This window comes from Paenibacillus antarcticus (genome assembly GCF_001637225.1).
GTDB classification, from domain to species: Bacteria; Bacillota; Bacilli; order Paenibacillales; family Paenibacillaceae; genus Paenibacillus_AQ; species Paenibacillus_AQ antarcticus.
Window position 1 is genome coordinate 57,672 of the sequence record NZ_LVJI01000009.1, and the last position, 48,017, is coordinate 105,688.

General features: G+C 37.3%; 55 protein-coding genes, 1 pseudogene and 1 other annotated feature. Of the genes and pseudogenes, 6 read left to right on the forward strand and 50 right to left on the reverse strand.

The features are described 5' to 3' along the window. Nucleotides 1-379 precede the first annotated feature (379 nt). The 13 genes from PBAT_RS07720 to PBAT_RS07790 all read right to left on the reverse strand — a co-directional run bounded on the left by PBAT_RS07720 (nt 380) and on the right by PBAT_RS07790 (nt 8,714). Nucleotides 380-787: a hypothetical protein gene (locus PBAT_RS07720; RefSeq protein ID WP_149466322.1), complete on the reverse strand. Its 408-nt coding sequence runs from the start codon at nt 785-787 to the stop codon at nt 380-382. Nucleotides 788-816: 29 nt separating this feature from the next. Continuing rightward, nucleotides 817-1,440, reverse strand: a complete 624-nt coding sequence (locus tag PBAT_RS07725; RefSeq protein ID WP_068648224.1) for an alpha/beta hydrolase — start codon at nt 1,438-1,440, stop codon at nt 817-819. A 393-nt stretch (nt 1,441-1,833) separates the two neighbouring features. Beyond that, nucleotides 1,834-2,478, reverse strand: a complete 645-nt coding sequence (locus PBAT_RS07735; RefSeq protein ID WP_068648228.1) for a cysteine hydrolase family protein — start codon at nt 2,476-2,478, stop codon at nt 1,834-1,836. 13 nt (nt 2,479-2,491) lie between these two features. Further along, entirely contained in the window at nt 2,492-2,914 is a 423-nt protein-coding gene (locus PBAT_RS07740; protein WP_068648230.1) for a hypothetical protein, read from the reverse strand. 80 nt (nt 2,915-2,994) lie between these two features. Continuing rightward, nucleotides 2,995-3,702: an SDR family NAD(P)-dependent oxidoreductase gene (locus PBAT_RS07745; protein WP_068648233.1), complete on the reverse strand. Its 708-nt coding sequence runs from the start codon at nt 3,700-3,702 to the stop codon at nt 2,995-2,997. A gap of 118 nt (nt 3,703-3,820) precedes the next feature. Then, nucleotides 3,821-4,213, reverse strand: coding sequence for a hypothetical protein (locus tag PBAT_RS07750; protein WP_068648235.1), 393 nt, complete (start codon nt 4,211-4,213; stop codon nt 3,821-3,823). A gap of 72 nt (nt 4,214-4,285) precedes the next feature. After that, nucleotides 4,286-4,561: a hypothetical protein gene (locus tag PBAT_RS07755; RefSeq protein ID WP_068648237.1), complete on the reverse strand. Its 276-nt coding sequence runs from the start codon at nt 4,559-4,561 to the stop codon at nt 4,286-4,288. A gap of 79 nt (nt 4,562-4,640) precedes the next feature. Further along, nucleotides 4,641-5,138, reverse strand: a complete 498-nt coding sequence (locus tag PBAT_RS07760; RefSeq protein WP_068648239.1) for a hypothetical protein — start codon at nt 5,136-5,138, stop codon at nt 4,641-4,643. A gap of 526 nt (nt 5,139-5,664) precedes the next feature. Continuing rightward, entirely contained in the window at nt 5,665-6,288 is a 624-nt protein-coding gene (yqeK, locus tag PBAT_RS07770; protein ID WP_068648243.1) for a bis(5'-nucleosyl)-tetraphosphatase (symmetrical) YqeK, read from the reverse strand. A gap of 389 nt (nt 6,289-6,677) precedes the next feature. Beyond that, the gene (locus tag PBAT_RS07775; RefSeq protein ID WP_068648245.1) at nt 6,678-7,157 is read right to left on the reverse strand and encodes an NUDIX hydrolase; all 480 of its coding nucleotides are present in this window, start codon (nt 7,155-7,157) and stop codon (nt 6,678-6,680) included. A gap of 46 nt (nt 7,158-7,203) precedes the next feature. After that, the gene (locus PBAT_RS07780) at nt 7,204-7,758 is read right to left on the reverse strand and encodes a nucleoside/nucleotide kinase family protein (RefSeq protein WP_068648246.1); all 555 of its coding nucleotides are present in this window, start codon (nt 7,756-7,758) and stop codon (nt 7,204-7,206) included. 146 nt (nt 7,759-7,904) lie between these two features. Beyond that, a complete protein-coding gene (locus PBAT_RS07785; protein ID WP_068648248.1) occupies nt 7,905-8,093 on the reverse strand; it encodes a hypothetical protein in 189 nt (62 codons plus the stop codon). A gap of 96 nt (nt 8,094-8,189) precedes the next feature. Next, nucleotides 8,190-8,714: an SMI1/KNR4 family protein gene (locus tag PBAT_RS07790; RefSeq protein ID WP_068648250.1), complete on the reverse strand. Its 525-nt coding sequence runs from the start codon at nt 8,712-8,714 to the stop codon at nt 8,190-8,192. A 132-nt stretch (nt 8,715-8,846) separates the two neighbouring features. On the opposite strand from PBAT_RS07790, the gene PBAT_RS07795 reads away from it, so the two are divergent. Both PBAT_RS07795 and PBAT_RS07800 read left to right on the forward strand, forming a co-directional pair. Continuing rightward, the gene (locus tag PBAT_RS07795) at nt 8,847-9,206 is read left to right on the forward strand and encodes a BlaI/MecI/CopY family transcriptional regulator (RefSeq protein WP_068648252.1); all 360 of its coding nucleotides are present in this window, start codon (nt 8,847-8,849) and stop codon (nt 9,204-9,206) included. Beyond that, entirely contained in the window at nt 9,203-10,696 is a 1,494-nt protein-coding gene (locus tag PBAT_RS07800; RefSeq protein WP_084402891.1) for a M56 family metallopeptidase, read from the forward strand. Before PBAT_RS07795 ends, PBAT_RS07800 begins: the two co-directional genes overlap by 4 nt. A gap of 124 nt (nt 10,697-10,820) precedes the next feature. Here PBAT_RS07800 and PBAT_RS26215 read toward each other — a convergent pair whose 3' ends face one another. The 28 genes and pseudogenes from PBAT_RS26215 to PBAT_RS07935 form a co-directional block, all read right to left on the reverse strand. Next, nucleotides 10,821-10,949: a hypothetical protein gene (locus PBAT_RS26215; protein WP_276326535.1), complete on the reverse strand. Its 129-nt coding sequence runs from the start codon at nt 10,947-10,949 to the stop codon at nt 10,821-10,823. 225 nt (nt 10,950-11,174) lie between these two features. Further along, nucleotides 11,175-11,960: a phosphotransferase gene (locus tag PBAT_RS07805; RefSeq protein WP_068648254.1), complete on the reverse strand. Its 786-nt coding sequence runs from the start codon at nt 11,958-11,960 to the stop codon at nt 11,175-11,177. A gap of 110 nt (nt 11,961-12,070) precedes the next feature. After that, nucleotides 12,071-12,475 carry a DUF4362 domain-containing protein gene (locus PBAT_RS07810; protein WP_169810091.1) on the reverse strand — a complete coding sequence of 135 codons (405 nt, stop codon included), beginning with the start codon at nt 12,473-12,475 and terminating at the stop codon, nt 12,071-12,073. Between the two features lie 155 nt (nt 12,476-12,630). Beyond that, nucleotides 12,631-12,993 (reverse strand): hypothetical protein, encoded by a 363-nt coding sequence (locus tag PBAT_RS07815; protein WP_068648258.1) that lies wholly within the window; start codon nt 12,991-12,993, stop codon nt 12,631-12,633. Nucleotides 12,994-13,007: 14 nt separating this feature from the next. Continuing rightward, on the reverse strand, nt 13,008-13,364 hold the full coding sequence (locus PBAT_RS07820) for a DUF4362 domain-containing protein (RefSeq protein ID WP_068648260.1): 357 nt from the start codon (nt 13,362-13,364) through the stop codon (nt 13,008-13,010). Further along, entirely contained in the window at nt 13,364-14,167 is an 804-nt protein-coding gene (locus tag PBAT_RS07825) for a phosphodiester glycosidase family protein (protein WP_068648262.1), read from the reverse strand. Before PBAT_RS07825 ends, PBAT_RS07820 begins: the two co-directional genes overlap by 1 nt. A gap of 212 nt (nt 14,168-14,379) precedes the next feature. Further along, the gene (locus tag PBAT_RS07830) at nt 14,380-14,910 is read right to left on the reverse strand and encodes a DinB family protein (protein ID WP_068648264.1); all 531 of its coding nucleotides are present in this window, start codon (nt 14,908-14,910) and stop codon (nt 14,380-14,382) included. A gap of 31 nt (nt 14,911-14,941) precedes the next feature. After that, entirely contained in the window at nt 14,942-15,388 is a 447-nt protein-coding gene (locus PBAT_RS07835; RefSeq protein WP_068648266.1) for a DinB family protein, read from the reverse strand. A 47-nt stretch (nt 15,389-15,435) separates the two neighbouring features. After that, a complete protein-coding gene (locus tag PBAT_RS07840) occupies nt 15,436-15,708 on the reverse strand; it encodes an HAD family hydrolase (protein ID WP_068648269.1) in 273 nt (90 codons plus the stop codon). Nucleotides 15,709-15,793: 85 nt separating this feature from the next. Next, nucleotides 15,794-16,294 carry a DUF4830 domain-containing protein gene (locus PBAT_RS07845; protein WP_246168205.1) on the reverse strand — a complete coding sequence of 167 codons (501 nt, stop codon included), beginning with the start codon at nt 16,292-16,294 and terminating at the stop codon, nt 15,794-15,796. A 175-nt stretch (nt 16,295-16,469) separates the two neighbouring features. Next, complete coding sequence (locus PBAT_RS07850) at nt 16,470-16,745, reverse strand: DUF5316 domain-containing protein (RefSeq protein ID WP_068648271.1); 276 nt, start codon at nt 16,743-16,745, stop codon at nt 16,470-16,472. A gap of 94 nt (nt 16,746-16,839) precedes the next feature. After that, entirely contained in the window at nt 16,840-17,157 is a 318-nt protein-coding gene (locus tag PBAT_RS25915) for a serine hydrolase (protein ID WP_246168204.1), read from the reverse strand. Between the two features lie 63 nt (nt 17,158-17,220). Beyond that, nucleotides 17,221-17,424 (reverse strand): hypothetical protein, encoded by a 204-nt coding sequence (locus PBAT_RS25920; RefSeq protein WP_248912417.1) that lies wholly within the window; start codon nt 17,422-17,424, stop codon nt 17,221-17,223. A 274-nt stretch (nt 17,425-17,698) separates the two neighbouring features. Then, nucleotides 17,699-18,154: a DUF4362 domain-containing protein gene (locus PBAT_RS07860; protein WP_068648273.1), complete on the reverse strand. Its 456-nt coding sequence runs from the start codon at nt 18,152-18,154 to the stop codon at nt 17,699-17,701. Between the two features lie 223 nt (nt 18,155-18,377). Next, nucleotides 18,378-19,154 carry a Cof-type HAD-IIB family hydrolase gene (locus PBAT_RS07865; protein WP_068648352.1) on the reverse strand — a complete coding sequence of 259 codons (777 nt, stop codon included), beginning with the start codon at nt 19,152-19,154 and terminating at the stop codon, nt 18,378-18,380. Nucleotides 19,155-19,350: 196 nt separating this feature from the next. Then, nucleotides 19,351-19,755, reverse strand: a complete 405-nt coding sequence (locus tag PBAT_RS07870; protein ID WP_068648275.1) for a GNAT family N-acetyltransferase — start codon at nt 19,753-19,755, stop codon at nt 19,351-19,353. A gap of 39 nt (nt 19,756-19,794) precedes the next feature. Then, the gene (locus PBAT_RS07875) at nt 19,795-20,340 is read right to left on the reverse strand and encodes a GrpB family protein (protein WP_068648277.1); all 546 of its coding nucleotides are present in this window, start codon (nt 20,338-20,340) and stop codon (nt 19,795-19,797) included. Nucleotides 20,341-20,697: 357 nt separating this feature from the next. Further along, nucleotides 20,698-21,372: a DUF6518 family protein gene (locus PBAT_RS07880; protein ID WP_246168202.1), complete on the reverse strand. Its 675-nt coding sequence runs from the start codon at nt 21,370-21,372 to the stop codon at nt 20,698-20,700. A 60-nt stretch (nt 21,373-21,432) separates the two neighbouring features. Further along, nucleotides 21,433-21,795 (reverse strand): hypothetical protein, encoded by a 363-nt coding sequence (locus PBAT_RS07885; RefSeq protein ID WP_068648279.1) that lies wholly within the window; start codon nt 21,793-21,795, stop codon nt 21,433-21,435. A 101-nt stretch (nt 21,796-21,896) separates the two neighbouring features. After that, nucleotides 21,897-22,730, reverse strand: a complete 834-nt coding sequence (locus tag PBAT_RS07890; RefSeq protein WP_068648280.1) for an ornithine carbamoyltransferase — start codon at nt 22,728-22,730, stop codon at nt 21,897-21,899. 89 nt (nt 22,731-22,819) lie between these two features. Continuing rightward, nucleotides 22,820-23,128, reverse strand: coding sequence for a hypothetical protein (locus PBAT_RS25755; protein WP_211267825.1), 309 nt, complete (start codon nt 23,126-23,128; stop codon nt 22,820-22,822). 884 nt (nt 23,129-24,012) lie between these two features. Further along, nucleotides 24,013-24,675, reverse strand: a complete 663-nt coding sequence (locus tag PBAT_RS07900) for a P-loop NTPase family protein (RefSeq protein ID WP_068648285.1) — start codon at nt 24,673-24,675, stop codon at nt 24,013-24,015. Nucleotides 24,676-25,150: 475 nt separating this feature from the next. Continuing rightward, nucleotides 25,151-25,903 carry a class I SAM-dependent methyltransferase gene (locus PBAT_RS07905; RefSeq protein ID WP_068648287.1) on the reverse strand — a complete coding sequence of 251 codons (753 nt, stop codon included), beginning with the start codon at nt 25,901-25,903 and terminating at the stop codon, nt 25,151-25,153. Between the two features lie 193 nt (nt 25,904-26,096). Continuing rightward, nucleotides 26,097-26,630 carry a hypothetical protein gene (locus PBAT_RS07910; protein ID WP_068648289.1) on the reverse strand — a complete coding sequence of 178 codons (534 nt, stop codon included), beginning with the start codon at nt 26,628-26,630 and terminating at the stop codon, nt 26,097-26,099. A gap of 29 nt (nt 26,631-26,659) precedes the next feature. Then, nucleotides 26,660-26,800, reverse strand: a pseudogene (locus PBAT_RS25925) (class I SAM-dependent methyltransferase); the annotation flags it as partial. A 421-nt stretch (nt 26,801-27,221) separates the two neighbouring features. Next, nucleotides 27,222-27,749: a GNAT family N-acetyltransferase gene (locus tag PBAT_RS07920; protein WP_068648299.1), complete on the reverse strand. Its 528-nt coding sequence runs from the start codon at nt 27,747-27,749 to the stop codon at nt 27,222-27,224. 16 nt (nt 27,750-27,765) lie between these two features. After that, the gene (locus PBAT_RS07925) at nt 27,766-28,773 is read right to left on the reverse strand and encodes an HD domain-containing protein (protein WP_068648302.1); all 1,008 of its coding nucleotides are present in this window, start codon (nt 28,771-28,773) and stop codon (nt 27,766-27,768) included. Nucleotides 28,774-29,106: 333 nt separating this feature from the next. Further along, the gene (locus PBAT_RS07935; RefSeq protein ID WP_248912418.1) at nt 29,107-29,877 is read right to left on the reverse strand and encodes a stalk domain-containing protein; all 771 of its coding nucleotides are present in this window, start codon (nt 29,875-29,877) and stop codon (nt 29,107-29,109) included. Nucleotides 29,878-30,172: 295 nt separating this feature from the next. On the opposite strand from PBAT_RS07935, the gene PBAT_RS07940 reads away from it, so the two are divergent. Together PBAT_RS07940 and PBAT_RS07945 are read left to right on the forward strand one after the other, a co-directional pair. Continuing rightward, nucleotides 30,173-31,009 (forward strand): alpha/beta hydrolase family protein, encoded by an 837-nt coding sequence (locus PBAT_RS07940; RefSeq protein WP_068648311.1) that lies wholly within the window; start codon nt 30,173-30,175, stop codon nt 31,007-31,009. Between the two features lie 158 nt (nt 31,010-31,167). Next, on the forward strand, nt 31,168-31,746 hold the full coding sequence (locus PBAT_RS07945) for an LOG family protein (protein ID WP_068648313.1): 579 nt from the start codon (nt 31,168-31,170) through the stop codon (nt 31,744-31,746). A gap of 161 nt (nt 31,747-31,907) precedes the next feature. On the opposite strand, the gene PBAT_RS07950 is transcribed toward PBAT_RS07945, so the two are convergent. The 6 genes from PBAT_RS07950 to PBAT_RS07975 form a co-directional block, all read right to left on the reverse strand. Next, nucleotides 31,908-35,711, reverse strand: coding sequence for a GH32 C-terminal domain-containing protein (locus PBAT_RS07950; RefSeq protein ID WP_068648316.1), 3,804 nt, complete (start codon nt 35,709-35,711; stop codon nt 31,908-31,910). Between the two features lie 100 nt (nt 35,712-35,811). Next, nucleotides 35,812-36,702 (reverse strand): ROK family protein, encoded by an 891-nt coding sequence (locus PBAT_RS07955; RefSeq protein WP_068648317.1) that lies wholly within the window; start codon nt 36,700-36,702, stop codon nt 35,812-35,814. Between the two features lie 21 nt (nt 36,703-36,723). Further along, a complete protein-coding gene (locus tag PBAT_RS07960; RefSeq protein WP_068648319.1) occupies nt 36,724-38,205 on the reverse strand; it encodes a glycoside hydrolase family 32 protein in 1,482 nt (493 codons plus the stop codon). Between the two features lie 136 nt (nt 38,206-38,341). Further along, a complete protein-coding gene (locus PBAT_RS07965; protein ID WP_068648320.1) occupies nt 38,342-39,955 on the reverse strand; it encodes an ABC transporter substrate-binding protein in 1,614 nt (537 codons plus the stop codon). Nucleotides 39,956-40,016: 61 nt separating this feature from the next. Beyond that, on the reverse strand, nt 40,017-40,898 hold the full coding sequence (locus PBAT_RS07970; RefSeq protein ID WP_068648321.1) for a carbohydrate ABC transporter permease: 882 nt from the start codon (nt 40,896-40,898) through the stop codon (nt 40,017-40,019). 17 nt (nt 40,899-40,915) lie between these two features. After that, nucleotides 40,916-41,869: an ABC transporter permease gene (locus PBAT_RS07975; protein WP_068648322.1), complete on the reverse strand. Its 954-nt coding sequence runs from the start codon at nt 41,867-41,869 to the stop codon at nt 40,916-40,918. A gap of 463 nt (nt 41,870-42,332) precedes the next feature. Here PBAT_RS07975 and PBAT_RS07980 point away from each other — a divergent pair, with 463 nt between their 5' ends. Together PBAT_RS07980 and PBAT_RS07985 are read left to right on the forward strand one after the other, a co-directional pair. Further along, a complete protein-coding gene (locus PBAT_RS07980) occupies nt 42,333-43,370 on the forward strand; it encodes a LacI family DNA-binding transcriptional regulator (protein WP_068648325.1) in 1,038 nt (345 codons plus the stop codon). A gap of 260 nt (nt 43,371-43,630) precedes the next feature. Then, nucleotides 43,631-43,866: a binding site (T-box leader), on the forward strand. Nucleotides 43,867-43,923: 57 nt separating this feature from the next. Then, the gene (locus PBAT_RS07985; protein WP_068648328.1) at nt 43,924-45,000 is read left to right on the forward strand and encodes a bifunctional 3-deoxy-7-phosphoheptulonate synthase/chorismate mutase; all 1,077 of its coding nucleotides are present in this window, start codon (nt 43,924-43,926) and stop codon (nt 44,998-45,000) included. A gap of 206 nt (nt 45,001-45,206) precedes the next feature. Here PBAT_RS07985 and PBAT_RS07990 read toward each other — a convergent pair whose 3' ends face one another. The 3 genes from PBAT_RS07990 to PBAT_RS08000 form a co-directional block, all read right to left on the reverse strand. Further along, complete coding sequence (locus PBAT_RS07990; RefSeq protein WP_068648330.1) at nt 45,207-46,016, reverse strand: hypothetical protein; 810 nt, start codon at nt 46,014-46,016, stop codon at nt 45,207-45,209. 136 nt (nt 46,017-46,152) lie between these two features. Then, nucleotides 46,153-46,809, reverse strand: coding sequence for a sulfite exporter TauE/SafE family protein (locus tag PBAT_RS07995; RefSeq protein WP_246168882.1), 657 nt, complete (start codon nt 46,807-46,809; stop codon nt 46,153-46,155). Nucleotides 46,810-47,538: 729 nt separating this feature from the next. Further along, nucleotides 47,539-47,973, reverse strand: coding sequence for a hypothetical protein (locus PBAT_RS08000; protein WP_068648334.1), 435 nt, complete (start codon nt 47,971-47,973; stop codon nt 47,539-47,541). Nucleotides 47,974-48,017 lie beyond the last annotated feature (44 nt).

Genomic DNA, 48,017 nt, shown 5'->3' on the forward strand with positions numbered 1-48,017 from the left:
GTAAACGTAATTAAGAAGAAAATGAAATCAAAAGGAAGATAACCTATCACCAACCAAACAATCGAAATAATGAATTGCAAAAAGCATATCACAAGTAACAACAGCAGCGATTTTCTAGGTTTTAAATCTATGTCTAATCCCTCCCGTCGTATTATGTTATAGATCCTTTTACATAGCGTTTAATCTTCAATCAATAATTTTTCCAAGCCTATTATGGTACAAATATAGATTACGTTCACTTAAATGGCCTGAAAATAGCTCAAATCTTTTACATTCACTAAACAATGATTCAACTTCAATCATCTAGTATGGCATTCAAATCAGATTTATTCGCTTTCGAGATGAGCACGACGACTTCTCCCCCTACCATAAAATATTGCTATCGTAATCTCATGCCATTACTATTTATTTCGTCAATTCCGTCGTTGGACTTAGTTGTCATCAATTCATGAAATACATATTCTTTCCTCTTTAGATGCTCTTCCAAGAAAGCGCAGATATATTTATTAATAATTGAATGCTTTAGTTTAATCCCATTGTCCTCGTAATGAATCGGTATATCGCTAAATGTCATATGATCAGCACCATGTAATTTAATAAAAGTACTATTTACTGGACTTGATTTATGGAGATTGTTAAATCCTATTAATAACAATGGCAACAACTCTTGCGAGACTTCATTTTCTAATTCTTCATTCGAGCAATTCTCTTGTCTAACTATTAATAATGGAGCTGAACTTCTATCGTCAGTACTAACCGTTATTAAATGAAAACTAGGATCTAACATTATGCGAGCCTTAACCCTCTTATCTCCTTTTAACACTTCATACGCAGCAGCCCACCTAAAGAATGACCCATGATCCCCATTTCATTTCTATCCATAATTGTCCTAAGATCCCTAACAGAATCCAATGCATCTTCAAGATTACTCAATACATACCTAATATCTTCAACTCTTAGTTCCAATAATTCTTTCCAATATTTCATATCTACACTATCTATTTCAGATATCTCTTGCGATTGCTGAATAAAGCATCCATCAGGGAAAATAGAAAAAATAGATTCATGAGTAGCACCTATTGTAATAACAACAAAGCCGTTCTTCACTAAATGTTCTATACAAAAGGAATACATGTCTCTAACTACACCAAACGCTGGGGAAAAAAATAGGATGGGACAGTTCTTTGCCGTCATATTTATACGTGCGTTATTAATTACTCCTGTTTCGAGATGACTAATGTATTCCCTATTCACACCCATATTACAGAGCATATCAACAGCTAAAGGAATAGAAGGTTCAAATAACGTAGTGTATTTAGGCTTATTGTCCAAGGATTCTGAGGGATAATAGATACTAATGAGAATTTCCCTTGTTGATTTACTTATTGGATCGATACGTGATATATCTTTGAGAACAAAAACCTTTCTTCCAACACTCATTATATTCACAACCTTGTTATATAGTTGTAACGATAAATCTTTAATAATCTTGTTTATATAATCCGTATATACTAATAATAACGCCTAGCAAAATTGTAATTATACTTACACTTGGAAACCATAATGTAAAGTCTAAAAACGTTGTAAATATGTACCCAATAAATATTAGTTCTGCGCCAAAAAACATAATCTTTTTGCTTGAGATATTTCCTTTAATTGCTTTTACTAACATTATAAAAATCCCCACGATTATAGAAATAATTATCAAAAAGTATAAGACTAAGGCTCCTGTCTTGCCCAGGACATACAGAAAGTGAATTTAACGTATTTTGTACCTTTCAATAGAGATTAAATATGATTCGCTAACGTTCTGGTATGCTGTTGAGGTCATCTTTAAATATGTTCTAATTCCTCTAATAATCGATTAGTTGTATACACCTTTACTCCGATATTCGTAATTTCATCAATTCCTTTACTATAGATACCGGAAATAGCATCTTCAACCATGACAACTTTGAAATCTCGTTCGCTAGCTTGATAAATACTTGTTCTAGGACAATTCGGAAAATTGCATCCTATGAAAATTAGAGTATCTATTTCATTCTCTCTTAAAAATTCTTCTAAGTGGGTTTGGTAAAATGCCCCCCATCTAGGTTTATACATAGCCCATTCCAGATCTCCAATACATTGAATCTTTCCGTTCAATAGGTCCTGAGAGTTCAACTGTTCAGCATGTAATGGCTTAATCGAACTTACAAGATCTGCCCCAGTTGATCCGGGACTGACGATATCTGCGCCGGACTCTATCAATTCCTTACGACATATGTCTACATTCGACCCATCTTCTTTGTACAAACGGATAACATGTATAATTGGAATTTGGCTTCTTCTACAAGTCTCTAATATTCTCTCCATCAGAGGTAATACTTCATAGGTTCCTTTTATTTCGGCGATAGCACCTGGCAGGCTAAAGTCATTTTGAGTATCAATTGTTATTACAGCGCAATGATTAAAATTCGGTTCTATATACTTATCCATTGCTAATCCTCCTTCAAGGAATAATATATTTATAATTTCTTGGTACTTTTGAAGCTATGTAAACCTTCTGATCCATGATTAAATTGCCTTGATTTAATTGAATGATGTACCTTTGAAGCTCTTGATCTGTATTCTTTATATCCATGAATTGATGAGGTATTTCGATCTCGATTTCCTGATTACTCTTTATCTTAACTTCAGATTTATAATGACCCGCAACAGGAACACCACTTCCATAAATCATGAATAGACAGTACTTTTTATTATTTTCCTCAAAAAAATACATGCCAGTACCAGCAAAACTCTCATAATTCTCCCATTCATGTTTATCAATAGATAACCATATATCAGATTCAGAATTAATCAGTCTACTTATACCGATCAGCATAAATATAGCCAAAATGAATGTAAATATAACTACCCATCGTTTTTTCATTCCGTACCCCATCTCTTTAAAATCATGTATCCTCTCATTATTCTTAGTTGTTATTACTTACAAGTAGCTTTGCTAACACATTACCATGGTAATTTCCCAATCGATGGTTGAACAAATTGACCCGTAGTACTTTTGTTTAATGTCTTTATCCACTCATAAATGTTGGATGCTGCTTCCTCTGGATACATATTCGAGTCAGATGATCCACCCCTTGTAAGCAAAACGCCTGGATGAATTGCATTGACACTTATGTTATTTCCCTGCAACTCATGACTCAAGCATACCGTAAACATATTTTGCGCAGCTTTAACCATCCGATATGAGTAAGAAAAATCCCGATCAGAAAATTCCCCAGATGCCATTTTTGTTATAGAACCTAATCTTGAAGATACATTAACAATTCTCGGGTTGTCCGATTGTTTGAGTAATGATATACAAGATTGGACTGCTCTAATTGGGCCTAGGCAATGGATATCAAATAGGGAATTCACTTCCTTTGTTCTTACTGTCTCAATAAGATATTCTGTACCCGAAATTCCTGCATTATTGATAAGGATATCTAATTCATCTGTTTGCTTACTGACTTCAGATTTAATATGGTTTATTGAGCTATCCAGCGTGAGATCAGCAAGAATAGGGTAACATTTTCCTTGGAATTCATATTTCAATCTTTCAAATGCTTCTTCAGTTCTGACAATCGGAAAAGTAATGTAGTCATGGATTGAGTAGACCTTCAATAGTTCATATCCCAATCCTCGACTTGCACCGGTTATCAATACTGTCTCCATCAGTTACTCCCCCATATCATAGTTTAGAATTCACCTTTAATAATTTGGTTTCGATCGTATATCTAATTTAGGGGAATCTTTAGGAAGAAGTTCTTTAGGTAGGTACCCTCTTTTAGTATCATTTACCCGTATTATTTCTTTCTTGTCCTACTATAATTCTCCAATCCTGATCTACATACTTAATTGGAAAAGTGAATTCATCCATTTTGCCATTCTCTTCAGTCGTTATTGTGACACTATACTCTGTATCATTAATTTTTCGTAAATCCTTTATTAGTGCTTTGTCTATTTTTTGGCTTATCGTCTGATATTCTGACTTTTGTTGTATTTTATCTGGAAACCTTAGGTCATCCGCATATTTAACCATAGTATCAATATCTTTAATTTCAACAGCTTTCAAATACGCGGTAACTTGTTCTCGAACTTTCTCTTTCGTATCTAATGTTTTGGATTCGGAACACCCTATTAAATTTATGATTACGATGATCATTACTAGAAGTTTGAACTTCATTGTTTTAACATTCTCCTTTGAAAGTCAATATTTATTGATTACGACTTTTACTTTTAGTCATTACACCCTAACTTATTGATCATTCCTTCGATTCTTACGTTTGTTGTTAATATATTGTAGCCCAGAGATAACAGCATAAATAATAACAACATTAACAAAATAACCAAATAAATCTATGCTAACGCCTTTAATGAACCAACTATTCTGTTGATACTGTATAAAGAATCTTAAAGGAAACCCATATTTTATTCTATCTGCACCTTCCGTAGGAGCATTTCCTGGAATAAAAAGTATAGCAAGGACAGCAAGCCAGAGCGAAATATTTAGAATCATTTTGTTTACTTTCATTTAGATCCCCCTTCACTTGGTACAAGAGCCCTTTAATTATTGATAGAATTATAATTAGTTACTAAATATGTTTGTTAACTTAAATTGCTGCCTGTTCAAGTTTACTAAATACATCCCACTCTATAAAAAGTCTTCTTAGCCCCAATGCAGTTGTCTCAATAAATTCTTCTAACTTATTCATTGATAAGTTGCTTAGTTCACTTAAAGATTCATTTTCAAGATTATTTATGAATTGAATCTTCTCCTTTCTGTAATCGTAAATCTCTTGTTCTAATAAACCGCCCAACTCATACGCCTTACCGGATTCAAGCTTACTAAGTAACTCTCTAGTCTCTGGATTATTATGTGATATCAAATATTCAAATTTTGTTACATCTTGCGTATAAATACTCTTTCCATTTGGATATAATTCATATTCCGGATAAATATTAAGAGTCCATATTCTGTCCGTATAAATATGGGCGATGTATCCACACAGAAATTGCATAAATCTCGAATTACTAATTACCAAATGCCTGTTGTTTTCAAAGGAACCCCAAAGGTCTTCGTCTGTTGCAAACTTTCCTTCTTCAAACATTAAATGTGTTTTGGCCTTTTCTATTCATTCATTAGTCCTTATATGAATTGAATCGGGAGCAAGACTCCCCAGTAAAAACTCTGAGGAAGGATTAGTTAATAATCTGCTAGCAACAGAAAAATGAACCATTGGCCAAGGCATCACGTACACTCCGTTCTTTATTATCACTTTAAATTACAGATCCAGATACCATATATGAATGTGTTGTTATCTGAAGGCAATCACCTTCGAAAAGACTATCTAATTAGTCTTACTTCGTAGTTCGGGATAAAAAGGATGATATAGCCCAACAGATAAATGCAAAAATCAACAATCCCACAAACATCCAAACTTGAACTGGTCCGCTACCCATATGACTAAAGGGAAAAGGGCCACTAATAATCCAAATATATCTGTCATCATTACCATGAACGAACCAATACACAAATATCGGACATACAAATAAAATAAATGATATTCCCAAAAATAAGGATGAAAGATATTGTTTGAATCTAACCATATTAATAACTCCTTTCATAATTAATCATTAAAATATAGACACTTTATTCTTAAGCTCTTCATAGGCTTCTTTCAACCAGGGATGAACAACTTTTAAGGTCTCTTGCCGTTCCCATAAGTAATTGATATATGCAAATGCTCCATGCGTTAATGAATTCTTTAAATTTCTATTCAATTCTTCAATATATGGAGGCGCCCCTGACTGATCCCAAGCAATTTTATCAGCCACAAATAATACTTGATCAAGTAAAGTTGCATTTGCCCGTAATGTCGTATGACAACCCACGGCGTCTAATATTTCTTGATCGGTAATTCCAAAAATATCTCTAGCCATTACCTTTGATATCTTCTGGTGGATGATCATTGGAAATAGTTCCTCTTCAGGTAAAATATCGATCTGTAATTGTCTCGAGATATCTATACGCTCACTATTTGGAAAAACTGCACTGATATCATGCAACCAACCTGCAATTTCAGCTGCTTCGTGGTTCGCTTCAAACATAAATGCAAGTCTCCTTGCTTCCGTTCCAACGTCAATACAATGATCAGCTGTTTGAGGACATTTATTTATCGTTAAAAATAGATGTATATTTCTCTTCAAATCGCTTGTAAACTCAATTTTTTTTGTCAGATTCTCAAATATGGTATGCATCGTCAATTCCCCTCACCTTTTATTACCTTGCTTCCTGGCTTCTTAACTTCCGTCCGGAACTATAGGTGAACGATCAAGCGGTAGTTTCACCTAATCTACGTATGTCATAGTGCTTAAGGGCCTGAGGTCCGTATCGTTAGACTTAGCCAATTATATGTATCTCTTGATTATGCTGTTTTGAGTTTCTTCTTCATAACGATCAAGGGGAAACCCCGCCTTAGTAATGCTCTGTTATACGAAGTTATCACTATCTATGAAAAACCTTTATTATACTTTTTTGATTTATTGATTTCTTTTTATTAACGGTTTAAATAATATATAAATCCCCCTATTTCTTTACCCATACGATAGACAACAACTGGTCTGAAATAATTATAATTGAATAATATTCAGCCATCACTCAATATCTCTTCAATTAATTTTTTTTGTTCTGTAGGCATTCCATCTGGCCAACTCCCAATGCTACAGTAAAGGATCTCTGATATCTCCGTGCTTCGGATAAACGCCCCTTCAATAATTCGTCCTTTAAATACAAGATCTACTCTATTTGGTTTCTGTCCAAAAATAGCCCTGGACAGACCTATAATCTGTACCTTAAGTCCTGTCTCTTCAAAAACTTCCCTGGTTAATCCATCTTCTGGCTTCTCTAATTCCATCCAGCCACCCGGAATTCCCCATGGTTGTTCACGGTATACATGTTTTAATAGTAATACTTGTCCTTCATCATTTGTGATTACTCCTAATACAGCCACAAGGAATTTATGTTGCGCCCTATAAACAACCCAATTTTTAAATTTAGTGAACGGTGTATGTTTATATAGTAAAACAAGCCAATCTCTTGGTAATAAGTTAATCAACTTTGATAACATGATTTACCCTCTTCCTTTATATTTTATTATCGCGAGATGCTTATGCTCACAACACCTTTTTATTTATTTCTTTAAATATCTGATCAACAATCATTTCAGGTGGATTTGAACCGTCAATAATACAATCCGAATTTGGTTTTACAGATTTTATCATTTCTTGATAGGCTGCTCTTCCTCTTGAGAGATAGAATATCATGTCATTATGTAAATCATTGAATGAGGCTTCGTTGTAATCTCGAAGTAATCGTCTTGCCATAGCAATATCTAAAGGAGTATCAATGAATACTGTGAAGTCAATAAATGCACCCAACCCATTGTTTAAATAAGCGAAAGGATAATCAAGCAGTAAATATTTTAGCTTTTGTTCATTCTTACTTATTAAGTTCTGAACATCATAAACAAGTGGAGCTAGATTCCACTCATTGTAATCTGCCCCCTTATCGACCCACTCACAAATATCGACTGGATATTCTTCCAGCTCATAGTCATCAAAGAATAGAACCTTTGAATCTTTTAATCTATCTCTTAGAAGACTGGTTATCGTGGTCTTCCCACCTCCGGATACAGCTGCTATTGAGATTACGATGGGTTTTTGATTCATTTCGATATCTATCCTCCGGATTGAAGTAAGTACTTCTTTATTGGTGATACATCGTGCTAAAGGGTTTCGCAGTCCTGTGTTCAATACAACCAGTCCCCTTAGATATCTCCTATCTTAGAGGACTTCGTGTCCGGTCGGTTCTTTTCCTATCTAATTACATTCATTAACCACAAGAATAAAAAGAATAATACAACTATTGTAACTGCAGCTATTAATGTGCTAGTTAGGTTTCCAAAATAATTCTTCCTAGGTTTTTCTATTAGTTCCTGTTGTTTTTCTTCAAAATGCCTTTTTGATACATCTTCATTAACAGAATTCAGATTTTCTTGAAACACAATTCACCCTCCTTAGCCTAAGGTGACTACCATCATTTTATCATAAATTCCAAAATTTAATATTTTTAAAGAATGTTAAAATTGATGTTTTTATGTTCAGTCTACCTCATCTATGCAAATTTTGATGAACTCAAATAGATTCTCCGCCTCAACAGAACGCTTTCCCCAATCGTGCCAACAATACAACACTTGTCCTACACTTCCCGCTTCTGATGGATCAGTATCAAGACATAGATAATCCCCTCCACCGTTCTCTGCGATTGGAATCCATTTGGAATTCCAAAGTACGGGTTTAATTTCACCCTCGATATCTGGTTCTATATCGTCAGACTCAAATTCCTCCTGTAAAAAATTCCAGTTATCTATAATTAGAGAAATTGGGGAAAGTGTCAGATTTCTTACAAAGGAATTAACCCCTACATTCCAATTTTGCCCATTATGAACAGTGTAAATTTTCTTCATTTCTACAGGGAGTGTCACGTTAAGTGTATTTTCGATTAACTGAAGTTCTTCATCTGTTGCACCTGACTGTAAATTTAATGTTTCTTCAAAGTTTACTTCCAGATTTGTCCCCTTTTCTATAATACGCTGCCATAATAACTCCGCTTGATTTATCTTCATACATTCATCCTCCATATAGTAGAACTATTAAGGACCCTAGGTCCGGGTTAATCTCTTGACAAGTGAGGTTTATTACACTAGACTCTTTCTCATAAGGTTTACTGCGATAAACTCATTAAGGAGGAGATCAGAATAGAACCCTACAAATTGTTCGATGCCGAATACAAATTTGCCTGCCTAATATGGGATAATGAACCCATTAATTCTACAGATCTTGTTAAGCTAAGCCAGGTAAAGCTTGGTTGGAAGAAGTCCACAACCTACACCGTTTTAAGAAAACTCTGTGAGCGGGGAATCCTTAGAAACGACGAAGCAACGGTCACTGCCATTGTTAAAAAAACAGATGCTCAGAAATATGAAAGTCAGACTGTTGTTGAAAAATCCTTCAATGGATCTTTGCCACAGTTCTTAACCGCTTTTCTGGGGGGTAAGAAACTTTCTGAGGTTGAAGCTGAAGAGTTGAAGCGAATTATTGAGGAGGCGACTAGATGACGAACCTGTTTCTTATTATCCTTAATATGAGCATTACGGCGAGCTATGTCACACTTGCAGTTATCATTGCGAGATTTCTTTTGAGACGCACTCCTAAAATATTCTCCTATATCCTTTGGTCAGCCGTACTCATCAGACTGGTCATTCCCGTAAGTTTCACTACAAACTTTAGTATTTTAGGAATAGTACAGCCCCAGGCCCAAGCTAGTAAAGGTTTCATGGAGTTTGTGCCGTGGGATATTGGGATGCAGAAATATCCTGTTGTGGACGTTGGAGTTACAAGAATAAGTCGTTTTGTATCTTCATCTCTTCCTGATGCTACTACAATAGCAAGTGTGAATCCTATGCAGGTCATCATATGGGTCGGAAGTATCATCTGGATAACTGGCGTAGCCATTCTGCTTCTTTACAGCATCATTTCGTACTTGAAAATACTGACCAAAGTTCGAACGGCAACCCTCGTCAAGGATAATGTTTATGAGACTGACCAGATTGCCACACCCTTTGTTTGCGGTTTTCTGAAGCCGAAAATATACATCCCTACTGGCATCAGTGAGCATGAGCTCCCTTACATTTTACTACATGAGCAAACGCATATCTTGAGACGAGACTATCTGATAAAACCTTTTGCATTTATGTTACTTATCCTCCATTGGTTTAATCCGATGATGTGGCTATCGTATTCGCTCATGAGTAAAGATATGGAAATGTCCTGCGATGAGCATGTCGTTAACAAGATGGGCGAGCAGATTAAAGGTAGCTACTCAACCACTTTGCTTTCTCTTTCAGTAAACAGAAGTGGATTACTAACCGGTAGTCCGCTTGCTTTTGGAGAGAGTCATGTTAAGGAAAGAATAAAGAACATTCTCTCATATCGTCAACCTTCTTCTTGGTTGGTCGCAAGCTCTATGCTCGTTATAGCAGCATTGATTGTGGGATGTACAGCTAATCCTGCTCCGTTGCAGCCAACGCAGTCAGCCTATTCCGGATATAATATAGATACGCTTATGAAGAACAAAACACTTTTTGTGGGTAATCATGTTAAGGTAGGTGGTCTCTTTAGTGGAATGGCCATCCCGGTGGGTTTAGAGGCTAATGGAATGGCACTTCAAACGACAGCTCTGCCATATGGCGCGACCATCAATTATATAATGAATGACTCTATTGATGTGATGAAAGAGGGGGCAATAAGTGGCGAAGCTTTTTATCGTAATTCCATTCTGCTCTTAAGCCTGATTGATAACGTCGATAGTATAACCTATGCGATTGCTGACAACACAGGTCAATATGATGGCGTAACGTATAGCTTTACATTCACAAGAGAACAAGCCGACAAGCTACTTGGAGAGGATGTCCGGCATTATGCCGAAGATGAAACAAGCCTGCGAACACTGATCGATCGATTAGACAGTCTATCCTTTAATGAATTCATTAACATTGTGTATTCAAATAAAGTGTTCCAAAAAAGGGATGTCATTTTTGATGTTTAACTCTAAATCCCTTAATATTTTTTGTTGTTTAATAGTTAATTGGTCTAGATTCCATCGAGTAACGAAAAACAAGTGCAATACGACCTCACGCATCTTTAGAAGATCTGGAATATATTTTAGAGTATCATCGCTTATTGAAGTTTCCTTTGCATAACCGTTCAAAAAGTGGATTTTGGAAACCACCAATGAATTTACATTCTTCTTTGGCTATGCCGTAGAGTTTCGAAGCTTTAATCACTAATGCCTCATCCATTTTTATTTTCTCCTATGGATTTCTTGTATTTTCTCTATAATTTCACTTACACAAGATATCCTTATTTAAGCAATCAAGCGTTGTATCGCTATACTTAATGTATAGAGGAACCCTTTCCTCATAAACTTCTTTAAGACTATTACAATGCCTCTGGTTGGACTTTTGTATTGCTCCATTTTTCCGTAGCTGTTTCTTATACCGTTCAGGGGTCGAGAGAAACTTACACTATTTCCTTAATCTTATGTGTAATTTATCTTTAATCTCTTGCCTATATTCGCCCTGCATTTCATCAATTCGTGCTGCTAAAGTTGGTATCATCCATCTCTCAAGGAATCCCTCATTCGTATCGGTAAGCTTCATATACTCAGTTAAATATTCCTTGTTAAAAAACTCTCTTAAATCTCTATGAATTAACCAATTTGGAGCATTAGGTGGTAGCGAATGTGATTGTATCATCATTGAAGTTCTAGTAATATCAGCCTCATGACTTCCTACTAATAGGTTCAACCAATCAATTATTATTGGACCATTAGGTGAAATAATAATGTTATCTGGATGAAAATCATAATGACATAACGAATTTCCATCAGGTAGTGATTTCAACATATCTATAATAATTTGCTTCTCATCATTTGATATCTCATGTGAATTATTAACTTTATTCGTTATTTCCGATTTAAGATTTGGTAGAATCTTATTCTCAACATTGTGAATCTCACATTGCAGATTTGCCATTATCTTAGCATTATAGGATAAGCTCCGTTCAGATGGTTCGATATGCCACAACATTGTGGGGCCATCAATTCTCTCATAAACGATACCCATCTTACCTTCATGTTCTACTAGTCCAGAATATTTAGGTGTTCTCAACTTTAAATTATTTATTAATTCTGCATTGTTCCCTTCATTCACCGCAGAACTTTGATCATAGAACAGCTTTATTACTTCAGTCTTTCCCCATCGATAAACTTTTGCAGTGTTACCAATACCAATTAATTCGCCGATTTTCATTGTATTCGCCTCTCTTCGAGCAACAGAATGTTTCGAGTGGACTACTCATAAGTATATTTGGGAATGATCCTTCAGATAACATTCACGTATTCCTCCTGAAGCTACTTTATTTATTTGTTTTTGTTGTCATCGATGAATAATAAGAAATACTCTTTTTTATCCAAATCGCTATAACCAATGTTATCTCTACAAGATGTCAAGAAATATTCTGTGCCATTACTGTCTGCGCGAGGACCGGTTCGTATGCCCATTTGTGTACAACTTGTTTTCCGTACTCCTTTATTTTGTCCTCCGAATTCATCCCAGCTATTATCATAGGTATATAATAATTCTTCTCCATTAAGCTCAAGATCAACATAAGTCGGATCACCTTCATCAGTGTATCGAGCAAGTGTGATACTATTTCTTGTTTTGTTCAAATAGTCTTCATAGAACTTTTCAAGTTTAGAAACATTTGCAACTCCTGATGGTCCTGCAACAATATAACCCTTTGTTGCAGCATCTTTGGGAGACAAATCTGAGTGTAAAGAATCATTCATTTTATTATCTGGCTCTTAACTGCAGGCAGACAGTACAATTAACATAAAAATGATTACAAAATCCTTCCTCAAGTCTTATCACCCCTTTATCAGACTCACACTATCGGATACTACAGTTCTCTATACCAATTTCAGTCTGATTCTATATATTTGTTAATCCATTCCTTCCCTGTAGACCATTCTTTTATAGGGTTATTGGTTTTCAAAATATCAATACTCGCTTTTGCCATTATCCATTCTTTCAACCCATTTTCTTCACTACCTTTTAGTCCCTCAATTAAATATTCAAGCCCTTTCTCATCTTTACTTACGATGTTATCGTATTCATTCTGATTCTGTTTAATATAATCGAGTGGATTGCTAGAGTGTGAAATACCCTTGTTATTTATGATTTTGTCTAAATTACCCTCTATTTCTGGACCAACATTACCACTCGATTGACATGCAACTAATACAACTGATGAAAGTAGGAAAATAAAAAGAATCTTCTTCAACTCAACACCTCATTTCAATTTGAAATTTGCTTTTTATCAATTAATTTAAGAGATCTACAATTTGTACTTCTTCTATCTTTTGCCCCATGCTTATCTTTAGAGTTATCGTAATTCAGCTTAATATCTTTTCCGTTGTAGTTTAGATCATAAAAGATTGGATCTCCTTCAGTTGTAAAACGGGTAATTCGGACTTTGTCCCTCTTTTTTGAACTTATGTTGACATTGAATTCATCTAGTCTATCAATGTTTTTAATATTACCGTGTAGATCAACAATATCACCGTTCTTGATTGCAGTATCATAGTCATATACTGAATTACATGAAGAAAGAACGACGATTACACATGCCGAAAGTAACATACGAACAAACATTAATTCTCCCCCTTTACCCCGATCATCTGCACTACCGTTCGGTCGTCACCCTCCAGTTTGACGTTACCGACGAGTAGTTGTGAGGAACCGTCCCCATCTAGAAATATGGCCTCATTCAAATTCCCTACAGCAACATTTCTCTTTATAGCCGTACGAAATTGCTCCGCCGTACATTTGGTAGAAGTGACGACCAGGTAGATTTCACCAGAATTATCGTAGGCCATTGCACTGCGAAGCCGCTTGTCGTCAGGAAATGGTAGCTTTTCCTCTGTGACCGCTACGTTATACCACCCGCTTTCGTCCTTTAAATTCATACTGACTCCACCCTGCGCCCAGAACTTCGTCGCGTCTGTCAAATGCAGATCTTCGACACTTGCAGCACGCTGCACGTCAACCATCCTTGTGACTCGATCATATACCATGGTTCCACGGGCGTATTTGACATTATACCAGCCAGAGCCATATGCTTTAGGAACTCCATTTGCGGGCATGCCATCCATAACCGCGATGCTCAACAAGTGATTTTCCCAAAAAAATCCACCATTGATTCCGTTGGTTCCTGATCGTACGACGTTGTCGTTTATGCTATTAAGCGAAATATTACTCGGTTTCGTCTGCAGCACATGTAGAATAACCCCGTTGTCATCGGTCTTTTGAAAGTACTTAGCGCCTTCTGGAATGCCATCTTTACTTAAGATCCATACAGATACGACCCCAAGAATTAAAATGAAGGCACCTAAGTATATTGAAAAAGAACGTCTTATAACGGCGAATCCACCATTCCAATTCCCCTTTCTCTCCATATCCATTTGTCCTCCTATAATAGTAAGGGCTTTTATTTAGTATCTATAAGTCAACGACCCACTAGCTTATACGAACGTTAGTGAGCGGCTACGATGCGGCTGGTTGTCGGGATGCGATAATACATTGTTATCCGATGTGAAGGGAATCATAGAATCAACAAAAGTGCCTTTAGCATAATGAAGACCGATTTAACTTTTGAATATTAGCATCATTAATTTGACTGAGAATTTTCATTATACCACCTTCTGAGTTGATGAATTTGAGCTTGATGATAGCGACTATGGTCAGCTATATGCCACAGGCCCCAGCATATGGTTGCTTGCTTCTCATTTCCATGTCCAAAAGTGACAACCTTATCTAGATCAGCATCTGTTAATTGTGTACATGAATCTCTCAACATTGTTAATATACCTTCATATTTAGATATGAGTGTGTTCAAAGACATCCCTTTGATCATCGGAAGCTTATTATTTTCATCTATCATAGGGCCATATTGCACTTGTAATGACTGCGGAAGTGGTAGCCCCTTTATTCTATAAACCCAATTCAGATCAACGTACATGATATGTTTGAGTAACTGAGCGATACTATTATAATTGTTATTAGGTCCCTTGTAATCCACTTCTTCTTGCGACATGTCATTAGTGATTCTTTGTAGTCGCTGGCTATTCTCTTTTACAGCGGAATATAATATTCCTACAATAGGTGGCATATTTGCTTCTCCTTTTAAATCATAACGCATCCTAGCACCTCCTCCTCGCTAGTTGATATATCTATCTAACAAACGTTATATAATCAATGTTAACCGGTTCAAAACCATCTACTCGAAGTCTCGAGTTAATCTGCCCTCGATGATACTGACCATGAAGTGCTACGTGAGTTAAAATATCTCGTATAGAAGTCTTAAACTCTTTACCACTACTATTAGTGTATGTTATTAAGTTATCTAGACCAGTTTTCACTAATTCCTCGAGAAGTGTTTTGAAGTTTTCTTCATTTTCTTTAATAAGGTTTGCACAGACTGTAATATCACCATCCGACCAAATGGGCATTTGTGAAGTGTCCATTCCTTTTAATCTAGTTAGCCATACTTGTTCAGAATATAGAATATGAGAAAATAAACTTAAGTGCTTTTCATCCGTCTCTGCATTTTGCAATGTTTCTAGAATAAGTTGATTGGCCCAATTTAAATGCTCAAACATCTTTTTGATTGTTTTCAATGTTACCGCCTCCTACATTATCAATGGCTTGTTTACGTAACTATTCGTTAGCTGATAAGTTTTATGTACTCACTTTCAAAATCACTTTTATATCTGGTAGTTAATTGATAATCTATGATTTCTGAGACCGACTGTAATACGTTATATTCATGTTTAATTAAACTCCACATTTCAGGATTCGTCATTCCAACATATTTCTCTAATTCTTCTTTCGATATATTTCTTCCTAAATAGTTCAACGTTTGAATATCTACATCAAAATGAATAGGCTCACTATCAATTATTACCCCGTCCATGTCAAAAATAAATGCTGGTATCATATTTCATCTCCTCTTTTCGAATTATTTCATATGACATTTAATCGGCTTAAGTGACAAGAGGGAACGGAGCAACGTCTTCCTCGAACTACTTATTGTTATTGTGAATTACTATATGTCCTAAGATGGATTGCTCATTCATATCATTAGAGTTAAACATCGGTGTTGTTTCACCCTTATCTATTCGGATTATCCCATCTATTTGTTTGACTTCATGATTAAATTCTAAATAACCACCTACTATATTTTCCCCTGATTCTAAGATATAGCCTACAATTTGATTATAATGATCGGTTTTTTCATTCAGGATATATCCAGTTTCTACAACTTCCTCTTCTATAAAGGGAGTTAAGTCTACATTTCCCTGAGTTCGTATAGTATTCATATGATCTTCATATGATTGTAAAGTTCCTGCCGCATAATTTGTTTCTGATGCAAATCGTTCAATACTCCATCCATATTCATTCAAATATGTTACATGTTGTTTATTGAAATGTTCAATTGATTCTATCTTGTTTTCTTTTTCTTTACATCCAGACAGCACACTCAGAATTAGCAGTATAAGAAAAATAAATCTATTGAGTTGCAAACTATCATTCCTTTCTTTTAATAGAATTTCAATTTATTCGGATGGTTGACATACACTGGATTTCCCTAATCATATGTGGTCTATGACTATGGATCGTTTTCACCGGTAATGAAAAAATTTATAGAGCTCTTTGAGTGACCCACTACTATCTTATTTTAATAATAAGTTGTTAATTCTATTGGGTTATCCAATTGATGAATATTGCAGTTATGAGAAACGGCAGACCAAATAAAAATAGTACCGATGAATACTTGTTTCGAAATTTTCTATCTTCTGTTGTTTCAAAATTTGCTCTCATTCTATCTTCACTAATAAAGAGTCCTGATAGTATACCCGCTAACAGGATGGAGATAACTCCGATTCCCCCTGTCACCTTTATTGCCAATCCCCAATTACTAAATAGGCCTAACAATAAAGCAATAACAACACCTATCGTTGTTCCAATAATCAAGTTTCTAATAGTAATCAGTCCTTTTTATGGTCTCTTCTTCTGATTTACTAATCCATTCTTCAGGTTTTCTACTCATAATTCTGACTTCTTTGAGTTATTGCAAAAGTTTCGTATTAGCTTTTAATGGTTTTAAGGTATCATTGTAGGTATTGTTTGTTAATGCGATAACTATATTTCGGGAAGGATCTACACAGATATATTGCCCGCCCAAACCCATAGCAAAATAAAAAGATCGCTCTAATGATTCATCTGACACCCACCAATGATGACTGTAATAACCTATGTGTTCATAGGTTAAATGCTTAGGTTTTGTAGAAGTAGATATCCATTCTTCACTAAGTAATTGTCGTTTCCCACAACGCCCCTTGTTTAAATAGAAGTAACCGAATTTCTGCATATCTTGAATAGACATGTGTATCCCGAAACCACCAATATTAATTCCCTGAGGGTCTACATGCCATATGAAATCTTTAATCTACAAACTGGAGAAGAGATACGTTATTGCGAAATCTTTTGCACTCATTCCTGATACCTTTTGAAGTATTGATAATAACAGATGGCTACATCCAGAATTATAGTTCATTCGTTCACCTGGTTCGGTGTTTAATGGGCGCTCTAATATATAATTAACCCAGTTGGGACTATGTATCATGTTCGGCCAGCCATTCCAATTAAACATGAAGTAATGCTCTTCGTGCATGAGTTCACTTTGTGAAGCTTATCTTTAGATTTATTGTTTCTAAAATATTGAAGCACAATATCTGGACCAACACTCATCAAACAACTTTCAATTTTTTCTTTTCTTAAAAAACTAACAAAAGATTTTATTTTTTTCATCATTTATTTGACTCTGATATGGAAATTCAATCATAAATGGTTTGCTCCTATTCGTTATTCTCAGCTAATCTGCTAAGTTGCTTGTATTCGTGACGTCAACATCAACACTCACAAAATCACTTAAATATGTTCATTTCCTTTGAGAATTGCAGATACCCCTTTACATCCTCACTCTCGAATCCTTTACAATTAGAGACTGTGAAAATATTATTATGGATCCCCTCTTCTTTGTTCATTTCCTTACAGAAATATGTAATCTTCTCTCTCTGCCCGCTATAAGCATCTCTGGTAGCATCCGTTGTGAATCGTATTTCTGAGCCATTAAAGTTCACATCATAAATGATTGGTCCACTATCACTAGTTGGTGATATTAGCATTACATTATCGCCTTTATGATCTTGGAATCTTTCATAAAATATATGCATTCTTTCGTATTCCAACTTATTGAAGTTAGTTAAGATTCCTCTTTGTATATACTTCTTATCATATTGAGCATTCAATCGAATGAAATAGAAGAGACAAATACAAAGGACAACAATAATAATTGAGAGTAACCAAATCGTTTTTTTCATTGGATCTCCTTGTAATTACGATACTGTCAGCTATTGCGTATAACGTTCTATGTATATGACACGGCAGTAAATCTCTGTTATATGAAGTAATCACCTTCAGAACTTACTAACTTCCTCAACTATAGTTACTATTTTCCGGATTAGAAACTAATGGATTTCCTGTAAGCATGATGACCGAGCAGTATACGCGATGAAGTTCTAGTACTTTGTTAGCCGATAATATTTATATAACTCCGAATATTTTTAAAGCGTATGAAATACCACCTTCACTTGCTCTTCTAGTAACAAAGTTCGCTTTCTCTTTTAATCGATTCTCACCATTTCCCATTGCAATTCCCAAGCCAACATACTCCAACATATCTAAGTCATTTCCCCCGTCACCGAAAGCAATAGCTTCAGATTTATCAATTTCTAAATAATCAAGAACCTTTTTAATCGCTGCTGACTTAGAAACTTCTGCTTCTTCAAGCACGTTCATGACATATCTGTGAAACCTCACGAATCTGAGCTTGGGGAAGTTATCAATATATTTTTGATCTTCGCTACCGTCTGCATATAAGCACATGCAATAAACTTCCTCTGCTATAGAGCTCATTTTTGGGGGATATTGAGTAATACTTAACGTCTCATTCAGGGCCTCCATGACTCGTTTATTATCTGAGCCAATTCCGTTCATGGCGAACGCCTCCGTAAAGTAAGAAACGCTATGTCCATTTAATTCAGCAAATGCCGTGAGTTCTCGAACGGTTTCACTCGCAAGCACTGATTTATAAAAAACGTTTCCATCACATTGTATTAGTGCACCATTTGCAGAAATAATTGTATCCAAACCCATTGACACCAACTCTTCACACAAACTGTACGGTCTCCCTGTCGCAACTACAACTTTTATTCCTTTGTTAATCAATCGATGAATTGCTTCTTTCGTACTTTGCGGTATGCTCCTATCAATCTCACTTAATAAAGTACCGTCAACATCGAAAAACACAATCTTGTACATCATATCTTGATCCTCTCTCTAACTTTATTACTTGAATGCTAATTGTTTACATAATATAAACGCAATTAGTATGCTCGTAGTTCACTTGGTCCTGAATATATTTCTTGCAAATCCGATCAAGGGCGAATTTCCGTAGTAGGAATGCTGTTTTATCAGATGACAGTGCCTTCTATGTAATACACTCTATCAAGTACTCTTACAGATTTTTTGTCAGTATTACTTCAAGTGGTTGAGTCTCCAATAGTAAACATCCAGCATCACGATACCCAATCTTCCTATAAAAATGTTGTGCATCTTCATTAGATTGCGTTGACGTCATTATTAGTTCAAATCCTTTTTTACGCATAATTTCTTCCCAATACAGAACAATTTCTTTACCCACTCCTTGTCCTCTATGTTCTTCATCAATCCATATCATGTTCATAAAAGGAATACTGTCCCAAAAGTATCCATATCTCATCCAACCAATTTCTTTCTCTGCATCCCTAATTATAAAGATCTCATTTGCATTAATCTTCGTTCTTACAAGTGTTTCAGGAATATGTCTATCTCTTTCAACAATGTACTTATAATCTTTTTCTGTTGCCAATTCTATCTTCATTCCAAATCCCCCGATATACTATATTTAGGAACTACTCTACTACATATCTGTTTTTTCTGGTTTCCATCCCTTTATTTGAGACCATTTAGTAGCCTTTCTAAGGATGTCCCAAATAATAGGATCTTTCCCATCCACATATTTCACTCTATCATGACGAAAAAGATTCATTAATCGGTGTTTTTCAGCTACATAAAATACACAATCTTCAGGATGCGTTCTTAAATAATCTCTAAAAAGTAAAGAAATCTGTTCACCTAAACTTCCAACTTGTCTAACATGAATATGAGTCCTTCTTGTTCCTGGAATCTCTCGGAAATATCCTTTTGTTTTGTCGATGTTTGCAGATCTGTAGACAAATCCCAGTCGTTCAATCTTGGATTTGTATTTGGACAAATCATCAAATTCTATAACGGAAATCTGAATATCTATTATGGGTTTCGCCTCTAGGCCTACAACTGAAGTTGATCCAATATGATCAATTCTAATTGCGGTATCTTGCAGTGCATCTCTTAACTCCTTACCTAATTCTTCAAATAAATACTTCCATTCAGGATCATACTTAGCTATTCTCCATTGTTCATCCATGATATTACCTCATTTTCTGTTTTAACATGTTCCGATAATATAAACTAATGATGAAGCATCTGTTAAAATATCATTCGTCTGATACGGGAAAGAACGTATCCACGCAATATATATATCTAGTGATTCTTACTTTCTCTTAACCGAACTAATCCCACCGATGTAACTTTCATAGAAGAATCGACCCAATTCAAAGCTTGTAATTTAACGCCTTGTATGTGTATTCCTGACCTTGATTTCTCTTAGATAGATCTTTATCTTAAGGAAATCAACCTGTCGCCTGAATCCTCTTCCTCGAAATCGTCCGTGACCAAGGGGAGAATGCCCGCAGTAGGAATGCGATGTTATGTGTAACAATACTCATAATCCCCCAAAGAACATGGATATCAAATTATATTCCCTACATAAGAAATACATAATTACAACAAAAGGTAATACACGTAAACGTTGCATATTGTTACTTGGGAGAACGATAAATAATAATATCGCCAGAAACAAATCAAAGTCTTGAAGTAAAGAATGAGTATAATAAAAGCCATCTCCATTTATCAAAAGTAAAGCTATAGGTGGTGCTGAACAAAACGCAGCAATCCAACCATTTCCACCGGCATACCAAATAATATAAGCACAAATTGGCGACAACAAAGCAAAAACACCCCAAGCAAAGAAATAATATTTAGGGAAGAAACCAAACAATACACTAGAATAAGAATAATACGCTACCAGCATTCCTACGAAAAATATAAATACATATAGTGCCGCAGCTTTGGGAGAACGACTCCTCGCAGCAAGTAATGTACCTATTAGAACCCAAATTCCTAGACTCGTTGTGATATCTCTAATAATGGATAACCCATATGTATAAAATCTAAGTATAGTTTTACTATCTGCGTTAATGGAAACAGTATCCGCATATTTAGCCACAAAACCTAATATTAACCCAAAGGAAAATACAAACAATACGCGAAGTAACTTTTGCTGTATTGTAAATACTAAATTGGATCTCACCCTTACTTGATTCATCCTGTCTTTCATGCTTATTTCACTTCCCATATATAAAACTAATTGATTTCTTAGATAACCGTTCCGATCTTCTCAGCCTTCAACTAATTGATAAAATCTAATATCGCCTTTGTCTGTCTCGGCGATTAAAATATCTTTTCTCTCTTTGACAAGATAGATTTTTGTTCCAACTTTTAGTTTATTAGCTGTTCCGTTTTTAAAATCTTCACCTCTATATCCTTTGTGAGTAATTTCAGTTATTTCTATGTCTTTCGTTAGATCCAACTCATCTACCCATGGAACACCTGCATTGTAAATTGTGTCTTTATACATAAAAATATTTGCATTCTGATCCAGCCTTAGAGTCTCCTCTGCAGTTGGATTCCCTATTGTTTCAGTAGACTGATATGCAGATAAAATAATGAGAAAGACTAATATATTGAGTATACGATGCATTATTTTCCTCCTTACATATTTTTTACTGTTGTAACCACTTTAGCTGAGATTCAAGCTGCTTAAGTGACTGTAGGGAACCGGTCATCAGACTTAGGCTCACATTAGACCTTCATCTCTAAACAGTAAGCCAAAATAGCCTGTTGAACATAGATTAAATTCTTCTTAAATGGATATCCCACAAAATATTTGGAACTCATGACTTCATCACTGACTTCTTCATTTCTAAAAAATATTGCTCCTTTGTTTGCTATCTTCATTCTTTCTAGTGTAATTTGATATTTATCAGTATATTCTTTATTTATAAATTGACTAGGTAGTGAATCTGTCAGCACCACATCACTTCCAGACAAAGTGGCTTCAAGAGAAGTAGAAAATTTGTAATTCGAGTTATTATATGTGAGTTCATTACCAGAAGTACAAACATGATTGTATGTAAGGTTCATAACTTTAGCAATTTCCATCCAAGACCTTGAAATATTATTTGCGGTACCTACGAATGTATAAACCAAGTCCCTATAATTTTCTCTGTTTTCTGCTATCGAATAAAGGTCAGAAAGTATCTCACATGGATGATTATGCGTGGTCATAGCATTGACTATTGGAATTGAGCTATGAAGTGAAAGATCTAACAGTTTTGAATAATCTGAATGCCTAATAATTAAACCATCCGCCCAGTTATAAAGATAATTCATAACATCTTTTGGTTCTTCTCTTTTATCGAGTGTTTCAGGTGGAAACAGTATACATTCTCCACCTAAATCCTTGATTCCCTTCTCAAAAGTAATTCTCGTCCGTATGCTTGTTTCAGGAAAAAATAATATAAAAGTCTTTTCACTTAGAATTTTTTTATTTTGATTTTCTTTTAAATATTTTGCTAATTCAAATATCTCTAGGACTTGTTTTTCAGAAAGCGTGCTTAATTCCAATAAATGCATGATACCCCCACATCCTTTTGTAATTTTTTTGAACTTACGCTGATTTCTTATAACGTTTGGCTGTCCTGACGTATTATATATTTCACTTCCTATTTAATCGTAATTGCTGGAGATTCATATGTTTTATTAGTTATCCAGACCTTATAGGTAATTGAGCCTTCTAGATATTCCTCATCGCAATGAACATCATGTCTATATCCATGGATTGTGTTTGATCTTACTAGTTCAAACAATAGTGCATAAGCTAATTTTGAGTCTTTAGTTTTATAGCCATCAAATAAGTAACCTATATCGTTGTAAGCACCACTATAAACCCATTCATGTGCCTCCCGAATTGTTTCAAACAGCATTTCTTCAATAAACCAGGATAGTGAATTTTCAGATTCTTGATCATACACATTCATCTAATAATCAATCCCTTCTGGTCTTTAGGGCTATATGATTTTATGATCTTCTGGTAGCATTAATTTCTTGTTACGTTGCGAAATACGTAATCAATCATTCTATTAACTGCTTTTCTCAAATTAATATATATCCTTAAAATAGATCATCAATGCGTATAGAGAATATAAATTATGTTCTCTCCGATATCTTTATTACAGCTATCAATTCCCTTTAATTTATTTATCACCATTTTATGTCTGTTTGTCGAAATTGATAAATTAATAATGAAATTAATGCAATAAGTAACAATACAGCTATCGGGAATGTATTTACTGGATAATTAATGTACTGAAGAGCGTAATTGATTTTAACAATACAAAAAAATATAGAATAAGAAATCAATGTTACCAGAAAATTGTTAAAGTACTCCTCTTCTCTGTTTCTAAAAACTGCAATTATTGAAAATAAAAAAACCGATTGTTAACACGATGTATAGAAACATATTGTAACTCTCCTTTCTTTGTGTCTAGTTGTTTTGGGGGATTTCTGATAACGTTGCGAATTCCAGACATTCAAGTAGCATAAGTGACCCAAAGGAACGGGTCCTCAGACTTAGCCAGTTGAATATTTCTTCTGAATATCCTACTCCGATTATTCAACAACATGAATTTCGGGGCTAATAAATATTCTCTTGTTTTGGTTATAATAGTCTTCTATTGAGGGCCCTATATTACAAAAAAGGATCAAGTAATCTACTTTGCATCCTCAACTAATTTCTTGAATCATCTGAAGTTAAATGATTGCCACGCGTACAGTAATAGAATTAGTATTAAAATTAACTAACATTCATAATATACTTCTTTGAAAAAGGTATATAGACCGCTATGGTCATGTAATATTAGGTGATGTTCTCAGATAACATTGAGTTAGCTCTCAAAAAATATTTTGTTCTCTCGTTGTATTGCTCCCATAAATAATCTTTGTTTTCAATAATTAATTTAGGAATCTCCCATTCTTCAACCAATGATTTAATAAATTCTTGGTTTGGTTTCCAATCTCTCTCAGCTTCATCTAATCCTTCTGGAGTATGTAAAGAAGGTATCCATTCTACACCTCTTATTTTACCTATCATTTCCCAGTTTCTTCTAACATCGAATTGATAGATATAAATAAGAACAGGATTCAATCTATTTAATATATCTACTAAAAGGTTAAATAGTTCTTCTATCATAGACGGTTCCATTCCCATATTATATGCAAAACTTAATGTGTCTTGAAACAATATACTCTCGATAATAATAATTTCCGGTTCATTCTTATGTAAGTCTACAAATCTATTAAATAATTCAACAACTCGATTAAAATAATAGTTAGCCTCACCTTGATCTTTAAAAGTTGTGAATTTACGTTCATGTATGAATAGTGGATGATCTTTAGTTAATTCATGATAAAAAATGTTCTTTATTTCTTGTTTATTCAACTCATTAGATATCATTTCTGAAAGTGTTGACTTACCAGAACCAGGTATACCATCTACTATGATTAGCTTATGACGAGTCATATTTTTCTCCTTTTCTGACGATTTCACCTAACGTCCTTGCATTCACCAACCCTCACACCTTAAGGAGGGGACTGGGAGGCTTAGATAGCACTTGTCTTAACCTCCCAGTTCTCCGGCCGCGACGCGGTTAGGTGGTGCAGGGTTCTAAGCTGAATCCGCTTGCTCTAAATTGCTCCTTGCAAACCGAGGGACTGGCGTAGTCAGGCCCCATGCGTGAATGTAGTTTTTACTGTTATAACAAGTTTGTACCAAGTTGGAAATCGAAATCTCAGCTTTTCTCTTAAACCCATCAATTGAGAGAAAAGCTACTGTTAAGCCGTTATTCGCTTCTCAGACACCCCTCTTGGTGACCAAGGAGGTCAGTGACGAAGCGGAAATACAATGTTAGATGATGTCAGCGTCTACTTTGAAATACCCTCATCTATAGTTATCTATAAATATCCTTCTCCGTCAGATGAATAGTAGATTGATACAGCTATTTTATAGCTGAAATAGTAAACTCCCATGGAATATTTTCATTTTCCCAACCACGATGCTCATCAAACTTCTGTAATGTTAAACCAGAGGTGATTACCGAATTTATAATTTCACTAAGGGTATAAGACCTAACAGAAACATCTGGAAATTCTTGTTGCTCCTGCTCATCAAAATAATGTTTATACGCTATGTCTCCATTACGTAATTCCTGGTCAAAGTAACCCGTTCGGGTTAGAGATTCAGATCCTTCAACAATACATTTTCTTAAAGGGTGGAAATCACTTAGTACCAATACCCCACCCTCTTTTAGTAATGAATAAAGAATAGATATGAATTTACCAATATCATTAAAATAGTGTAATATTCCTCCTTCTAAATAAAGAATATCAAAATAATTTCCATACTTTTTCAAGTTAATATCATAGATATCTCCGATAATATAATCAATAGAGGTTTTTGCATAATGGGCCAATTCTAATGCATATTTTTTATTTTCTTCTGAGATATCAAATACGGTTACTTCTGCACCCAATAAAGCTAATGGGACTGCTTTTCTACCATTTGAACCGCAAAGATTGGCAATCTTCTTACCTTCTATATGGTAAAAATACTGTTTATGTTTTTTTAGACATGCTATAGGACTTTCTAATATTTTATTAGCTTTATCCTGTGGAGAACCGTCTCTTTTGTTCCAAAATTCATACGCTCTAAATTCCCAAGCCACTTTATTTTTGCTGCTTTGTTCATTCATTTTCATTTCCCTCCCGCTTACATGAAATGTCGTTAACTCTTTATTGTTTGTTCTGTTTGAATTATTCTTCCTGCTTGGTGACCAAGGAGCATTAGCGACGATGCTGAACAACATTGTTATTGGATGTCAGCGCCTTCTTCGAAATACTTTTAAATATCGTAGCGTTCAATTTCAAGTGAAATATTTCATTACATTATTTACTTGATACTTCTTCATAATTAATATCTTCAATGATTTCTTTAGTACCATCTTCTTTTACCACCATTACTTCCACATCTTTAGTCGGACTAATTGCATACCAAAACCTCTTTCCATCTTCAACATTAATGATTTTTGCAGGTTCATCACCTGCATATACTTCGCTAATTGCTGTGCCACTTATTGTACCTGAATATATAAAAGGTGTTTGGTCCAAAGAAGACCATTTTACTGGCGAATTCCATTCAGCCCCTCTTGTTTGTCTCCATTGCCATTGATTATCCTCTTTCTCAAAGTAAGCTATAAACATTTCTTCTCCCCGTTCATTATTTTCTTTGAAAACTGCCAATGCATCATTTTGATGTGCCACATCGAACTCCTTGTGAACGAGCTTATAGAAATAATCATCTTCACCAATATGCATATTCTCCATTTTTTCATGAAAGAAAGTTTCAAATGTTTGTTGTTGTGAACAACCAACAATTAAAAATATCAAAATGAAAGATATTACAAAATATAAAAATTTCAATTTCAATTCTCCCCCTTATCAATTAATCGTTAAAATTTTCTTGCTTTGATAACGAAGGTTACTGGAAACATCTTCGCTCTTTTTACGAAATCATTATTTTCATCGTGCAATTGTATTATTTCATTGTCGGTTTCTTCAATCATTTGTTCAATAACAAACCCTGCCGAAATGAACATGTTCAGGACCAAACAATTCGTATAGAAGTTGGACCTTTCTTTCATTCATAGGAACTGTCCATTCTAAGGTGTCCACCATCCATATACGGCCGGGGATCTTTCGAATATTCACAACTATATTTGCTTTGCTTGATAGCCCTTTGTTGTAATGCTAAGTAAGATATCATTACTTCGGGTAATAAAGATCACTTCATTCACACTCCTAGTATAAATTCAATATTCAACCTATAATCCCTGCCCTCCCAGACCTCTATCCGATCTGCACATGAAAGTATCACGCGAATATGTTTAACTATTGGAGACTCAAGATTATAATTAACAACAAAAATAGACAGCACCCAAATTGGCGTGACTGTCCCGATCCTTTCGGGTATTTTCATAACAACGCGACACAGCTTCATGAATAACTCTAACACTACAGCTCATTAATCATGTGAATATCTAATGGCTCTTTATTAAATAGCTCTATATCTGTTTCTTCTGTAATCTGACTCCCATGACTCTTATAAAATGATACCGCCGACTTTGTCTCCGTCGAAGAAATATATAGGTACCTAGCTCCCCTGTTTCTTGCTTCGTCTTTTAACTCATTTAATATCTGGGTTCCAATACCTTGTCTTCTATATTTGTTAGAGACGTACATTAAGTCTATCTGCAATTGATCTTGATTAGGCCCTCTGAATTGGTGAGCAAGAACTCCGAATCCAACTAATGTGTCCCCGTCGAATGTTCCGATAGACAATCCCCCGTTACGTAATTCATATAAATATCGTTCTTGTATTTCCTCGATCAACTCTTCATCCCAATTGGGGCATTCATGGTTCTTGATAATTTCAACGATTTGGCCATTCTGTAGTTCATAGATGAGATCAATGTGTTCGGATCGATCGATCTCCTTAAGTTTATTTACTTGCTCTTGAGTCATTATTTGATATGTAATCATGATTAACCTCCACTATTCATTCATCCCAATATACATAATACGTCCCCAACACCGAACTTAATTCTCCAAGTATCGAATACGACGGCAAGGCATTTACTGGCACTCTTTCATTCGTGATCAATGGCTCTGAGAGATACAGTTTATTAAAAGCTACTACGTGTGAATTTGAAGAAACCTTGGGTTGTGTACGCGTAACTATTATTTCATGAGGACTGTAAAACAAACGTTTAGCTTCCTCTTGTGTCCATTCACAACGTAGTAATAAAGATTCAAGACTAGCATCCGTCATTTCACTAATAGACTCAACTGACAGCACATTTTGTTCAATGAGTTGAGTAACTAAATACTTCAGAATGGCACTTGGGCCTATGTTCTCACCGGAACAATGAAATTTGGCTTCTGATATAATAAATTGCAATAATGTTTCAGCAGTTTCAGTATCCGTTGAGATATAATTCCCATTGAGTTCAAGTCTCGATAGTAACTTGGTTGACGAGTTAAGGATCCCTGTTATTTGCGCACTCCTAACCCATGAATCAAGATGATCCAAGTGGATTTTATTATCCTTATTCCGTAAGGGGCTTGTAACAGTTCCCTCTATTAAATCTAGAATTATACGAGGATCAAATCCATATTTAATAAGAATTCCGCTTATCTCTGAAGAGTATAATAACTCATAAGTTCGTTTATGATGGTCACAACCTTCAATCTGCTCAAGAACGTGGCTGAACGGGTAATGCCCAATGTCATGTAATAGTGCCGCAACCCTTAGTTCATACCAATCAGGACAATAATAAGCAACTAATGAGAATACACCAATCGTATGTTGAAGCCGAGTTGCTACATGGTGTGTGTTAATGTAGCTGACACCACTATGATGAATAAATTGTAGCCTCCGGACAGGTGAAGATTTAAGCAAGCAAGATTCTATTTCTGTTAAGCTTGTTGTAAGTCCCCATAATGGCTCCCATAGTTCACAACCACCCATTAATTGTGCTATATATCCAGTATTTAATCCACTCAACCTTTTTCCCCTCCGACAAAATATCCGTATGTAATACTATTCCAAAGAAAGACCATATGACCATCCATCCACATAATTACTTTGTTACCCGAAATTCATAACCATCTCAAGCTAGCTCGAACTGTAGGTACTCTTGTTATCATCCTTCCCAAGAGAACTCCTTAAGTCTTTACCAACTAATGGCTCCTCTTTTAAACCTAGAACTGTCAAAACCATCCTAATATATCTACATTCGTGAAAATTGTCGTAATCCCCTCTTAACTCAATCATTACATTAGCGAATAAGAACTTTAACATAAATAAAAAAGCCACTTTCGTGGCCTCATTTCATATTTAATTCGTTATAATAATGGCATTATTCTTACTATCCCATGTCACTTGTATTCCTGCTATTTCTAGAACATTCCGCAGTGGGAGCATAACCGTTGTACCTTGATATCGTGAAGGTGTAATTGTGATTTCTTTGCCATTGACTATTGCTTTGTTCGAAAGTGGCTTATGAATAATTGTACGATCACCCATGATGATAGTTGCCGTCTGATTCTGATTATTCCACTGTACGTTAGCACCTAACAACTCTAGACTTTCTCTCATTGGAATGAAAATGCGGGAATCTACAATTGCAAATGGACTATTCAATTTCTGTTCTTCACCGTTAATCACTACTTTACCCTCGAACGTTCGGAGTCCCAACTCATATCCGTTTTTTACAGCAATCTCTTCGAACGATAACTTAGATGACGTAATGACGGCATAAGAATTCACTTTCACTTGTGTAAATAGTTCGTGAATCTCATCATTGTACATCCGAATACATCCAGCACTGACATACTTTCCGATGGAGTTCTTATTGCTATTTCCATGAATAGCATACGTCGTGCCTTGCGTACCATTTACTTCAAGCCCGATCCAGCGATCCCCCAACGGATTACGAGGATCTCCTCCAGGAATTTTATCTTTGTAATACGGTCTATTTTTGATTTTGTTCGCAATTCTGAATTTACCTTCAGGTGTTAGTTCGGGGTCCTTCCCCGTTGCAACTACAAATTGTCTTTCCAGTTTCCCATCTCTAAAAAATGCCATTGTATTGGTTTTCTTGTTCACCACAATTAAATCAGAATTGATTGAGCTAGCATTCGCCTTTTCTGCAAATGGCGTCACCCACAGCAAAAGAATTACAATTGTAAACGCAGCGATGCGTTTAATATAATGAGACAGTGCGCAAAACCTCCTTTTTACTACTATATTATTGTAATGTTCGTCCTACGACAGATATCACCATCAAGATATAAGTTTTTGACTTAAGTTGAACCAATTAGGGTATACGAATAGGATGTGCGACAATGAGTTAATAAGAAATTCACACATAATCCAAATGATCTAGGAGTAACTGATAACTATGATTTCACACATCACATACCTATCCGATGGGTTGAAGGTAAAGGGATACCTTAGCTTGCCACATGGTTATGACCTACCTACAGCGGAGTTAGCGTCTTTAATTGGTCAATCGTATAATTCTACAGAACTTCCAGTAACGAAATTAGCTAGCTCTGTACTTCCAACACAACAAGATCTTCGATCAGAACAATGGCCTGTATTAATCTATTGTCGAGGCGGCATTGGTAAAGTCGGACGAGTCAAGACGGACTGGCTCGAGCAATTTTCGAATTTCGGACATATTATCTTTGCTCCTACCTATCGAGGTAATGAGGGTGGCGAAGGTCGTGATGAATTCGGTGGGAGTGATCAAGAAGATGTTCTATCTGCTTATCGTCTTATGGAGAGTCTTCCTTTTGTAGATAAGAATCGAATTTCTATCATGGGATTCTCACGCGGGTCCATCAATGCAACGCATACGGCAGCAACCATATCGAATGTGCACAAATTAATCTGTTGGGGTGGTGTATCTGATCTCGCACAAACTTATGAAGAACGGGTTGATTTACGTAAAATGTTAAAGCGTGTCATTGGGGGCACACCTACCAGAATACCTGAGTCCTATGAGATGCGTTCTCCTCTAGGTATGGTAGAACAGCTGCATTGCCCTGTACTTATTATGCATGGCACAAAGGATACTCAAGTCGATTTCAGTCACGGGTTACATATGTATAACAGACTTATTGAAGTTGGCGTTCCTGCTGAATTTCATAGATTTGAGGACGGCGACCATCATCTCCCGCTCGACACTCATCTACTTGCTATCGATCGAATGTTCCAGTGGATCAATACCTAGAATTTATTTCCATCTACAGTGTATATGACTTATTCGTCACATCTCGTTGATATCCTCTTGTTCATGAGTAATCCAAATAAATTAACAAATATAGAGATCTTCTTCTATATACTATAATAAGATCTAAAATCACCTATATATAGATTGGAGTGAATAGGATGAAAGCAATTTGTGTGTTTGCAGGTTCTAATCTTGGGAACCATCCGGATTACCAGTTGAAGGCTGCTGAACTCGGGTTATATATGGCTCAAGAGCAATATCGCTTAGTCTATGGTGGGTCCAATATGGGGCTGATGGGTGTAATCGCGAATACCGTTATAGCACAAGGTGGCGAAGTCACTGGCATCATGCCTAAGGGATTATTTAAAGGAGAAATCGTGCATCAAGAATTAACTGAATTCATTGAAGTTGAAGGCATGCACGAACGCAAAGCCACGATGGGTAAATTAGCAGATGGATTTATAGCTTTGCCTGGTGGATTTGGAACATATGAAGAGTTATTCGAAGTACTATGTTGGTCACAGATAGGTATTCACAACAAGCCGATCGGTATCTTGAATGTGTGCGGTTATTTCGATCCACTATTAAATATGATTAATTATAGTGTCCAAGAAGGTTTCTCTAAACCTTCAAATCTGAGCCTGATTAACGTGTCAAGCGACCCTATAGATCTTATCCAACGTATGGAGAATTATGTCCCACAAGTGATGGAGAACAAATGGAAACAGCTTAATTAACAACCAAGCATTATATCCATATCAAATATCAAGCATCCCTTCATAAAAAATACCGATATGTTCAATAACGAAAAGGCTGCCTATAATGAAGGCAGCCTTTGTCTCTTTTAGCGTACATGTGATTGTCCTTTTCAATTCATGTATGTCGGGTCTTCCTCAAATTAATTCTTAATTACCCATTTTTGACGATCAAGGCTAGAATCAAGCTCGTTTAGAAGCAGTGTCGTTCCATCCTCTGATACTTCCAGTGCTTTCATATGATGAACTGAGATAATACTTAGGGTACCGTCATCATTCTTGTGAAGAATCCAACGCTGATTGTTATATCCGAGATAGTGGTACAACTGAATTTTATTATGTCCCGTATCTAGGTCAAGTGCCTGACCGGATGTTGTACGAATGGAATAGGACCCTGCATCGTCTCCTGTCGGCACAAATACCCACTTCTGATCAGAGGCAACATTTACATCCTTCAAGCTAACTGCTTCACCATTTGCAAGATTTGCTGTATAGATAGATTTCTGTAGTCCTGCATTTACAAGACTTGATGTGGTAAGGTTGGCTGGTTCTTTTCCGCTCACGTTAACATTCTGATATGTTGCGTATCCACCAAATACATTTAGTCCAAAGTGACCTTCTGCAAATGTACCATCCTGCAGTTCAATCACTTTATGTCCATCCACATAAACCACAATATGCGGACCATTCGCTTCGATTTTCACTTTATAGGTTTGACCCGGCTGAATGAAAGACGGTACTTTCGCTAGGATCTGGCGATCTTCAAAATGTCCGTCGATTTTATAGAACAGCCGAATGGACTTCATATTTGGATCCATATTTAGGTAGTATCCGCTACGTCCATCTTCGTTCGCACGGAACACAATAGAGCCCGCTCCTCCAGATTTACCCAGCATCATATCTGCTTCATAAGTAAAATTCCCTGCCTGCTCCTCTGCGATATAATTCGCGTCACTCCAGTGATTTCCGCGAATTCCATTCTCACTAACGACCCAGGAGGCTGTAGATAGATCTTTAGTCCATCCACTTAAGTTCGTATGAAATTCACCACCGGATACCTTAACTAGTACACTTGCTGACGTCTTCCCATTAGGAGTAGAGACGGTAATAATCGACTCACCTTTTTCTTTCGCTACAATAGTTGCCTGTGATTTGTCTACCACTTTGAGTACAACCACATCTTTGTTACTGGATTCCCATTTTATCGGCTGTGTACCATTACCGGGACCATTCTCTACCATCGCCAGGAGTGTGTCGCTCTGTCCCTTACTCAGTTCACGATCAGTTGTATCCATCGAAATCTTAGTTGCTGAACTTGCCTCCTGATTCCATACAGAGACTAACTGATTCACCTTCAGAGATACGACATTTACGTTACCTCCTTTTGTGTAAAAGCTCATTGCTCTGCTGGCAGGATCCGGAAAGATAACGTCAGAGAAAACGACCTTACCGTTGTTACCAAAGACCTCAACAGAAGACTCATCTACAAGAATACGCATCTTAACACGCTTGTTCTCAGCTTGCATTGGCGCTTCATGTCTTGTACTAAAACGATTGGAAAAATCCGTCACTCCGGAAGCAGACCGATCCACGAATATTTGACTTTCACTAGGTTTATAACCAACAACCGTCTTCTGACTTCCTCCTTCACGAATGTTAAACCCAAACTCTGTTACCTTACTTCCTAGAGGAATTTCCACATCAACTTCAATCTCGTATGCACCAGTTGTAACGCCTTTCAGTAGGTTTTGAGAAGAAGGACTCACCACTTTATTAGCAGTAGTGTATAGCTGACTACGTAGCGATTCCAACTCCTTGATCGGGGTTTGAGCGATCCGAATTCCATCTTTAGTCGTTACTAATGAGACTTCTCTTGGGATAGACAGTTCTCCCTTCCAGTTGCTCGTTGGGAAAGCAAATGGATAATCCCAGTTGGTCATCCATGCCATCATTACGCTGCGATGATCAGGCATGTTGGAAAAAGACATGGATGCGTAAAATTCTTTCCCAAAGTCTGTTCTTAGTACTTTCCCTGCCGGATTATCATTCACGAATTTACCATCCGCTGTTAGATTACCAACAAAATATTCAGCGTCCGATCCGCCTGTTGCCGAATTCGCTCCTGTACTAATCATCAGGACCCATTTCTTCTGTGATGTTCCGTCTACCGGAAGCTGGAGCAAATCAGGGCATTCCCATACACCGCCTCGAACATAGTCCCCGTATCCCCAAGTATCTGTTAGGGTCCAATCCAACAGATTCGTCGATGTGAAGAAACGAATATGATCTCCACCGGACACAACCATAACCCAGCGATTATTCTCTTCATCACGGATTACTTTCGGATCACGGAAATCCCAACCTCCAAGATCCTCTCCATTCTTACCGGGATTCTCGATAACCATTGGACGATCTTTGGAATATTCCCAAGTACGACCTTGGTCCTTGCTGTATGCAAGACCGATACGCTGATTCCCATTCGTGCCATCTGGATTATAGGAAGTGTAGTATGCGATTAGCCCCTTACCTCCTGAATCTCCGAACAGACCTGATGCATTCGTCAAATCTGCCACAGCCGATCCAGACCAGACATGTCCATTATCATTCCATGGGAGTGCAATCGGAAGTCGCTTCCAGTTCAGCATATCCTTACTAACGGAATGCGCCCAAGTGCCTCCGTCCTGATAGAATAGATGGTACTCTCCTTCGAAGTAGACAAGTCCATTCGGATCACTTGCAGAACCACGAATTGGCGTATAGTGATACTGAGGACGATATTTTTCATTATAATAATGGCTAGCATCCGTTACATATGCATCTTGGAAGTAAGCCGTTCCTTGTTTAACGACAATTCCTACATTACCAGCGGTATAGGTTTTATCTGTTACATCGATTGCCGCCGGAGCGTATCCGTCTAGGAAGACCTGAATTCTGTTACCCTTCGCCTTAATCTCTACATGATGTTTGGCTTCCGTCAGACTCGGATAGGTACGCTTTGAACTTGCAATTGTTGTTCCGTTAGCTTTCGTCAAACTTACACGAACCTGAGCTCCTTCCTTCGCAAGGGTAGCTTCATATCCGTTTGTTCCATCAGATGATGAACGAAATACGAGCGCTGCAACAGCATCAGGACGAAGAGATATATTTCCTTCATATACAAAATCAGCTGCCTGTTTGTTATACATTTGCTGTGCTTTAGTCTGGTTTACTACTGCTCCTTTCTTGCCGCTGATATTAGGCTGCCATTGTCCTTTATTTGTAACCACAGCACCAAGATTACCTTTCAGATCACTTACGGTTATATTTTGGAACAAAGCAGAACCATCCCAAACATTGAGTCCGAGCTTACCAGTAAGATACGCAGTGTCTTGAACTTCAATCACAGGTTGATATTGATTGCCCCAATATACTTTCAGTGAGGAGCCCTCTGCTTTCACCTTGAGATGATAGATCTCTCCTTCCTTTACAGTAACGTTGCGCCCCTCATTTAATTTCCCTTCACCACCGCTTGCATCTCGCAAACGAATTATTCCCGCATTCGGTACGATTTGGAGCATATAGGAACCCCAACCATCCTCATTAGAACGGAACAGCAAGGTCGAATCAGCTTTCATATCCTTGATCATGACGTCAGCTTCATATATGAAATCCTCTGACACCGCTTCGGAGATTGCCATTACATTTTCTTTCGGATCGGAAGTCAGCAAGATTCCTTCGGGAGTATCCTCCATCTTCCCTTTTCCTTTTAATTGCCAACCTATTAAATTTGTATTTGTTTTGGTTACGCTTTCAATAATAGAGAGACCCTCCTTTGCCTGATTGCTTGCCTGCTGATCAGCGAGCGCTGCCCATCCCGTACTGGGATTAGCTACATAAATGCCTACTGAAGACATAACAAGTACAATTGCCATCAGAAAGCATACTGAATATTTGGTTTTATTTTTCATCTTCTTTAGCCTCTCTTCTATTCACTGATGATAATTTTTGTCAAAAGAAGAAGGTGACCAGTTCTACAACATAACCGGTCACCATTTTCAAATATTTGTACTATAAGGCTGAGATCTGGTGATCTCTTGCTGTAAGTCCGAGTGCTAGAGCACCGCATAATCCAGCTTGCTGACCTAGTCCTGGTGGAACAATATAATCATCTATGTGGTCTAGAATGACACTTGAACTCACATATCCATTCAGGTTCTCTAACACAGCCTTCCGAATGAGTGGAAACAACTGCGACTGTTGCATGACGCCACCGCCCAGAATGATTTTCTCAGGTGAGTTTAATAAAATTGCACCTGTAATACTCTGCGCAATATAAAATGCTTCCATCTCCCAAGCGCTGTGATCCCTAGGTAGTTCATGTCCCTTCTTCCCCCACCTTGCTTCAATTGCAGGACCTGCCGCCATCCCTTCTAGGCAGTCCCCATGATAGGGACATACCCCAGAGAATACATCGTCAGGATGGCGTCTCGTAAGAACATGACCCCCTTCGGGATGAACAAGACCATGCACGAGTTTGCCTTCTGAATACACGCCGACCCCAACACCGGTACCAACTGTATAGTACAAACAGCTGGACAACCCTTGGGCAGCCCCCCATTTAGCCTCACCAAATGCCGCTGCATTAACGTCCGTGTCCCATCCAAAGGGAACCGAAAATTCTCTTTTCAAAATGCCCAGCATATCGTAATTTCCCCAGCCTGGTTTTGGTGTTGTTGTAACATAACCATATGTCTTTCTATCTGGGCGTATATCGATCGGACCGAACGATCCAATTCCGATTGCTTCTACTTGTTTGTCTTGAAAATATTGAATAACTTTGGGTAGGGTCTGCTCAGGATGTTCTGTTGGGAAACTAATCTGATCCTCAATTTCTCCATTGTCATTCCCGATGCCACATATGAACTTCGTCCCGCCAGCTTCAATCGCTCCTATACTCATATACACGCCTCCTCTCAGTGACTAATTCTTGTCTATTTCAGCAGAGAGAGTAAGCTCATAGATATCTAAAGAAATCAGCAAGTCATTCTCATTCTCTCCAAACACAGCAATACCAGTAGATTCTAGTGCAGGGAATATAAGATCTGTAATCACTGCTTGCCCCCCATTACTGAACACCTCAACAGATGCGCAATCCACATAAATACGAAGATCATGTGAATCACCAAGTGCTTCCAATTTGGCTGAATGATGTCCTAAGAAATGTTCATGGAAATCATGCTGACCTGAAGCCATCCGATCGACATAAAGTTCCTCTGTCACACCGTTGATACCGATCACTGTTTGTTTATCCGCACCAACTCTTACTTTGAATCCTACTGATTTACCTCTAGAGAACTCGGCGATAATCTCATAAGATTCCAAGTGAAGTTTAGCAAGAGAAGTATTAATTTCTCGTATAGACACATCTTTTAACGAAAGAACAGGTACTCGAGCAGTTTCCAATTCTTTTACTGGCTTCTGAACAAGAATAATTCCCCCACTTCTTGATTCAAGGTAAAGCTCTCTTGCAATCGTCATCGCACCGCGGAATCCTTCTGTTGGCGTTTGGTTAGCATACATCCAGTTACTCATCCAGCCGATAAATAGTCGTCTTCCATCTTCAGCGGGTACGTCCGACCAGCTGACACCTGCATAATTATCCCTACCATAATCTAACCAGCGAACAGTTAGTGAATCTTCATCTGGTGTGAATACTTCTCCATCAAAGTCACCTGTAAAATACTGCGTTCTTGACCCTTCTACAAAAGCGGGATCCGAACCGATGCTCACTAGCATGACCCATTTCGTGTTCAAATGATCGCCATCAATGGCAAGCGGAAATAGGTCTGGGCATTCCCATACACCGTCATGAGAACCCACTTCTTCACCGAATTCACTGGCATATGTCCAGTTAATCAGATCAGGAGAATGATACAGACATACCGTTTGACCACAAGCGATAATCATCACCCATTGATTAGTCTCTTTATTCCAAAATACTTTAGGGTCACGGAAATCAATAAATGTATCATGTTCAAGTACCGGATTCCCTTCATATCTCGCCCAGGTTCTTCCGTTATCTTTACTGTAAGCCAGGCTTTGACGCTGAATGGCTGGCTTGCCTTCTGGCATTTCCAAATGGTGTGTAAAGATCGCGACAAGACCTGGTTTATCTTCAAAAAATCCAGTCGTATTATTCCAGTCAACGACGGCACTCCCTGAAAAAATCATACCTAGTTCATCTGGAGCGAGCGCGATAGGTAGCTCCTCCCATGTACATAGATCCTTGCTAACCGCATGGCCCCAGTGCATGGGTCCCCAGGTCATTCCACTCGGATGGTGCTGGAAGAACAAATGATACTCTCCCTGGAAATATACCATTCCATTTGGATCATTCATCCACTTTTCCTTTGGTGAAAAATGATAGACTCCTCGGTAATTTTGTTTCGTTATCGTAGACATATGTTTTCTCCTTTACTCCCGTTATAAGGTCTTGATTCTAAGACCCTCTCTATTATTCATTGAAGAAGGTCGTGTACAGCAGTGTAAATGCATGGAACACGACCTTCACCATTTAATATTTATTATTTATATTTTGTTATTTTGTTGCTCTGTCATAGCCACCTTGTTTAATTTCAATCCACTCTTGCAAGCCCAGACGGTTCAGTTCTTTCAAGTATTCATTCCACTGCGCTTCGATTTTACCGTTTTGATACCATTCAGTACGCATTCTAAGCACGTATGCAAAAAGATCAGTTTCAATTGTCGTAAGGCGATCAAGCTCTTCAATGGAATTAAATACGCTTGGCATGACGTTTTCTGCCTTCATTTTTGGTGCCATAATGTTCTTAATAATATCCATTCTACCTTTGGCATCATCCGGCATGGTTGTGTATTTACCATAATACGAGTCAAGGATCGCGAGTGGTCCACCAATACTTGATTTCTCACGTAGTTCTACAGGAGCGGCACCATCCAATGGCAAATGTTTCAGCATTCCTTTTGCCTCATCTAATTCGAAGATATTCTTCTGTGTGTCGTCTCCATAAGTTCCCCAGTTGTTCTGTACAGATTGAACCGGATCGTACAGTTGGTCTACCCATTTTGCTGTCGTGTCCAAGTTCTTATTGGAGCTAGTGACAACCATCTTACCTCTTCCCAAACCAAGCGAGTTCGTTCTTGTTACGTTAACTTCACCATCTGGTCCAGCAAGGGGTGGCATGACATCGTAAGTATCATTAGCTCCAGTGATGTTGGCTTTATCCCATGAGAAGTAAAGTCCGTGTTTCTGATCCTTTCCTTTTGCAAGGTAAGTACTCCAGTCCTGTGTATATGCTTCTATATCAATGAGTCCTTCTTTATACAACTCGTTAATAAAAGAAACTGCTTCTTTGTAGTCTTCTTGTGTTGCCGTAAATATCACTTTCCCATCATCGCTTACAACTGCGTGGTCAGGGTTCTCACCCAAACCGAACGAAGCAAATAGGAACGCTAGATCTTCTGCTCCCGGCTTATTAATAAAGGACAAGGGAATTTCGTCAGCTTTACCGTTGCCATTCGGATCTTTTGTCTTGAATGCAATTAATACTTCTTTTAATTCTTCTGTTGTTGTAGGCACATCAAGCCCCAGCTTCTTAAGCCATTCCATATTGATCCAAGGCATACTGTCTACAGCCTGTATTCTTTCTTTGCCGTTACCCAGCTCTTCAATCCACGGAAATGCATAAATATTACCGTCTGGCGCCGTAATCATGCTCTTATATTCTGGCGCTTCTTCCAGTACATTTTGGAAGTTGGGCATATTGTTCTCAATAATATCATTCAGCGAGATAATAACACCGTCTTTAGCAAGTTTGAGCAACTCATAGTCGCTGTAGTCCGCATTAAAAATAGCATCAGGAAGATCACCACTTGCCACAGCCAAGTTTCTTTTCTCAACAAACACATCATTCGTGAAATTTTTCCAGTTAATATGAACATTCGTCTTTTCTTCAAGGCGTTTATTAATCAGTTTTTCATTCGGATCAGCTGGTGCAAGCGCGGAGCTTTGCGTAATAAAGTTCAGCGTTACTTTACCGCTTGGATCCTGTTTTTTACTAGCAGCACTTCCTCCTCCACTTCCACCCCCGCATGCAGTAAGGAACATAAGAGAAGCAAGTACAGACGCAGAAGCTGCTTTCGTCGAAACTCTTGATTTTTTGTTTCTTTTCATAGGATATGACCTCCAAATTAGATATGAATATAATAATCTTTATCTATGTGCTGCCTGTTTCCTATTTAAGGGAACCGACCATAACACCTTTTTCAAAGTACTTTTGGAAGAAAGGATACATAATAATGAGTGGCAAACTGGAAACAACGATGGCAGCATACTTGATGATTTCAGACAATCGCTTCATTTCCGCCATGGCGAGTTGATCGCTGATCATACCCGGATCCACCTGATTCTGAATCAAGATGGAACGCAGTACGAGTTGCAGCGGATGAAGATTCGGATTATCTAAATAGATCATAGCGTCAAAGTAGGAGTTCCACTGTCCGACAAAGGCATATAGTGCGAGTACAAAAATGATCGGTTTAGAGAGCGGCAATACGATACTGGTGAAGATTCGCATTTCCGAAGCTCCATCCACATTAGCGGCATCCTTCAGTTCATTCGGTACTCCTTTGAAGAAAGTTCTGGAGAGAATGATGTTCCACACGCTAACCGCCCCAGGAATGATCACCGCCCAAATCGTATCAAGCAGACCAAGGTTCTTAACGAGCAGATATGTAGGTATAAGTCCGCCTCCGAAGAACATGGTGATAATAAACAGTGTCATGAAGAAACTTTTTCCTTTGAGTCTGTCATCAGAGAGTGCGTACCCTGCACAGATCGAGATGACCACGGTAAGGATTGCAAATGAAACGGAGTATAATACAGCGTTTCCAAAACCTCGGATCATGGCCGGGTTAGAAAGAATCTTTTTATACCCTTCTAATGACCAGTCGGATAAATGAAATGATAATCCTTTACTGAGTAACACAGATGGATCCATAAAGGATGCGATCACTACATAAGTCAAGGGAAGAACGACGATAAGTACGGCCAGTGTCAGAAAGATCGCGTTCATAACGATGATAAAACGGTCTAGTCCGGAATGTTTAATGGGCATGTCTTGTTGCTCCTTTCTTAGTAAAGACCTTCGCCCTCATTCAGTTTCTTCACAATGAAGTTAACTGTGAGGAGCATGATGATATTGATGAGAGAGTTAAACAATCCTACTGCTGCTGAATAAGCATAGTCGCCCGACTGCAAACCAATTTTGTAAACGTAAGTCGGAATGATTTCTGATGTTGGCAAGTTCATTGCTGTTTGCATAAGGTAGGCCTTCTCGAATCCAATCGACATAATTCCTCCAGCTGCGAGTATAAATACGATGGCCATAATTGGACGTATGGTTGGCAGATCAATATGACGTATTCTTTGTAGTAGATTAGCACCATCGAGATTGGCTGCATTATGTAACTCAGGATCGACGTTAGCTAGTGCTGCTACATAAATAATGGATGCCCAACCTGCCCCAGTCCAAACATCAGATAGAATGTATATCCAGCGGAAATATTCAGGACGAGACATGAACATGATCGGTTCACCTGTAAGCCAGGTAAACAACTGGTTAATCGGTCCCGTTGGGGACAAGAAGATAAACAACATCCCGACCACGACCACGACAGAAATAAAGTTAGGTGCATACAAGAACAATTGAATGTTCTTTTTGACTCTTGCACGCCGAATCTGATTCAACATCAAGGCAATCAAGATTGGAACTGGAAAACTCAGAATTAAACCGAAAAAACTTAATTTAAGCGTATTCATAAAAATAACTTCGAAATTGGGAGAAGACAGGAATTTCTCGAAGTTGTACAAACCTACCCATTCACTCCCCATGATACCTTTGATTGGGCTGAAATCTTTAAATGCAATAATCGCGCCATACATAGGACCGTATTTAAAAATAAGGGTCAAGATCACAGCTGGTGCGAGCAAAATATAAAGAAAGTAATGCTTCTTTACATAATCAAGTATGGAACTCTTATGTCTTGTCACCATTGTTCTGTGTTCGGCTTCTATTGGGTTATGCATTGCCTTTACCTCCGTTCTTATCAATGTTTACATCTAGATGCAGTAAGGGCTTTCATTTTCGGCTAATGTCTTGATGCATTTACAATTTACCAAACATGATATCGTTCGTCAATACATTTTGTAAAAAATAATATGTGCATATGACAAGTTAACTTGTTCATAAAATGCGTTTAATGTTATACATAATTACAAACACATTCATTTTAAATGGAATTATATTGAAATACACGTAAATTTGAGGTGTTATTTATAATTTTATCTTGAATATACATAACATCAAGAAAAAAATAATAGATATCCAGACACATGTTCACTCGTTAAATGTAAACTTATTTATGCATTTGTAACAATCGCATTGCTATTTTAGGAAAACTATTATACATTAAAGAGAGTTAAAATAATGACAAGTAACTACTAATTGTGGTGACTATTAAGAAGATGAATATAGAGGTGAATTACATACATGGCTAAGGAAAAAGTAACCATACAAGACATCGCAGATGCTTTGGGGATCTCCAGAAATACAGCTTCCAAAGCCTTGAATGGAACGATCAATATACCTGATGAAACTAGAAACAAAGTGATTAAAAAAGCGATAGAATTAAAATATAAACAATTTGCTTTTATGGAGACAGAGAGTATTCTATCAAGAACCCCTGGGAACATCGCTTTATTAACAGAAAACTTACCTAATACTTCTCACATTGGATCGAAACTAATCAGTGGCATGGAGAAACGAATCAGTGCGGAAGGATATAATTTATCAATGCACATTATAAGAGACATTGATCAGGAGTCTCTTACTCTTCCAAATAATTTTGATGTCTCCAATGTGGATGGAATCATTTGTATTGAGTTATTCAATTTGGAATATAGTAAGCTGATTACAAGTCTTGATATTCCGACTATTTTCATCGACTGTTCTGCACATGCATGTTACCCTGAGTTTCAAGCAGATGTACTTCTCATGGAGAATGAACACAGTACTTATCAACTTACCAAAAAGTTAATTGATGGCGGTTATAGAACATTGGGGTTCATCGGGGACTATAATCACTGTAGAAGTTTTAATGAAAGATGGGTTGGCTTTAATCGCGCCCTGACAGAATCTGGGATTCAGCTTGATCTCTCGCAATGTGTTCTCGATGACGATCGACTATTTTTTTCAAGTCCTGGGTGGGCAGATGCTAGGCTGAGCCAAATAAATGAGCTCCCTTCTGCTTTCGTGTGTGCTAACGATTATATTGCGGTTACCATCATGAAGTCACTCAAAAACACACTCTCCATTCCTAATGACATCGTCATTTGTGGTTTTGATAACGGCCCTGAATCTAGCATTGTAGAACCTCATCTCACCACTGTTCATATTTATAGTAATGAGATGGGTGTCAAAGCAGCTGAAATGCTTCTTTCACGAATTAATAATCCGAGGCAACCCTATCAGGTTTCTCATATCTATACCAAACTCATCATAAGAGACTCTACACCTAATATCAGCTGATGATTTCATAATTTAGAGATAAGAAATACTCCATTTTGAAGTGATCCTTGCAAGCATCGTACTTTTCGCTAAGCTAATAACAAGTGAAGTATCGACTATATTTAATTGAAATGAGGGGCTGCCAATTGGCAGCCCCTCGTTCAACATTGGTACTATATGTCGCTATAAAGTTACGACAGCCAAGCACGTCACCGCGTTAAATTAAATACTTGCATTCCTTTTCTTACCACGCATATAATGAGAAAAATTCAACTAATAATTCACAGACTATGATGGAGATAAGTAATCCACTGCACCCTAACAGGGACGGTACGCCACTGATTGAGAGCGAACCGACAGGAGTTGCACGGATGAAATTCACTCCAGAGTCGACTTCCTGAACGCACCCGGGTTGCGGTAGGGAAGTCCGGCACACGCCGTTATCGTGTTAAGTGAGAAACCAATTCTATTGGCTGTCTAACGAGGGTGGTACCGCGGATATATTTCCGTCCCTTGCGAGACAGCCTTTTTATTTTTTTAATTAATGATTATATAACTTGGAGGTTATGGAGATATGAATACACCATTAGATCAATTAAGAAATGAGCTACAAGAGGTAAATCATAAACTGTTAGCGTTATTAAATGATCGCGCCCGCATTAGCCACGAGATTGGCTTAGTCAAAGAAAAACAAGGTGTGCCTAAATTTGATCCCATTCGTGAAAAAGAAATGTTGGAGCATCTTATTGCCAATAATCAGGGTCCCTTCGACAATAGTACGATTAAACATTTGTTCAAAGAGATTTTCAAAGCTTCGCTCGGTGTTCAAGAGAAAGAACATAAACGTACGTTATTGGTTAGCCGTAAACAACATGAATCCAATACAGTTATCCCTTTGAAAGGAAATACGATTGTCGGTAACGGTTCCCCTATTATGGTAGCTGGCCCATGTTCCGTTGAATCGATGGAACAATTACGTACTGTCGCAGCAGCTCTCAAAGCGGCAGGTGTTACGGTCATGCGTGGAGGTGCGTTCAAACCTCGCACATCTCCGTACGATTTCCAAGGACTCGGAATTGATGGATTAAGAATGTTGAAGGAAGTTGGCGATGAGTTCGGGCTTTCGATTATCAGCGAAATTGTTCACCCTGCACATATGGAGATCGCAGCTGAAACCATTGATGTCATCCAGATTGGTGCTCGTAACATGCAGAATTTCGAACTGTTAAAAGCCGCTGGAGAAGCCAGAATTCCCGTTCTACTGAAGCGCGGTCTTGCCGCAACGCTGGATGAATTCATTCATGCCGCAGAATATATTCTTTACCACGGCAACTCTCAAGTGATGCTGATCGAACGAGGCATTCGCACCTACGAGACATCAACTCGTAATACCTTAGATATTTCAGCGGTACCTTTGTTGAAACAGGAGACTCATTTACCTGTCTTGGTAGATGTCACACATTCAACGGGTCGTAAGGATATTTTCCTACCCTGTGCCAAAGCTGCTCTTGCTGCGGGTGCTGATGGCATCATGGTTGAGGTACATCCTGATCCACAAACGGCCCTATCTGACGCCAATCAACAACTCGACATCCCACAATTCAACGACTTCTGGAGTGGACTACTAGGATCTGGTTTGTTCAACCGTTAGAAACAACTCGAAATAACAACGATTATAACAACAAAGTGGCAGTCTAATTTGCTCAATAAGCAATTAATATACTATTCACGCAACAGAAAAAGGGATAGAGGTTTCAGAATTTATCTGAATTTTATCCTTTATTTGTTTTTTCAGAATATCATGACGACTTGGTTAAATTTTAACTATCATGTCCTATTAACTTAACAAGCGCTATTTCAATTAACTCGGATTTCAATAGGAAACATAGACAGCCTACTCTTTTCAAATTCAAGATTACGTCCCACCATTTTTTCTGTTAAATACGTTTCGTTCCCAACACCTTCAATAAGTGCATCGTTAACATCAAGTGTCGTCGTTCTAACCGTTAGTTTTTGTTTCCCTGTTTTTATTACTTTAAATTCATCCACAACCTCGAACATTTGACCTGGTACTAATTCAGTTACATAACCAATGTCTTTATAAGCACAGCTTTCATTACTACCTGTAAAGGAAAAGCGAATGATAGGTCCACCATGAGAAAATTTAATGGTTTCATTACCTATATACTTAAGGACTCCTTTTACTTGTAGTGTTCCCCCATATTTGATTACAGTAGGTGTTGTCACCTCAAGAACAAAATCTGAAGCTTTTACACTTCGAGTTACCATATTCCTCGCTTCCTCAGTCTGTAATTGTATTTGTAAATCCTTTGTTATGTTATCATCAAACACTAGATCTAAAGACTTATCTGTTTTATTACTAAATACATTATTGGTCTTGTAATTCATTTTATCTGCATCAATTTCCGCAAGTATACTAACTTTTAAAACTTCATCTTCAATGTATCCTTTTAGTTGGCTCGGCACTTTCTCTACTATTATTTCTTCAGAGTTTCCCTTTTCTATGTGAGTGGTATCAATGAGCTCTTCTTTAGTTACTTTAACCCTTGTGAGTGTACCTTCATAAGTATTCAAATCTGATCCCTTGTTGTTATCCTGAAGCGAAGTACAACCTGTTAAGGAAACAATGACTATTATTACTCCCAATAAAAACAGCCTTCTCATCCAAATCACCTCAATGTTCAGACGAAATAAATAGTAAAAATGTTCCAAAATTATTGTTGATGAACTATCATTCTCCGTTAGCGTAACAAATGATTACATCTAATCTCTATGTGCTAGCTTACCCCCGCGGCAATAACAATAAAATTCCGAGTACGATAATAATAATAAATAAGTAACGTTCAAATTTCCCAGCAGGAATTCTCTTATTTAAAAACACACCGAGTGCGGTAGCTATGAGAATAGCTGGCAAAGAATAAGCATAATAAATCAATGCGTCATACGTCCATAACCCACCGAGTGCATGTCCTGAAACAACAAGAACGCCCGATATAAGAAAATGAGCTTGCAACGTTCCTCGAAAACGATCTGGATTCCATCGTCGTAAGGTACCGTATACAACGACCGGCACACCATTAAAATTATAAGCACTGCCAAGCATTCCTGAAGCAAATCCGAACGGAAGTACCCATCCACGATTATTAAGTAGTGGACGTTCAATTGCCCGAGAGAGAATCTTCTTAATCAAAGAGTAACATCCAAAAGCAATCAGAAATACACCAAGTCCAAACGTAATCACGATTGCAGGAGCAAGATGAAGCAAAACAAGTCCGAAAGGGATTCCGATGACAGTGGAAACTGCTAGTCGGATCAAGACAGGGCGTTCAACATGACGCCATCCGCTGAAAACGGTTAGTAAAGCTACGGTTAGCCCCGCTATACCAATTAGAGAAACCGAAGTTTGCAGAGTGATCGGAAGTAGTGCAAGTAAAGGCATGCTCACTATAGCTTCCCCGAAGCCAAACATAGATTTCATCAAGCACCAACAAAAACCGCAACGACAACCAGTATGATAAGCGTGATACTCATTGTCCCCCCCTCAATGTAAACAGACAACTGTTTTAATGATATTTTATTAAAATTATAATTCAACAAAATAACCTCCTTTTTATTCTTCTGTACATGGCATCATATTGTAACCCACTACAAAATACGTGTTTTAAGACACTATAGTCGCTCTAATTCCAGTTTAATTCACTAAGTTTAGGAGCTATATGCATTTCATGTTAAGGGGCATTAAAACATATTATAAGGGCCTTAAGAAAATAAAAACCCAAGCGTTATTCCACTTGGGCTCTACAGGCTATATATTTAGATAACGTGTCATTGAATCAACGCTTTCTCAAGAACTTAACGTGTGTATGATATCCAGAATCCCCTATAAATGTAATAATGATATCGTTTGTTTTATAGACATCAGAAGACCGTCAATGAGTAGGCCTTTAATGTGTACGGACTGAATCCCTGAATCTTTTTATCAACTTCATACAGCTTCCATAATTCACTCAGGTACATAGAGAAACCCTCCCAATTATATATACCTATTAGATCTAGATTCTCTTGAAATGGAAGGGTTTAATACATTTCTAAAATTTGCTATCTCTTCTTCAACTATTTAAGACAGCCATCGATCTATCGTGTCCCGTTAGCACAATAATTTAGGGGTTTATTCACTTACATGTGTGACAACGAATCCTGAATCGTAATTGTGGCGGAATGTAATTTGATAATTTTCTGTTTTCTTATCTACCTCGTTATTAATAACTTCATGTACACTCGCTAAAACATCTAATTCGTAAAATCCCCCCGTAACCTCTCTCATATCGGTTACTTGAAGTGGGTCAAAGTAATAAACATTTTCTTTCCCTGTCTTTAAGTATTGCTTTTCTTGGAGTGCCCATAGTGTCCTCCGTTGCAATTCAGTTGTTAACATTCGTTCCAATCGTTCTTCCCTTGTTTGTGGGAATCCCCATAAAGCAATCCATTCAATTGCATCTTTTCCTTTAGTCGTTTCATCATGTGGTTGAGCAACACTTGCTGACTGAATGGATAGTATCGCCCCAATGGAAAGGACTAGAGTAGATATCAATTTATTTTTCATATTATCACCCACCCATAACTTCCCTCATTTGGCTAGTTTTTATG

Bases quoted from the DNA above. Each gene is read 5' to 3' on its own strand.
- PBAT_RS07725 (WP_068648224.1), bottom strand. From the start codon at position 1,440: ATGAGTGTTGGAAGAAAGGTTTTTGTTCTCAAAGATATATCACGTATC.
- PBAT_RS07875 (WP_068648277.1), bottom strand. From the start codon at position 20,340: ATGGATGAACAATGGAGAATAGCTAAGTATGATCCTGAATGGAAGTAT.
- PBAT_RS07980 (WP_068648325.1), top strand. From the start codon at position 42,333: ATGGCTAAGGAAAAAGTAACCATACAAGACATCGCAGATGCTTTGGGG.
- PBAT_RS07920 (WP_068648299.1), bottom strand. From the start codon at position 27,749: ATGATTACATATCAAATAATGACTCAAGAGCAAGTAAATAAACTTAAG.
- PBAT_RS07890 (WP_068648280.1), bottom strand. From the start codon at position 22,730: ATGCATTTATTGGAATTAAGCACGCTTTCTGAAAAACAAGTCCTAGAG.
- PBAT_RS07950 (WP_068648316.1), bottom strand. From the start codon at position 35,711: ATGAAAAATAAAACCAAATATTCAGTATGCTTTCTGATGGCAATTGTA.
- PBAT_RS07740 (WP_068648230.1), bottom strand. From the start codon at position 2,914: ATGAAAAAACGATGGGTAGTTATATTTACATTCATTTTGGCTATATTT.
- PBAT_RS07975 (WP_068648322.1), bottom strand. From the start codon at position 41,869: ATGCATAACCCAATAGAAGCCGAACACAGAACAATGGTGACAAGACAT.
- PBAT_RS07870 (WP_068648275.1), bottom strand. From the start codon at position 19,755: ATGAAGATAGAATTGGCAACAGAAAAAGATTATAAGTACATTGTTGAA.
- PBAT_RS07805 (WP_068648254.1), bottom strand. From the start codon at position 11,960: ATGAAAATCGGCGAATTAATTGGTATTGGTAACACTGCAAAAGTTTAT.
- PBAT_RS07945 (WP_068648313.1), top strand. From the start codon at position 31,168: ATGAAAGCAATTTGTGTGTTTGCAGGTTCTAATCTTGGGAACCATCCG.
- PBAT_RS07885 (WP_068648279.1), bottom strand. From the start codon at position 21,795: ATGCATCGTATACTCAATATATTAGTCTTTCTCATTATTTTATCTGCA.
- yqeK (WP_068648243.1), bottom strand. From the start codon at position 6,288: ATGCATACCATATTTGAGAATCTGACAAAAAAAATTGAGTTTACAAGC.
- PBAT_RS07940 (WP_068648311.1), top strand. From the start codon at position 30,173: ATGATTTCACACATCACATACCTATCCGATGGGTTGAAGGTAAAGGGA.
- PBAT_RS08000 (WP_068648334.1), bottom strand. From the start codon at position 47,973: ATGAAAAATAAATTGATATCTACTCTAGTCCTTTCCATTGGGGCGATA.
- PBAT_RS07800 (WP_084402891.1), top strand. From the start codon at position 9,203: ATGACGAACCTGTTTCTTATTATCCTTAATATGAGCATTACGGCGAGC.
- PBAT_RS07720 (WP_149466322.1), bottom strand. From the start codon at position 787: ATGTTAGATCCTAGTTTTCATTTAATAACGGTTAGTACTGACGATAGA.
- PBAT_RS07865 (WP_068648352.1), bottom strand. From the start codon at position 19,154: ATGTACAAGATTGTGTTTTTCGATGTTGACGGTACTTTATTAAGTGAG.
- PBAT_RS07830 (WP_068648264.1), bottom strand. From the start codon at position 14,910: ATGCGTTATGATTTAAAAGGAGAAGCAAATATGCCACCTATTGTAGGA.
- PBAT_RS07840 (WP_068648269.1), bottom strand. From the start codon at position 15,708: ATGATACCAGCATTTATTTTTGACATGGACGGGGTAATAATTGATAGT.
- PBAT_RS25915 (WP_246168204.1), bottom strand. From the start codon at position 17,157: ATGTCTATTCAAGATATGCAGAAATTCGGTTACTTCTATTTAAACAAG.
- PBAT_RS07790 (WP_068648250.1), bottom strand. From the start codon at position 8,714: ATGAAGATAAATCAAGCGGAGTTATTATGGCAGCGTATTATAGAAAAG.
- PBAT_RS07905 (WP_068648287.1), bottom strand. From the start codon at position 25,903: ATGAATGAACAAAGCAGCAAAAATAAAGTGGCTTGGGAATTTAGAGCG.
- PBAT_RS07735 (WP_068648228.1), bottom strand. From the start codon at position 2,478: ATGGATAAGTATATAGAACCGAATTTTAATCATTGCGCTGTAATAACA.
- PBAT_RS07955 (WP_068648317.1), bottom strand. From the start codon at position 36,702: ATGAGTATAGGAGCGATTGAAGCTGGCGGGACGAAGTTCATATGTGGC.
- PBAT_RS07960 (WP_068648319.1), bottom strand. From the start codon at position 38,205: ATGTCTACGATAACGAAACAAAATTACCGAGGAGTCTATCATTTTTCA.
- PBAT_RS07995 (WP_246168882.1), bottom strand. From the start codon at position 46,809: ATGCCTTTACTTGCACTACTTCCGATCACTCTGCAAACTTCGGTTTCT.
- PBAT_RS07780 (WP_068648246.1), bottom strand. From the start codon at position 7,758: ATGAATCAAAAACCCATCGTAATCTCAATAGCAGCTGTATCCGGAGGT.
- PBAT_RS07775 (WP_068648245.1), bottom strand. From the start codon at position 7,157: ATGTTATCAAAGTTGATTAACTTATTACCAAGAGATTGGCTTGTTTTA.
- PBAT_RS07755 (WP_068648237.1), bottom strand. From the start codon at position 4,561: ATGAAAGTAAACAAAATGATTCTAAATATTTCGCTCTGGCTTGCTGTC.
- PBAT_RS07965 (WP_068648320.1), bottom strand. From the start codon at position 39,955: ATGAAAAGAAACAAAAAATCAAGAGTTTCGACGAAAGCAGCTTCTGCG.
- PBAT_RS07745 (WP_068648233.1), bottom strand. From the start codon at position 3,702: ATGGAGACAGTATTGATAACCGGTGCAAGTCGAGGATTGGGATATGAA.
- PBAT_RS07750 (WP_068648235.1), bottom strand. From the start codon at position 4,213: ATGAAGTTCAAACTTCTAGTAATGATCATCGTAATCATAAATTTAATA.
- PBAT_RS07760 (WP_068648239.1), bottom strand. From the start codon at position 5,138: ATGTTTGAAGAAGGAAAGTTTGCAACAGACGAAGACCTTTGGGGTTCC.
- PBAT_RS25920 (WP_248912417.1), bottom strand. From the start codon at position 17,424: ATGTTTAATTGGAATGGCTGGCCGAACATGATACATAGTCCCAACTGG.
- PBAT_RS07985 (WP_068648328.1), top strand. From the start codon at position 43,924: ATGAATACACCATTAGATCAATTAAGAAATGAGCTACAAGAGGTAAAT.
- PBAT_RS07825 (WP_068648262.1), bottom strand. From the start codon at position 14,167: ATGGAGAGAAAGGGGAATTGGAATGGTGGATTCGCCGTTATAAGACGT.
- PBAT_RS07880 (WP_246168202.1), bottom strand. From the start codon at position 21,372: ATGAAAGACAGGATGAATCAAGTAAGGGTGAGATCCAATTTAGTATTT.
- PBAT_RS26215 (WP_276326535.1), bottom strand. From the start codon at position 10,949: ATGGATGAGGCATTAGTGATTAAAGCTTCGAAACTCTACGGCATAGCC.
- PBAT_RS07860 (WP_068648273.1), bottom strand. From the start codon at position 18,154: ATGAAAAAAACGATTTGGTTACTCTCAATTATTATTGTTGTCCTTTGT.
- PBAT_RS07970 (WP_068648321.1), bottom strand. From the start codon at position 40,898: ATGCCCATTAAACATTCCGGACTAGACCGTTTTATCATCGTTATGAAC.
- PBAT_RS07820 (WP_068648260.1), bottom strand. From the start codon at position 13,364: ATGTTTGTTCGTATGTTACTTTCGGCATGTGTAATCGTCGTTCTTTCT.
- PBAT_RS07900 (WP_068648285.1), bottom strand. From the start codon at position 24,675: ATGACTCGTCATAAGCTAATCATAGTAGATGGTATACCTGGTTCTGGT.